The following is a 47394-nucleotide window of genomic DNA, read 5'->3' on the forward strand; positions in this document are numbered from 1 at the left end:
CGGCCCCGACGACGTCCTGCACACCGGCCGGGCCGCCTTCGACGCCGCCCTCAACACCGTCAACGTCGGCAAGTTCAACCTGTGCACCGCTTCCATAGGCATCTGCGAGCACGCGATGTACGAGGCCGTCACCCACGCGCAGCACCGGATCCTCTACGGCCGCCCGGTCACCGCCTTCCCGCACGTGCGCCGCGAACTGACCGACGCCTACGTCCGCCTGGTCGGCATGAAGCTGTTCAGCGACCGCGCCGTCGACTACTTCCGCACCGCCGGCCCCGACGACCGCCGCTACCTGCTCTTCAACCCCATGACGAAGATGAAGGTGACCACCGAGGGCGAGAAGGTCATCGACCTGATGTGGGACGTGATCGCCGCCAAGGGGTTCGAGAAGGACACCTACTTCGCCCAGGCGGCCACCGAGATCCGGGGCCTGCCGAAGCTGGAGGGCACGGTCCACGTCAACCTCGCCCTGATCCTGAAGTTCATGGGCAACCACCTGCTGAACCCCGCCGCGTACGCGCCGGTGCCCACCCGCCTGGACGCGGCCGACGACGCCTTCCTCTTCCGCCAGGGCCCCGCCCGCGGCCTGGGCGCCATCCGCTTCCACGACTGGCGCACCGCCTACGACCGCTTCGCCGAGCTGCCCAACGTCGCCCGCTTCCGCGAACAGGCCGACGCGCTCTGCGCGTTCGTGACCACCGCCGCCCCCGACGAGGCGCAGAGCCGCGACCTCGATCTGCTGCTCGCCGTCGGCCAGCTCTTCGCCCTGGTCGTGCACGGCCAGCTGATCCTGGAGCAGGCGCATCTGACCGGCCTGGCGGCCGACGTCCTGGACGAGCTGTTCGCCGTCCTCGTCCGCGACTTCTCCGCGCACGCCGTCGAACTCCACGGCAAGGACTCCGCCACCGAGGCCCAGCAGAGCTGGGCGCTGGGCGCGGTCCGCCGCCCGGTCACCGACGAGGCCCGCTCCGCCCGCGTCTGGCAGCGCGTCGAAGCCCTGGCCGGCGCCTACGAGATGGCCCCGTAGCGCCCCGGGCCCTCGTAACGCCCCATGACCCCCCACGGGAGCCGTGCCGCCCGGGACCGCACCGCGGCCCCGGGCGGCCACGCCGGCGGAGCGGTGGACCACCGCCCCCGGGCTTCCGGTATGATCATGATGCAGCTTCGGCCCGCGGACAGCGGGCGGAAGGCGTGCGTCGCGTCCGTGGTCCAAGGAAAGACGTCCACCAACCGGTGGGAGATGCAGGTGCAAGGCCGGCCGGGCGCTCCGTCAGAAGGTCCCCTCCTCAGCAGAGAAGGGGACCTTCGCCGTTGACCGCCGGGAGACGCGCCCGCTCCTCCCACCAGGCCGGCGCGGTGCGCACACGGCTTCCCCCGGCTCGGGGCGGTGGGTGGCTGCCAGGCCGAAGCCGAGGGCGCCGAGCAGCAGCAGGGGGAAGCAGGTGCCGGGCTGGGCGGCGCGGACCTTGCGGGTCAACTCGCCGAGCCCGGCGAGGACTTCACGGTGGGTGCCGTTCAAGGGCACCGACGCGTCTGCCATGCAGTCAGCTCTGCATCGCCATCAGTTATGGCAAGAGACTCTGGTTGAGCCGCGCCAGCTCCGCCTCGCTCAGGACGAGGTCGGCGGCCCGGGCCGAATCCGTGATGGAGGCGGGGCGGCTGGCCCCCGGCACCGGGATCACGGCGGGGGAGCGGGCCAGCAGCCAGGCCAGCGCGATCCGCTGCGGGCTGACACCCCGTTCGGCCGCCACGTGGTGGAAGGCGGTGCGCGGGGCGACCGGGCCGGAGGGGCCGTCCAGGGAGCTGCGGGAAATGCCGCCGAGGGGGCTCCAGGGCAGGAACGCCAGGCCCAGTTCGGTGCTCAGCCGCAGCTGGGGCTCGCTGTCGCGGACGGCGGGCGAGTACCGGTTCTGCACGGAGACCAGTCCGTCGCCGAGGATCGCGTGCGCCTGACGGATCTGGTCGGTGCTGACGTTGGAGAGGCCGGCGGCGCGGATCGTCCCGGCGTCGAGGAGCTCCCGCAGGGCGCCGACGGACTCCGCCCAGGGTACGGCCGGGTCCGGTTTGTGCAGCTGGTACAGGCCGATCGCCGCGACCCCCAGCCGCTTGGCGGAGGCTTCGGCGGCGCGCTTGAGGTGCTCCGGGGTGCCGGTGACGGTCCAGCTGCCGTCGCCGGGCCGGCCGCGCCCGCCCTTGGTGGCGATCAGCACGCCGGAGGTGTCGCCGCCGTAGCGGGCCAGCGCGCGGGCGATCAGCAGCTCGTTGTGGCCCACCTCGCCGGCGTGCCAGTGGTAGCTGTCGGCGGTGTCGATGAGCGTGACGCCGGCGTCGAGGGCGGCGTGGAGCGTGGCGAGCGCCCGCCGCTCGTCCGGGCGGTGCTCGATGGACAGCGGCATGGCGCCCAGGCCGATGGCGCTGACGCGGAGGTCTCCGAGGGTGCGGTCCTGCATGGCGGTCACGTTCCTCACGGGGTGGGGGCGGCGGATGCGGTGAGGGCTTCGGCGATGGCGCCGGGCAGCCAGTCGGTGGTGCGCGAGAAGGCGAAACCCAGGGCTTTGGCACGGGCGTTGCTCATGGCGTAGTGGCGGTCGCAGGAGAACGGCGACGCCGCCTCGCCGGCGGCGACCACCCGGTGGACGGGCTCCCGGCCGGCCTGCGCGGCGACCAGCGCGGTGAGCTGGCGCGCGTCCAGGGGGCCGTCGGAGCAGGCGTTGACCGGTCCGGTGAAGCCGGTGGCGGTGGCCGCCCACCCCAGCAGGTCCGCCAGCTCCCGGTAGTGGAGGAACACCGTCGGCAGCAGCGGTGCGTGCACGGTGATCTCCTCGCCCCGGCGGACGCGCTCGGTGTAGTGCGCCAGCCGTCCGGTGAACTCCCGTGCGCCGCCGCCGAGGACGTGCGCACCGCGCACCGCGGCGAACGCGAAGCCGCCCGCCCGGGTGAGGACGGCCTCCGCCTGGCGCTTCCCCTCGGCGTAGTGGGCCGCCAGGTACGCCGGGTCGTGCCAGGGCAGGTCCGGGGCCACCCGCCAGGCGGCCGGGTCCACGTGCTCCTCCGGCACCGGGGTGCCCTCGGGAACGGCCGGCAGCGCGGCGGTCGCCGGGTCGTAGACCTCGATCGTGGACGTCATGACGTAGCGCCGGGTGCGGCCGGCGAAGACGCGGGCGGCGAGCGCGGCCTGTACGGGGGTGTAACAGACCTGGTCGACGACCGCGTCGAAGGTGCGGGAGCCGAGCGCGGCCCGGAGCGACGCCTCGTCGTCGCGGTCGGCGACCAGGTGCGCCACCCCGGCGGGCGGCCCGGCGGAGCCGCGGTTGACCACACTGACCTGGTGACCGGCGTCCCGCAACCGTTCGACCAGGAGCTTTCCGAAGTACCGGCTTCCGCCGATGACGCATACCCGTTGCATGCCCCCCACCCTGGCCGCCTATCGTCATCAGCAGAAGTGGCGGCTTACTGGAAACGCGTTAAGGAAAACTGTTGATCGATGTGCAGCGGCTCCGCGTCCTGCGGGCGGTGGCGGACCACGGCAGCTTCAGCAAGGCGGCCGGCGCCCTCCGCCTCACCCCCTCCGCCGTTTCCCAGCACATCGCGGTGCTGGAACGCGGCCTCGGCACCCGGGTGGTGGCGCGCAGCACGCGCGGAGTCACCCTCACGCCGGCCGGCCAGATCATGGTCGGGGCCGCCGAGTCCGTCGCCGCCGAACTCGCCCGGGCCCAGCAGCAGGTCGCACGGCTCGGTACCGGCCGGGTCCAGCTCACCGTCGCCACCTTCACCAGCGGCGGCCGGCACCTCCTGCCCGGCGCCCTGCCCCGCTTCATGGCCGCCCACCCCGACACCGTGCTGCACGTCAGGGAGGGCGAACCGGAGGACACCGTGCCGCTGGTCCGCCAGGGCGCGGTCGACCTCGCCCTCGCCTACCACTTCGACGGGCCGCTGCCCGTCGGCCCGGGCCCGAGCGCCGCCCTGCGGTGGACCGCGCTCCTGGAGGACCCGTTGCACGTCGTCCTGCCGGAGGACCATCGGCTCGCCGGCCGCGCGGCGCTCGACCTCGCCGAGCTGGCAGCCGAACCCTGGGTACTCGGCTGCCACAAGACCGAGGCGTACCTGCGCCGCTACGCCGAGCGCGCGGGCTTCGCACCGGAGGTGCGCGGCTCCACCACCGACTACTTCTTCGCCCGCTCGCTGGTCGCCGCGGGCATGGGGATCACCCTGGCCCCCGCCATCGCGCTCACCCCGGCGGTGCCGGGCCTGTGCACCGTCCCGCTCGCCCCGCCGGCCCCGACCCGGCACCTCGGCGTCGCCACGCTCGGCCACCGCCGCGACCACCCCCACGTCACGGTCTTCATCGAGTCCCTCCGCGAACAGGCGTCTCGCGGGCCGGAGTTGACCGGCCGCGACGTGCCCGGCTAGGGCTGTCGCGGACGTGGAGTCATCGGGCTGGATGTGCGCTGGGCACGTACCGTTTCTTGTCAGGCTCGGGAGGGTCGTTGCCCCTGGGGACTGGCTGTCGCGATCGGGAGGCTGCGCAGTGTCAGGGCAGCCGGTGGGGGCAGCGGTTTGTTGGCCGGGTCGGTGCGGAACGACTGGAGCAGATAGGCCACCAGGCGCCGGGACGCTGCACCGTCATCCGGTAGGGCGGTCGCCAGACCGCAGTGTGCCAAGAGGACCACGGCGAGGTCGGAAGGGTGAAAGTCGGCCCGTAGCGCGCCCGACGCCTGGGCCCTGCGTACCAGAGTCGTGAAGTCCCGCTCGGCTCGTTGCCGGGACCGCGCGTGCTCCGACGCGGTTTCCGGGAAGGCCGCGACGAACGCGGCCGGGAACCCGCGTTCCTCCCGTTGCAGAGCGCAGACCGTCTCGACCAGCTGCTGGAAGCCCTGCCACGGGTCAACAGCGGCCAGAGCCTCGGTGAGCGCCCGCGCGCAGGTCTCCATCTGCTGCGCGAACGCGCCTCGCACCAGGGCGTCCCGGGTCGGGAAATGCCGGTACAGCGTCGCCACGCCGACCCCGGCCCGTCGGGCCACGGTCGCCATCGGGGCGTCGATCCCGTGCTCCGCGAAGACCGCACGGGCGGCGACGAGGACGCGCTCCCGGTTGCGCCGGGCGTCCGCCCGCACCCCGTCCCGGGCTGTGATCCGAGAGGATTCCGCCATCACTGTCTCTCGCTTCCGGTCCAAGCGGACGATTGCGTCCACTTAAGAGCTTACGGTCGATGCCGGATCCCTGTACGGCCCCCCGGCGGCAAAGGCGGAACGATGAATGACCGCATGATGAAGGCAGTGCTCTACGACCGCTATGGCGGCCCCGATGTGCTCTACACGGGCCACGTGCCACGCCCCGAGCCGGCCCCCGGCGAGGTCCTTGTGAAGGTGCGCGCGTTCAGCGTCAACGGCGGCGAACTGGCAGTACGTGCCGGCCGTCTCCGCCTCCTGAGCGGCCGGAAATTCCCCAAGCGCGTCGGCTTGGACTTCACCGGCGAGGTCGCCGCACGGGGGGCCGGAGTCACCCGGTTCGCGGCCGGCGACCGCGTATGGGGGGTCTTGGGCCGCACCGCCGGGTTCGGCAGCGCCGCCGAGTACGTGACCGTACCCGCCGAGCGGGTCGGCCGGCTCCCCGACGGCCTTGACCCGGTGGACGCCGCCGCGCTGCCGGTAGCCACCACGGCCATCACCGCACTGCGGGACAAAGCCGGGCTGCGCCCCGGCGAACGGCTCCTCGTCCGGGGCGCTTCGGGCGGTGTCGGCAACGCCGCCGTCCAGCTCGGACGGGCGTACGGCGCCGAGGTCACGGCCCTGGCCCGGGCAGCCAACCTCGACTTCGTCCGCGGGCTCGGCGCGCACAAGGCCGTCGACCACCGGACCGTGCGACCGGCGGAGCTGGGCCGCTTCGACGTCGTCCTGGACACCGCGGGGACCGGCCTGCGGGCCTTCCGGCACCTCCTGAATCCGGGCGGGCGTATGGTCACCATCGCCTTCGACCCGAAACGGCCTGCGGCGTGGCTCGGCTACCTCGCGGCCAGCACGGTCCACGGACACGGCCGGGTGCGTTTCTTCAGCGGCAACCCCACGCGGGCGGACTTCGACGACCTCGCCCGCCATGTGGTCGAGGGCAAGCTGAGCCCTGCGGTGGACACGGTCTTCCGCCTGGAGGAGACAGCAGCGGCACACCAGGCGCTGGAAGCGGGCGGCGTCCAGGGCAAGTACGTGGTCAGGGTCGCGTAGGACGGCCGTGGAGGTGCTGATCACGGCCACTCGTTGATCCCAGGACCTCCTTCGACCTCCTTCCGCTACACGGCCTGGCCCGACACCACCGCCCGCCGCCCCGACGCGTTCGCCGCCCAACGCAACGAACGTGCCCGCGCCCGTTGCGAGAAGGGCATCCGCGGGGGCGGGCGCCCCCGCAGCACCGCAGTCCGACCGACTGCGCATCGCAGCCCCGGGCGCCGAAGGGGGCGAGTTCCGGAGGAGGCGGGCGACAGAGGGTTCAGGGGGCGGACGGCTCGATCTCCCCGGCGAAGACGATGACCTGGTCGATGAGGCTCCGCCGCAGATGGACGACGTCCGTTCCCGCCAGCCGCGGGCCCCCGTCCGGCGTGGTGAAGACCCACCGGTACCGGGCCCACTCGCCAGGCATGTCCACCGCTGAGCAGCGCACCATCGTACCGGTCCCCGCCGGGTGGCGCCGGATGTCCAGCACGAACCGCTCGACCGCCTCGATCCCTTCGCTGCGGCCCAATGGCCCCCAGAAGACCACGTCCGAGGTCAGGGCCTGGGAGAGCAGGGCAGTCACACAGCTGTCGTCCGAGGTGTTGAACGCGGAGATGAACGTGTCGATTGCGGAGCGCGCGGTCTCTTCCTGCATGCCCCCAGTAATACCAGCCGTGCGCGGGCGCTCGCCCCGCGAGCCGCCCTCCGATCACGGGGACCCCCCCGGGTCACAGCACTGGACGGAACCGGCGGGCCGGTCGTGCCGGCGCTTCCGCTCCCGCTTCCGCTTTCACCCTCCCACGAAGCGCACCCTTTCCGTCATCTCCGCCCGTCCGGTACGCAGCCGTGGCACGCCTTCCCGCTCGAAGCCCACCGCGATGCCGCAGACCAACACGAGCCCGTCCTCGGCCCCGACGGTCCGGCTGACGGTCCTGCGGTACGTGGTCCACATGACCTGGGGGCAGCTGTGCAGCCCTTCCGCCCGCAGCAGCAGGACCGTCTGGACGTACATCCGATGCCCAGGGCCCGGTACCGCTGACCGGCCGCGGCGGAAAATCGGTCCAGGTACGGCGACGCCAGGCCGGCCGGGTACATCGGATACTCCCGTTCGTCACCCGGGTCGCCCGCCAGGGCCCTGGCCACCGCGCGTCGCTTGAGCTCGGCCAGGGGCTCGCCGGTCACCACATACCCCCGCCACGGCTGGAGGCTCCCGCTCGACGGGGCCCGCGTCGCCGCGGTCAGCACGCGTTCGAGCAGCTCTGTGGGGACCGGCTCGGCGCTGAACGCCCGCACGGCCCTGCGGCTGTCCACGGCCTCGTACACCTCCACGTCTGCGCGTCCTCTCGCTCGACCGGGTCCGTCCACCGTAGGGCGGGGGCGCTTCGGCGCTTCCGCCGGTCCGCGAACGCGAGCCCAGCCGTCGGCCGTCACCGCGCGCCCGGCCGGTCCCGGCCCCCAGCCCCCCGGGATCCGAACCCCCGGGGGCGACAACCGGCCGTCACCCGACCCGTGTTGGCACCCGGACTGACCGCGCCCCGGGCTCCGGCTCACTCCGTCACAGGCACGCACTCGGCGAGCAGATCGAGGATGTCGCGCCAGGCCCGCTGCGCGTGCAGCGGGTGGTGGCCGACGCCGGGGCGAACGGCCTGGTCGACCGGCGGGTGGTGGAAGGCGTGCAGGGCTCCGCCGTAGACCACCAGGCGCCAGTCGACGCCCGCGGCCTGCATCTCGGCGGCGAACGCCTCCCGGTGCTCGGGCGACATGATCGGGTCTTCCGAACCGACCCCGGCCCACACCGGGCAGCGGATGTGCGCCGCCTCGCCCGGCCGGCCCGTGATGAGGCCGTTGACCGTCCCGATCGCGCGCAGGTCGGCACCGGCGCGCCCGAGTTCCACCGCGATCGCGCCCCCGGTTCCGTAGCCGATGGCGGCGATCCGGTCGGGGTCGGTCCGCGGCTCGGCACGCACCACATCGAGTGCCGCGCGGCCGATGTCCCGCATCCGGTCGGGGTCGGCGAGCAGGGGGAGCGCGTACGCCAGCATCTCCTGGGGGTCGGTGAACCACCGTCCGCCGTTGAAGTCGAACGCCAGGGCCACATAGCCCAGTTCGGCCAGGGCGTCGGCCCGGCGCCGCAGGACGTCGTTCAGGCCCGTTCCCTCGGGCCCGACCAGGACCGCGGGCCGGCAGCCCTCACCGGCGGGGAGCGCGAGGTGCCCGACCATCGTGAGGCCGTCGGCCGGGTACCTGACCGTTCGGGTGGTGATCGTCGTCATGACAACGGACTGTAGTGATCACCGGGGCCGGCCGGACCGGTCTTCACCCTCAGCGGAACTGCGGTGGGGCGCGGGGGAGTTGCCCCGGCCCCGGTCCCGCCCCGGGCCGGGCCGTGCCGGCGGCGCCCGGTGGGTGGACCGGGCGCCGCCGCCGCTCACCGTCAGGCCGGTGAGGGGACCGCCCGGCCGAAATGCCGGGCGAAGAACCGGACCGCGCTGTCGGCCTCGAAGCGGGGCAGTTCCAGGTGCTTGCCCGCGTTGGCGTGCAACGTCTTCTCCTGCGAGGCGAAGGCGTCGAACAGTGCGAGACCGGCCTCGCGCGGGACGCGCTCGTCGTCCCACTGGAGGTCGTACTCGATCGGGACGGTGATCTGCCGCGCCGCTTCGATCAGGACGTCGGGCCAGGTCGCAACGAGGACCGCGGCCCTGATCCTGGGCTCGACCGCCACCAGCGGCACGCCGATCGCGGTGCCCAGACCGATGCCGACGTAGCCCACCGGCCCCTCGGCGCCGATCTCCGGACACTGCTGGAGGGCATCCAGGACCGCCCGCCACTCGGGCACGGCGAGCTCCGCCAGGCGGGCGTTGTAGCGGACGACGATCGGCCCTTCCGGCTCGCCCGCCGCCTGCGCCCGGCGCAGCTCGGCGACCTCCTGCTCGTCGTACGCGGTGCGGGGCCGGTCGCCGTGGCCGGGTGCGTCGATGACGGCGACATGGCAGCCGCAGCCGGTCACCAGGCGCTGGGCCCGGCCCGTCATCGCCGGGTGCTTCTTGTGGCCGCCGCCGCCGTGGCCCATCAGGACCAGGGGTGCGCGCTCGGCGCCGGAGACCGGCGACCAGAGGACCCCGGGGACCTCGCCCAGGGTGAAGTCGCGCTCCACGATGCCGTTCGCGGACGTCGCGGCGGTGAACTGCAGAGAATCGGAATGCATGGGTGTGGCCTTTCGGGAGTGCCTTGGTGTCGAGGCGCTCCCGGCGACACCTACGTCAATCGCCGGCCGTGACGGGAAGGGGGAGCACCCACGTCGATACAGCGTTCATGGGTCTCACCTCCTCGGGCGGTGTCACGGGCAATCAGAAGCTACAAGCCCGAGCGACACCCCGTCCAATCATTTGTTCGCCCCGCCACGCGATCACGACTCCGCACGGGGTTCGGCGGGGCGGGACCGGCCCTCGGAGTCCCCGGCGGAGAGCCGGCGGATGATGCGGGCCAGGTCCGCCGGGGCGGCCGCGAGGCGCACCGGTACCCCCGCGTCGTCGAGTTCGGCGATGTGCCAGCTGCTCGGGATCCCGTCGCCGTCGCCGCCGCGGGGCCTCCGCACGCCGGTGACGGTGAGCCGCTCCACCGGTATCCGCTTGGCGGCGAACCGGCCCGGACCGGCGTGCGGCGTCACCGCGAGCGGGCCGCCACCCAGGACGATGTGGGTGCCGAAGTGGTGCGGGTTGTAGTCGGTGTGCTCCAGGAAGCGGGCGGCCACGAACACCTCCGCATCGGCGGACGCGTCCGCAGCGACCGCCTCCCCGCCGGCCCCTTCCGGCCCCCCGGGCGGGCGCACCCCGGTGGCCCGCCAGGCCGACGCCACCATGCCCACGGTGCACAGCACGCCGACGGCCGCCCAGGCGAGCGCGACGGGGGAGTCGAGCAGATCCGTCGCGTGGACGTAGCAGAGGGGCAGCAGCCACAGCGCGGTGCCGACGAGCGCCCCCGCGAACGGGAGGGCCGACGGGAGGACCTCGTCGTCCGGCAGCCGGCGCCCGCGCAGACGCAGCAGCACCCGGGCCCCGGGGTAGCCCGCGGCGAGCACGAGCCCCACCGCGACGACCAGCACGGACCGGGCGGTGGGCACGTGTGCGCGCCACACGTGGTGCGGTCCGGCGGCCCTCATCACCTCGCCGCGCCAGACGGTCAGTTCGACGCGTTCGCCGGGCCGGAACGCCTGGGCGGCCTCGTCGGACACCGCCAGGCGCGGCACCGGCCGGCCCTCGGCGAAGTACAGCCAGCTGCGCTGCCGGGCCGGGCGGACCTCGGTGCGCGCGACCACGGCCGGCCGCGTGGTCAGGCACGCGGCCCGCTCCCCGGCGGGCGTCCCGGCGGTGCACGGCGTGGCTGCCTGCCACGCCTGCTCGTACGACGCGATGTCCGGCACGGAGTACGCGATCCCGCCGGCCGGCACGAGCAGCAGCACGCAGGCGGCCAGCGAACCGGCCCAGCCCCGTCCGGCGGTGCGGTACGACACGACGGGGAGGTGGCCCGACGCCGGGGCACCGTACCGGCGGTGCAGCGCGCGGAGGGCCGCCAGCGTCGCGTCGAAGTCCGAGGCGTGTCCGGAACCCTCCTGGGGGAGGGGGAGGAGCATGCTGCGTCCGTTCCGCAGCAGCAGACTGACGCGGCGGACCTCCGGGGCGCGGCTGCTGTTCGCGTGCAGCAGGCGCACCCGCAGGTCGGCGACGTCCTGCCACGGTACGTTCCGGCGGCGCAGCAGCTTCCGGACGCGCAGGCCGTGCGCGTCGGCGGTCACCTCGGCGGTGACCGCCAGGAGCGAGGCGATGCCCAGCCCGGCCAGCAGTACGCCGCTCCCCAGCCAGACGTCCAGGAGCCGTTGGCCGTACACCGCGCGCACCGCGGCCAGGGCCACCCCGACCGCTCCGAGTCCGACGCAGGACCACAGGACGCGCCGCCGCGAAGGCCGGCACACCACTTCCTCCGCGTTGCTCATGCCCCAACCCTGCCACCGGCGGGACCGGCCCCGCGGGTACGGAGCACGGCAACGTCCCGGTGCACCCCCTTGCCGATGTCCAGAAAACGCTGCCGGTTCCGGGAAGAGCCCGTGAACTGAGCGCCGCCCACCAGGACCCCGCGACAGCACGGCGTTCGGAGGACGCCGAGGTCGGCGGAAGCCGCGAGAGCCCCCCTCGGGGCAGCGGCCGGCAGGAGGGGGCGGTGCCGGTACGGAACCCGGACGGGACGATCGAGCCGCTGACGGTGGCCGCCCCGGTGGCCCGGGCAGGCGGCAGCACCTCACCGGGACGCTGGCTTGTCGGCCTCGGAGCGCTGTTCCTGGGCGCCGCCGTCCTCACCCCGGCGGTGGGCCGGGGACAGGTCGGCGCCGTACTCGGCGCACTGGTCACCTCAGCGATCGGCGTGACCTGCCTGGTGACCGGCCTCCGCGAACTCCGCCGGCCCGACCCGGCAACAGGCCGGCGAGCCCGCTCCCCGAGGCGATCGTCAGCCAGTCACCGGAACGCCGCGACGTTGGCCGTCGCCCACGCGGCGAAGGCGCGCGGCGGGCGGCCCAGGAGGAGTTCGACGTCCGGGCTGACGCGTCGCAAACCGGGCGACGGGGCGCTGAGCATGTCGAGGGTGCGTTCCACGATCGGTTCGGGCATGAACCGCACCATCTCCGCCTTGGCCTCGGCCCGGGACTGCTCGACGAACCGCACCGGCTCGCCCAGTGCCGCCCCGATCGCGGCGGCCTGTTCGCGGGGCGAGATCGCCACCGGCCCGGTCAACTCGTAGACGTGGCCGGTATGCGCGGCGTCCCGCAGGGTGACCGCGGCGGCCTGGGCGATGTCGTCCGGATCGATGGTGGGCAACGCGACGTCACCGAACGGGGCCGTCACCGTCCGTTGCCCGCGCACCGCATCCGCCCACTGAAGGGTGTTGGAGTGGAAGCCACCTGGCCGCAGCATGGTCCACTCCAGGCCCGACTGCCGTATCGCGTCCTCCAGTTCGGAGGGGTGCTCTCCGGTGCTGACGCCCTGCGAGGACAGCAGGACGACCCGCTGGACGCCGCCGGCGCGGACGACCTCCAGGACCTCGCCGAGGTCGCCGCCGGCTGCCACGAAGTCCCCCGAGGTCAGCAGGAACAGCGCCTCGGCTCCGTCCAGTACGGGCTTGAGCTGCTGCGGCTCGGCCAGGTCGGCCTGGTGATGCCGTACCCCGGCCGGCAGCTGCGCCGCCGCGGTCCGCCGGGAAACCGCCGTCACCTGCTCGCCCGCTGCGACGAGGGCCCGTACCAACGGCCGCCCGACATTACCCGTTGCGCCGGTCACCACGATCATGTTCGCTCCTTCCGCGTTCCTGATGCACGGCGAAGCTACTATCGCGGGACCAGTAGGTACCTAGAGGAAAGTAATGGGGAAGAGGGGTTGATGTGACCGAGAGCACAGCGCAGCGGGCCCGGGCCGAGGTCTCGCCGAACAACGCCTGCCCGATCGCTCCGGTGGTCGACATCGTCTTCAGCCGTTGGACCACACCCATCCTGTGGGCACTCAACGAGTACGGCCGGCAGCGCTTCGTGGAGTTGGAACGCCGGATCGCCACCATCACGCCCAAGGTGCTGACCCAGCGGCTGCGCCAGCTGGAGCGCGACGGTCTCGTCCTGCGCACCTACCACCCCGAGGTCCCGCCCCGGGTGGAATACGAGATCAGCGAACTCGGCCGCAGCCTGGCGCCGTTGTTCGCCGCCCTCGCCGCGTGGTCCCCCAACCTGGGCACCGTCGAAGAAGCCCGCCGCGCCTACGACGCCAGGCAGGGGGCGGGCGGGCACTCCGCATGACGGCGCGGCACCCCACCCGGTCAGCCCGGTCAAGGAATCACGTCACCTCAGGGAGGGCATCCCCGCCCCCGCGGTCACTCCGGTGTCCGGAGAGCCGGTGGGGGGAGTCGGGTGCGCTGTCGGGTAAGGGGTACGTGGCCAAGGCGGCCGTGCCGGAAGGGGATGAGTGCTCGGCCGTGGGGAGTGGAAGGCGATGTGTGGGCGCGGGGCGGGCCGGTGCGGTCGGCGGGCCGTTGCCGAGGGTGACGTGAACTGTGGATTCTGGAGGGACCTATGCCACTGCCCATGTCCGCGGCTCCGCGTCGGGGCCGGATAGCGGGCCGCGCGGCCGGCGTGCTCGCCTGGTGCGTCGCGGCGTTGCTCCTGCCGCCGGCCTCCGGGGCGCGGGCCGCCGCGGTTCCGGCCGGCTCTCCGGCCGCCGAGACCGGTGCGTCGGCCGTGTTCAGCAGTCCGGCGGCGCCGTACGGGATCAAGAACCGCCTGCTCGACCTCATCGGCCGCACCGCGCCCGGCGCCGACATCCGGGTGGCGATGTACATCTTCGACGACACCGACATCTCCGCCGCCCTGAACGCCGCCGCCGACCGCGGGGTGCACGTCAAGGTGGTCGTCGACTCGCTCTCGGGGGAGAGCCCCACGCACTACGCGGCGTTCGCCGCCCTGAAGTCCCGTCTGGGCAGCTCGACCTCGGCCGCTTCGTACGCCGTCTCCTGCCCCGCCGGGCGTGGCTGCATCGGGGACGCCGCGAAGGGCACCTCGATCAACCACAACAAGTTCTTCCTGTTCTCCCGGCTCACCGACGGCACCACCGACGTCGTCGTCCAGTCCTCGGAGAATCTTGATGCCCGGCCGTCGGTGGGCGGTTACGGCGCGTGGAACAGTGCGACGCAGATCAACGCGAACGCGCGGCTGTACGACGGCTACGCGTCATACCACGCGGACCTCGCCGCGATGAAGGTGAACAACAACTACTACCGCACGGTCCAGGCGGGGAAGGCCAAGGCGTACTTCTTCCCCGAGGCATCGCAGAATCCGGACCGGCCCTCCGAGCCGGCCACCGATGCCGTGATCAACCGCCTCAACGGCGTGGTCTGCAAGGGCAACACGCCCGGCTGGGGCACCCAGGACGGCCGGACCGTCGTACGGGTCGGCATGAACCTCCTCAGCCGGTACGCGATCGCCAAGAAGCTGCACTCCCTCGACCAGGAAGGCTGCTGGGTCGAGGTGCTCCACCAGCTCCCCGAGGGGTACGCCTCCGAAGGCCCCACCGGCTCGACCCGCAAGACCCAGGCGGCGCTCACCGCCCCGTTCACCGCGTACCACGGCCCGGTCGTCCACACCTTCCCCGGCGCGGCGAACGGCGCGACGCCCTTCCACTCGAAGTTCCTGCTGGTCAAGGGCGGTTACGACGACGGATCGGCGCAGGTGAAGGACCGCAAGATCGTGTGGACCGGCAGCCACAACTACACCTTCAACTCCCTGCGCCACAGCGACGAGGCCCTGGTCAAGGTGGAGGACAGCTCGGTCTACGACGCGTACGAGGCGTTCTTCAAGTCGGCGCTCCCGCACGCCACCTGCACCTGGGTCCAGGGCAGCTGGAGCCCGAGCAGCTGCTCCTGAGCGAGTGGCGCCGGTGCGCCCGGCCCGTTCGGACCCGCCGGGTGCCCGCCGGTCGCGTGCGGGGTGCCGGGGCGGAGCGGCCGGGCCGGGCGCGACTTTCGTCGTTGCGGGGCGCGACCAATGGCCGGTGCGGTGGTGGGCCGGGCGGCATAGCGTGGGCGCGTGATGTGTGGGGAATCCGTGGTCGTCGGTGCATCGGGTCGACGGGGGGCGGTGGCGCGGCTGGGTGCCGTGTCCCGGCGGCTGGCCGGCCCGGGCCGGGCGCTGTTCGCGCCCGGGATGTGGCCGGCCCGGCGCATCGTGGGCGAAACGCTGATCGGTGTGGTGTTCGGGCTGCTGGCGGCCGGGGGCGAGGCGCTGGGGCACGGCGGCGCCGTACGGATCGTCGCCGTCGGGCTGGCGGCCGGAGTGCTGGCTCCGCTGCGCCGGGTGGTGCCCGCGGCCGTGCTGCTGCTGACCGCGCTCGGATCCGTGCCGTTCGAGGGGCTCGGCCCGCTGCTCCTCCTCGCCGCCTGGTCAGCGGGGTGGCGGATCAGCGGGGTGGGCAGGGCCGCCGGCGTCTTCGGCCTGGTGTACGTCCTCACCCTCGGCCTGGGAGTCGTGCGGGAACTGCCCCGCCTCACCCCGTTGTACGCGGTCCTGGCCGGCCTGGGGCTGCTGGTCGCGCTCGTGGTGCCGGGTCTCGCCGGCCGCTATGGATCGCAACGCCGGACGCTGACCGACACGCTCCGGGAGTACCACGCCCAACTGCTGCGCGAGCGGGCGATGATCGCCGGGCAGGCCCGGATGCGGGAGCGCCAGCGCATCGCGCAGGACATGCACGACAGCCTCGGCCACCAGCTGGCGCTCATCTCGGTGCACACCGGCGCGCTGGAGGTGGACCGTGAGCTGACCGGGCGGCAGCGGGAGGCCGTGGGGGTGCTGCGCGCGGCGTCGGTGGCCGCGATGCACGAACTGCGCGAGGTGGTGGGGGTGCTGCGGGACGGCACCCAGGCCCTTGGCCAGGGGGCGGACACCGGGGGACGGGCGGCCGGGGAAGTGCCGGACGCCGCGGTGCCCTCGCGCGGGGTGGCCGGGATCGAGGGGCTGGTGGAGACGTCCCGGAGTGCGGGCGCGGCGGTGGAGTTGCGGCGCACGGGCGAGGTGCGTCCGCTGTCCCCGGCCGGTGAGCATACGGCGTACCGGCTCGTGCAGGAGGGGCTGACCAACGCCCACAAGCACGCTCCGGGCGCCCCGATCACCGTCGCGCTGCGGTATGAGCCGGACTCGCTGGTGGTGGAGGTCGCCAACGGCCCCGCGCGGGTGCCGGCGGACGCCCGCCGGAGCGTGGTGAGCGGAGGGCAGGGGCTCACCGGGCTCGGAGAGCGGGCCCGGCTCGTCGGGGGCATGGTGCACGCGGGCCCGGCGGCCGGGGGCGGCTTCCGGCTGGCGGGCGTGCTGCCGTACACCGCGCCGGACGGCGGTGTGCGCAGTCCCGTGCCCGGTGGTGCGGCGACGACGTTCGTCGATCCGGCGGGCGACTTTCGGGAGCAGAGCCCGGCGGGCCGCCCCGGCGAGGGTGATCCGGTCATCGACGGGATCGAATTGCCGAAGGAGCTGGTCAGGGCGATGAGCAGGAACACCAGGCGCAGTGGGGCGGCCATCGGCTGCGGAGTGGTCGCGGTGACCGGCGCGCTGCTGCTGGCCGCCGCGGTCGTCGGCGGGATCTTCCTCATGGGCGAGGCGGACAAGGCCATGATCGAGCCGGCGCAGTACGACGCGGTGCGGGTGGGCCGGCCGGAGGCCGAGGTCCGCAGGAAGCTGCCCGACGGGGACTCCGTGCTGACCGGCGACCTGGGCCGGGGGGCGCCTCCCGTGCCGGCGGGGGCGACGTGCCTCAGCCTGCATTCCACGGAGGCGGGACGCAGCTGGAGCACGTTGCCGGTCTTCCGCTTCTGCTTCAAGGGCGGCCGGCTGGTCGAGAAGAAGTCCTTCGACGTGGAGAGTTGAGGGGGCCGGCGCCGCGGGTGCGGGCGGGCGGCCCGGTCGGGGATGATGGTGCGTCCGCAGCTAGACCGTTCAAGACCGTTCAGGAGCGTCGTGATCAGGGTTCTCGTCACGGATGACGAGCCGCTCATTCGGGCGGGCATCAGGATGATCCTCTCCTCCGCCGACGACATCGACGTCGTCGCGGAGGCGGCCGACGGCCGCGAGGCGGTCGAACTGGCCCGGACCCGGCGCGTGGACGTCGTGCTGCTCGACCTCCAGATGCCGGTCATGGACGGGCTGACGGCCCTGGCCGAGCTGCACCGGACGGTCCCGGACACGCGGGTGCTCATCCTGACGACGTTCGGGGAGCAGCAGAACGTGTTGCGCGCGCTGACCGGCGGCAGTGCCGGCTTCCTGCTCAAGGACTCGGCGCCCGCGGAGCTCCTGCGCGCGGTACGGGCTGCCGCGGCCGGCGACGCGTACCTGTCGCCGGGCGCCACCCGCCACGTCGTGGACTCGTTGGCGTCCGGCCGGCACGCGCACCGCGCCGAGCAGGCCCGCCGCCGGCTCCGGACGCTCACGGACCGCGAGCGGGAGGTCCTGGCGCTGCTGGGCGAGGGGCTGTCCAACGCGGACGCCGGCCGCCGGATCCACATGAGCGAGGCCACGGTCAAGACGTACGTGAGCCGGATCCTGGCCAAGCTGGACTGCGAGAACCGGGTGCAGGCCGCCCTGCTGGCGCGGGACGCCGGCCTGACGGCCTGATGGCGGCTCACGGCTGACGGCAAGCACCCGGTGGCGCGGCGGGCAGCCCGGACGGCGGCGCCGCTCAGGGGCGGGCGTCCGCGCGCGGGCGTTCCAGGGTGAAGGTGTCCACGGGGGTCAGGTCGCCGTAGGGGCCGTCGAAGGTGTAGTAGGTGACGTGGATGCGGGTGCGGCCGGTGCGGCGGTCGCCCGGGTCGACGTCGAAGGCGGCGAAGCCGTGGGTGTGGACGCGGTCCTGGACGGCGCGCCAGGGGGCGTCCTCGGTGACGAAGACCGCCTTGCGGTGGCGGCCCTGGGTCTCCTTGGACAGGTCGACCACGACGCGCCCCTTGGGCTCCTGGAACAGGTCGTCCTGGGTGGTGGCGAAGTTGCCGCCGCCTCCGATGATCATGTGGACCGTGCCCTTGGCGGTGTCGGCGACATCGGTCCTGGTGGACACCGGGACCGGCGTACGGGCCTCGTTCGGCAGCGTGCCGCGCACCGGGAGCGAGCGCTCGTAGTAGTGCTCGTGGCCGCACAGCACCAGATCGACCCCGTACGCGTCGAAGAGCGGACCCCAGGCCGCGCGGATGCCGAGGTCGCTGCCGCTGCCGCTGCGGCTGCTGGAGATCATCGGGTGGTGCATGAAGACGACGATCCAGTCGATGCCGGCGTTGCTCCGCGCGGCCTTCAACTCCCGCTCCAGCCACCGCCGTTGCGCCCCGTCCGAATAGCCCCGGACGTAGGTGTCGCCGCTGTCCTGGATCGCCACGTCGTCGTTGGCCAGGCTGATGAAGCGGACCGAGCCCACCGTGAACGCGTACCACAGGCCCCGGGTCCCGGGATCGCCGCCCGCCGGTCCGGGCAGCGTGAAGTAGGTCTGGTAGCCGGTCAGCCCCAGCGGGCCGTTGCCCTTCTCGTTCTCGCCGTTGCCGACGCACGGCATCCACGGGCGCAGCCGCGTCGACCGGCTGTTGCCGATGAACCAGTCCGCCCAGGTCGCGACCCGGTCCTGGCCGACGACACCGGCCGCCGAGGCGTAGCACAGATCGCCGTTGACCAGGTTGAACAGCGGTCCGACCCGTTCCACCGCGGCCACGATGTCGGCGGAGGCGGGGGTGCCGGCCTGGGTGCTGGTGTAGAGCGGGAAGCGCCCCGAGGGGGACGGCGCGCCGCCTGCCGGCCAGGTGACGACCCGGCGCAGATTGGGCGCGCCCTGGTCGCCGAAGCTGGTGAACGTGAACGCGGTGCGCCCGCGCGGCGCCGTGGTGAACGCACCGGTCTCCGGCGCGGCGCCGTCGTGCCCGGCCGAGTAGAGGTAGGTGGTGTCCGGCCGCAGTCCGGTGAGGCGGGCGTGGTGGACGTAGACCTCCTCGCCGCTCAGCCCGTCGCGGTAGGTGCGGGTCTCGGCGTCGACCACGCTGCCGGTGCCGTGGTCATGGGTGCCGAAGCGCACCTGCGGGCGGCGTACGGAGCGGGGGCTGAGCCAGGACACCGTCATCTCGCCGGCGGGGTCGGCACCGAACTGGAGGTGCAGTCCGGTGACGGCGGGTGTGCCGAGGCGGCCCGGGGTGCGCGCGAGCAGGGGGAGCGGCGCGGGCCGCACCGGGCCGGCGGCCTCGGCGCGCCCCGCGGCGCCGAGGGCACCGGCGGTCACCGCCGCCGTCGAACCGGTCAGGAGGGATCTGCGTGCGATCGACATCTAACGCCCCTGGGTGAGAACGAGGTTGGTCGGATGCACCTTAGGCGGGGCCGGCCGGTCCGCGGCCCGCGGACCGCGCACCGGGTCGGGCGAAGGGGCGGGCGGCCGGGGTGCCCGCCGTCCCCCTGCCGCAGCGGCGGGCCCGGCCGCTCAGCCGAACAGCGCCGAACCGAGCGGGCGTTGCCGGTCGAAGCCGGGGAGGATCAGGAAGGTCGCGCTGGCGGTCGTGGTGGTGAAGGGCAGCAGCGCGTCGGAGGTGTCCATGTGGGCCAGGGTGGCGGTGAAGGTCCGCAGGGCGTTCTGGAAGCTGATGAAGAGCAGGCCGGGGGCGGGCTCGTCGGTGCTGTAGGAGCGGCGGAGCATGAGGCCGGCACCGACCACGGCGGGGTTCGCCCTGCGGGCGTGGGCGTCCGCGGGGACGAGGTAGCGCCCGTCCGGCGTCTTGGCGCCGAGCTGCGGGCCCGAGGCGACGGTGCCGCCGGACAGCGGCACCCCACTGGCCCGGCGGCGCCCGAAGACCGCTTCCTGCTCGGCCACGGTCAGGGCGGCGAACCGCGGCAGGTCGAGTTCCATGCGCCGCAGGACGGCGAGGGTGCCGCCGGCGACGGCGGGAGGTCCGGCCAGCCACAGGTCGCGTCGCTGTTCGGCGGCGGTGTGCGGGCCCACGATGCCGTCGATGAAACCGAGCGGATTGCGGGGCGCGGTCAGGCCGTTGCCGAGCGGCACGTGCGCACCGCGGCGTCCGGACTGCCGCCAGCGTTCGCGGACGCGGTCGCCGGCCTGGTGCAGGAGCGCGGCGGCGACGACCGGGAGGAGCAGCGGGTCGCCGGCGCAGATCTGGAACAGCAGATCGCCGCCGCGTGCCTGGGGGGCGATCCGCTCGCGGGAGAAGCGCGGGAGGTCTTCCGCACCGGGCAGCGAGGCGCCGGCCGTGCGCACCAGCCGGGGGCCCACCCCGACGGTCACCGTCACATCGCGCGGCGCCAGGCCCATCAGCCGCCGGTCGCTCCCCGCGAGGAGGGCGAGGACGGTCTCGCCCAGTTCGGCCAGGAGCGGACCGGGGGCCACGGCGGCACCGAGGTCGGCCACCACGGCGAGCAGGTGGGGCTGGGCCGGCTGCGGCAGCGTGATGCCGGCCTGGTGGCGGCCGGTCGCGGGGACCGGCAGCGGTGCGGCCGCCGCGGTGGCGGCGGGCCGGTCCGGTGGGGCGGAGTCCGATGCGCAGCCGGCGGCCAGGCCGGCGGTCACCACGGCGCCGGTGGCGTGGAGGAACGTGCGGCGCGACGGCTGGGGATCGGCTCGGTGCATGGTGTGCAGGGTGTCACACCGGAATCGTGGATACCGGTCAAACCGTCGAATCTGGCGCCTAGTTGGACGCCGTGCCAGACTGGGATCATGTCTCGATCAGCTCTTCGCGCGGTGGCGGCGGTACTGGGCACCCTGGCGCTTGTGGTCGGCTGCGGCGGTGGCGACGGAGGGTCGGGCAAGGGCCGCCGGCCGAGCGGTGCGCACGTCACGATCCGGGTCCCCGCCGATGCCCCGACGATCTCGGACGCGGTGTCCCTGGCGCACCCCGGCGACCTGGTCCTGGTCGCCCCGGGCGTCTACCACGAGTCGGTGCGGGTCGCGACGGAGCGGGTCACGCTGCGCGGGGAGGCGCGGGACACGGTCGTCATCGACGGGCGGTTGCGGCAGCCGAACGGCATCGTCGTCACGGCGCCCGGCGTGGCCGTGGAGAACCTCACCGTGCGGAACAACACGCAGAACGGGGTCCTGGTCACCGGCTCGGCGAAGGCGGCCGCCGGCCTGCCGGGCGGCAACGGCGGCTACGACACCGGCGACGAACCGGTCACCTTCCTCAAGTCGTTCCTGGTCTCCTACGTGACCGCGACCCGCAACGGCCTGTACGGCATCTACGCGTTCTCCGCGCAGAACGGCGTCATCGAGCACTCGTACACCTCGGGCGGGGCCGATTCGGGGATCTATGTCGGCCAGTGCAAGCCCTGCCGCATCGTGGTGCGGGACAACGTCGCCGAACTCAACGCGGTCGGCTACGAGGGCACGAACGCCAGCGGAGACATGTACGTGGTCGGCAACCGCCTGGTCGGCAACCGCGTCGGACTCACCACCAACTCCGACCACCAGGAGAAGCTGCTCCCGCAGCAGGGCGCCGTCCTCGCCGGCAATCTGATCGCCGCCAACCAGCAGCGGGCCACCCCGGCGCAGGCCGACGGCGGATGGGGCATCGGCGTCGGCATCGACGGGGGCAGCGACAACCGCTTCGTCCGCAACCGCATCGCCGGCAACGGCAACGCCGGACTGGTGATCACGGCGACCGCCGACATCCCCCCGGTCGGCAACCAGATCACGGACAACACCTTCACCGGGAACGGCGTCGACGTCGGCTGGACGTTCCCCGGCGCCACGCGGGGGCGGGGCAACTGCCTGCGGGGCAACGCCCTGCGGACCACCGTGCCCGCCTCGCTCGCGACCGCCGCGACCTGCCCGCGGTCGGGCCGGGCGCCGTCGGAATCGGGGAGTTGGACGCCGCCGACGGCACCCGGCGGCATCCCGTTCACCGAGGTCGCGGCGCCGGCACCGCAGCCGCAGTTCCCGCACGCCACCACCGCGGGCGCCACCGCCGTCCCGGCCGTTCCGGACCTGCCGGACACGGCAGGCATCGCGCTGCCGCCGGCGTCCCTGCTCGCCGCGCACGCGCGGGTGCAGACGTCCTGACTCCCGGCTACCGCGCCGGGGTGACGCCGGGCACGGGCACGATCGGCACGTACGCCCGGGCGTCGAAGCCGATGACCACCGGCTGCGGCTCGGAACCGACGCTGACCCGGACCCGGTACATGGTGCCGTCCGGGCCGACCCAGTAGCGCACGGTGCCCGCCGTACCGGAGCGGCCGGGCACGGACGGTCCGGTCATGACGTCCACCCGGTGCCCGTCGATCTCCTCCCGCCCCCACCACGACGCGCCGTTCTGCGCCAGCAGTTGGGCGTTGTCCGGCCGGTCGAGGCCGAGACCGAGCGCGATGGCCAGCGCGCTGTCCAGTGCGCTGCCGGCCGACTGGAGGCGGCGGCCGTACCAGCCCGAGCGGGGCGGCGACGCGGGTGCCCGGTCCGGGGCGTGCGCCATCGGGTGGACGAACACCGAGCCGGCCGTCCACTGGATCAGCCCGTCGCTGGAGGTGCCGCGCCCCGTGCCGTGCACCACGCCGTAGCCGACCTTGCCCCGGTAGTCGACGGCTCCGGTGACGGTGAGCCCGCCGGCGGTGCCCGGCACCGTGATCGTCACCGTGCGGCCGCGCGCCTGGTAGTTGCGGAAGCGCGTGATCGCCAGCCGGTTCACCTCGTCCGCCGTCAGCGCGCGCGGACCGCTGGACCCGGAGCCGCCGACGGCGATCAGGACCGCGGCCACGACGGCCCCCGCGACCGCGGCCAGGCCGATGCCGGCCACCACCCGGTGCCGCCGCAGCCACCGGCCCCACCGGCCGGCCGTACGGCCCGGTAGGGCCTGCCGGTTCCTCGCGCTCCGCGCGCGGCTGGACGCTGACACGTTGCTGCTCCACCCTCTCCTCGGCCCTCGTGGACCGGCCGTGAGACGTGAGCTGCCCGCCCGCGCCGGTCGGGCACGCGAGCAGGCAGCTCACCGTCGTGCGGATTCTTCGGTTGTATCGGTTCGGTTGGTGTTCGGTCGGTGTCCGGTGCGTTCCGTTGCCGGTTCGTTCAGTGCTTCCTGGCGAGGCGCTTCCGGCTCACGAAGGCGAGGCCCAGGCCCGCGCCCAGCAGCAGGACCACGAGGCCGATTGTCTCGGGCAGCCTGGACATACCGGTGTGGGCCAGCGATCCCGAGCTCCCCCCGTCCGGCGCCGGGTTGGCGGGCGGCGCGGGGGACGGCGGCGTGGAAGCCGGCGGCCCGCTCGGGGTCGGCGTCGGGGTCGGGGTCGGGTGCGGTGCCTTCTTCGGGATGTACACCCCGGCGTCGATGGTGTGGTCGACGCCGCCCGGCTTGTCCGGCGCGGTGACGGGCGCGTAGCCGTTGCACAGCTGACCGGTGGTCGGCGGGGTCACGTTGGAGTCGTGCGCACGGTTGGCGCCGACGCGCGGGAGGGTGAAGCGCAGCTTGCTCGCCGGGGGCCGGCCGGGCACCTTGCCGGTGTCCGCGGTACAGACGTTGAACTGCACCGTGTACTTCGCACCCGGCGTGAGCTGGTACGCGGCGCCGACACCGCCGAAGTAGTATTCCCCGGCCGCATTGGTCTTCGTCGTGGCGACCTGCTTGCCGTCCTTGTCCAGCAGGTTGATCGTCGCCCCCGGCAGCAGCACCTCCGCCGGGTCCTGGATCCCGTTGCGGTCGCCGTCGTACCACACGAGGTTGCCGATCTGGATCGGCGCGTTCGCCGCCTCGTACGCGATGTCGCCGAGCCCGCCGGCCTTGCCGAAGCCGCCTTGTCCCTGGCTGACGAACTGGTACCCGTTGGCGGTCGGCTTGTTGCCCGGCCCCTCACCGGTCGCGATGTCGTAGTACCCGGTCCCCGAGGTCGCGACGTTGACGACCGGGTCGAACTCCGTGCTGACGACCCACTGCTGCTGCGGGATGTAGGCCACCGACCCCAGCGCGGTCTCCTGGTGGGCGTTGGCGAAGAAGTCACCCGGGAAGTACTCGACGACACCGGGGTCCTGGGCGCCGTTGTTGGCGGGGGTGGCGTGGTTGGGGCAACTGCCGGTGCCTTCCCACTGGTATTCACCGGTGGGGGTGGCGCAGACCATGGTGATGTCACCACCGGACATGCCGAATTCCGCCGTGTCGGTGCCCGGGCGGGGGTCCAGCCCTCCCCAGCTGAGCACGTCCATGAACCGGTCGCGGAAGCCCAGGATCATCGAACCGTCGCGGGCGAAGGCGAGGGAGGCCAGCTCCGGCTGCGGATCGATGAAGGTGGTGCCCGACTTCCGCTCGTCCCACGTGGCCAGGCCGGTGTTCCACGGGTTCCAGTGCGTGGCCTTGTCCCCCGTCCCGAACACGCTGCCGCGTGGGTAGGTGAGCGGGTGGCTCAGCACCGTGGTGAACCGCTTGCCGTCATAGGCGTAGACGACGGCCTTCAGGTCCCCGCGCTGCTGGGTGCTCTCCGCGCTGCACACCCCGCCGACGTACAGGGTGTTGTCGTGGACGGAGAGACCGAACGGCCGCCAGTCACCGGCGCTCGCGCACTTCGGGTCCGGGATCCGCGCCGTCGCCTTGGGCGCCGAGGCGGTGGCCCCGGTCGCATCGAAGCTCACCAGGCTGCGGGTCAGCAGGTTCACCGCGTACAGCGTGGAGCCGTCCTCCGACAGCGCCAGGCCACCGATGCTCTCCTTGCCCGGTGCGTCGGTGAAGCCGGGGTCCTTGATCATGTTGGCGCTGTCGTGCGCCGTCACCGCCGCGCCCGGCACCTGCGCGAACAGGTGCGGTGCGCCCGAGCCGCTGACCGGCACCGTGTAGATCGCGCCGCCGCCCTTCGGCCCGTACGGGGCGTACCGGCGGGCGAACGCGCTCTGGAACAGCCGGCTCCGGTGCTTGTCGTACGCCAGCCCGAACGTCGTGCCCACCTGCTCCTGGGTGGCCAGTGTGGTGGGGCACGCCGCATCGGTGGGACACGTGCCGCGGGCCTTCGTCCCGAACGCCACCAGCGCCCGGGTGTCCTTCCCGTTGGCGCCGTTGTGGACCGGTACGAAATACCGGGAGTCCGGCAAGGCGTAGTCGGCCGGGTCCCACACCCCCGTCACCACCGAGGCGTTCTTCCCGTCCGAGACATCCACGAAGGACGTGAAGCTGTCGAAGTGGTTGTCCGCCGTCGACGCCGGTGCCGCCCGCAGGTACCTGCTGTACGGGGCCGGGACGCTGACGTCGACGCGGTACCGGCCGCCGCTCAGCGCCGCCGGCCGTGCCACCACGACCTTTCCGGTGGCATCCGTGACGCCGGTGACCACGTGCCCGGCGGGGTCGGAGACCTCCACCTTCATGCCCCGCTGCGGCACGTCCATCGTCGTGTTGATCACGCCGGTACCGAAGAAATCGCGCAGCACCTGAACCGTCAGGGTGCCGTCAGCGGTCGAAGCGGCGGCCGGTCCGGCCGCCGCTCCCATGGCGCCGCCTGCCAGGAGAACCACCGATAACCCGATGCGCGCCAGCGGCGCCGCGAGCCTCCGGGCCGGCCGGCCCGAGTCTCTGCTGACTTGGTTCATGGCATCACACTCCACACTTCTTCTTCTCTTCCGGGCGGGGAAACCAAGGACTTACTTCTCGCTGCACGTCCCATTCGCGGCCCCGGGCACGGACTCCGCGGAAAGGGAAAAGGGCCCGCGGCCGCTGAGCGGACCGCCGGGTGATGAGCGTTCGAGGAGGTGGCGGACGATTTCCGGGGACCGCGGACAAGGAAAAGCAAAAGCAAACACACGTTCACCGTCTCGGGTGGGACTGCCGTGCATGGTGTGTTCTTGCGTTTCGCCCACGGCACCCTCGCCCCCCACCGCCGACCGCCATTGCGGGCAGCGCGCGACATTCTATGCGCTGAAGTGGCGGCGTCACCAGCAGAACTCCGGTGCCCGCACCGGCACTTGCGAAAGCCCCGGGCTCCCGGGAAAAAGCCGCCGGACCGGCGGGTGCCCGGCGCCGCGGTACCGCCCCCGACCCGTTCCCGATCTTCCGCACAGCGGGTTTGCGCTCGCCGGAAGGCGGGGTGAGTATTTTTCTAGGGCGGGGTGACCGGGGCAATTCCCGTCGGAGCCCTCGGATGCGCACCGCGACCTGAGGGTCGCGGCGGCCACCGGGAGGCGCGGTCACCGCCCGGAGCGGCGCTGTGCCGGAGACGACCGGCCGGGCGACCGCGCAACGCGACCGAGCGGCCGCCCAGCGGCGGTGCCGTCCGGGCGACGGGTGGACTGGCCAGTTCGGCCGGCAGATCGGAAGGAGTCCGCCCATGCGGATCGTCGTGGACCTGAACCGATGCCAGGGATACGGCCAGTGCGTGTATCTGGCGCACGAGGTCTTCAGGCTGAGCGGTCAGGAGGCCCTCACCTACGAACCGAACCCCGACGAAGAGCAGCGCCTGCACGTGGAGCGCGCCGCTGCGGCCTGCCCGGTGCAGGCGATCGTCCTCGACCGCTTGGACGGCACGGAGGGGAGCACGACGCCATGACCCTGCCGGCAACGGTCGCGGAGCTGGTGCGCGAGTTCAGGGCCAGCGGCCGGATCGTGATCGTCGGGGCGTCCCTGGCCGGGCTGCGGGCCGCGGAAGCCCTGCGCGAGGCGGGCTTCACCGGCTCCCTGACCGTCATCGGGGACGAGCCGTACGAGCCCTACGACCGCCCCCCGCTCTCCAAGCAGGTGCTCAAGGGCTGGGTGGCGGCCGACCACACCAAGCTGCCCCGGATGCGGGAAGTGGACGCGGAATGGCGGCTCGGGGTGGCCGCCACCGGGCTGGACCGGGCCGCCAAGCAGGTGTGCCTGGCCGACGGCGAGCGGGTCCCGTACGACCGGCTGCTGATCGCCACCGGCACCCGTGCGCGGCAGTGGCCGAACGCGGCCGAGGCGGCCCTGCACGGGGTCCACACGATCCGCTCGCGCGAGGACGCCGCCGCGTTGCAGAAGGAGCTGGCCGCGTCGCCGTCGCGGGTCCTGGTCATCGGCGCCGGGTTCATCGGCTCGGAAGTGGCCTCGGTCTGCCGCGAACTCGGACTCCCGGTGACGGTCGTCGAGCGGGGTGCGGCGCCGCTGGTCGGCGCGCTCGGCGGGGTCATCGGGGAGATCGCCGCGCAGCTGCAACGCGATCACGGCGTGGACCTGCGCTGCGGCCTGGGGGTCTCGTCCCTGGAGGGCGACTCCGGCGGGCACGTGCGGCAGGCCCGGCTCTCGGACGGCTCCACCGTCGACGCCGACGTGGTGGTGGCCTCGCTGGGGTCGATCCGCAACGTGGAATGGCTGGAGGGCTCCGGGCTGGCGTCCGGATTCTGGGGCCTGGGGTGCGACGCCGGCGGCCGTGCCTTCGACATCAACGGCGTCGTCACCGACAGCGTCTACGTCGCGGGTGACGTCGCGCGCGCCCCGCACGTGCTGTACGAGTACCAGTTCCTGGCGATGGAGCACTGGGACAACGCGGTGCTCGGCGCCGAGGTCGCGGCCCACAACATGGTCAACCTCGAACCCCGCTACCGCCCGCACCTGCTGCTGCCCGGCTTCTGGTCCGGCCAGTTCGGCGTCAACATCAAGTCCGTCGGCGTACCGCCCTTCGGAGACGAGATCGTCTTCACCCAGGGGTCCGTCGCGGAGCGCCGGTTCGCCGCCGCTTATGGCCGGCGGGGCCGCATCGTCGCGGCCGTCGCCTTCGACCACGGCAAGTGGCTGGAGTACTACGGACAGCTGATCGAGCGCTCCGGTCCGTTCCCGCCCCCGCCGCCGGGCTGGGACCAGCCGTCCGACAGCAAGCCGATGCCGGCGGAGTTCCCGGCGCGCGGCGCCCCCGGGGCCGCCCCCGACGTCGTCCTGACCGGCCACGACCCGAGCGAGCGGACGGCGGAGTTCCGGCCCCGGCGCCGCTGACCCGCCCGCCGCGCCGAGCAGGTGGGCGGACCGCACCGAGCACCGACAGGAAGAAGGAGGGGAGCCTCGTGGTCGAGGAAACCCCCTGGCAGCAGGCCCTCCGCTACGCGAACCGCGCCAATCCGTACCCGTTCTACGAGGAACTGCGCAAGACACCGGTGGCGCGGCAGCCGGACGGCACGTACGTCGTCAGCACCTACCGGGAGATCGTCGCGCTGCTGCACGACCCGCGGGTCAGCTCGGATCCGAAGAAGTGCCCGGCCCCGGGCGCGGCCCGGACGCAGGGCTCGGGGGAGCCGGCGGCCGAACCGATCCGCCAGGTGCTGACCGAGCCGAACATCATCATCTCCGATCCGCCCGAGCACGACCGGGACCGCCGGGCGATGATGCCGCACTTCGTCGGCCCGCCCCCGGCCCCGCGGTGGATCTCCGACCTGGAGCCCGAGATCCGCCGCATCGTCGGCGGCCTCCTGGACGCCATGCAGGGCAAGAGCCGGATCGACGCCGTCGACGCCTTCGCCTACCCCCTGCCGGTGACGGTGATCTGCAAGGTCCTGGGCGTACCGCTGGAGGACGAGCCGCGCTTCCACCGCTGGATCGAGACCGCCCTGGACGCCCTGGACTTCGGCCCCGAGGCCGCCTCCGAGGAGATCCAGAGCCGGCAGGCCGAGGGACGGCAGGCCGTGCAGGAGTTCGGGCGGTTCGCGGCCGAACTGCTCGACGGGTACGCCCGGCAGCCCGGCCCCGGCATGCTCTCGGCCCTGATGAACGCGGACGGCCAGGACGCACGGATGTCCAAGGGCGTGCTCGCGAGCAACGCCCTGCTGCTGATCTTCGCGGGGCACGAGACCACGGTCAACCTCATCGCGCACAGCGTGCTGACCCTGCTGCGCCACCCCGACGCGCTGGAGCAGCTGCGCCGCCGGCCCGAACTCATCGTGCCGGGCGTGGAGGAGCTGCTGCGCTTCGAGTCGTCCGTGCAGTTCTGGCACACCCGCTCGGCCCTGGAGGACATCGACATCGCCGGCACCACCATCCCGAAGGGCGCGCCGATCTTCCTGGTGTACGGCTCGGCGAACCGCGATCCGGAACGGTTCACCCACCCCGACACACTCGACCTCGAACGCCGCGACAACCAGCACCTCGGCTTCAGCCAGGGCATCCACTTCTGCTTCGGGGCTCCGCTGGCGCGGCTGGAGGTCCAGGTCGCGGTCGGCGAGTTCGTCCGCCGGGTGCGCGGCCCCCGGCTCGTCGAGGACCCGCCGCCCTACCGGCACAACCAGATCTTCCGCGGGCCGCGGCACGTCCTGGTCGACATCGACGGCATCAGCGCCTGACCCGGCGCGCGCCGGGGAGCGCCGAGCGGACGCCGCAGCGGCCCGGGGGCCGTGCCCCGCGGGCCGCTGCCGCACCGCGCGCCGTGGGACCTGAGGGGCGGCCGCCCGGCGCCTCACACCCGGTCCGCGACGATCAGCAGGTACTGGAAGCTGCCGTTGCGGTACGCCTGGAGGAAGGTGTCCTCGATACCGGTGACCAGGTGCTCGGCCTCCCGGCGCAGTTCCCAGTACGGCAGCGCGGCCTCGGTGAGGTCCTCGACGTGCACCGGAACGAGCCGGTGGGCGGCCATGGCGCGGAAGTACGCCGAGCGGGGATGGATGTCGCAGATGTAGTGGGCGTTGATGAGCGACACCTCGCGGGAGGCCCGCCCGTAGGCGTCGTTGTAGCAGCCGGTGATCGTGACGTAGCGGCCGCCGCGCCGCAGGAGCCGGGAGTGCTCCGCGAAGAGCAGGTCCAGCTCGACGTACATGGTCGACTCGTTGTTCCAGGACGCCGCGTACGCGCCGGTGGTGAAGCCGGTGTCGAGCATGTTGCGGTGGTGGTAGCGCACCTTGGTGTCGATCCCGCGCCGGCGGGCCTGCTCGTTGGCGAAGTCGGCCTGCTTGGCGGAGATGGTGACGCCGTCGGCGCGGCAGCCGTAGCGCAGGTGCGCCACGACGCTGCCGCCGCCGCGCCCGCAGCCGGCGTCGAAGACCCGGTCGGCGGGGGAGAGGTCGCCGAGGTGGGAGGCGAGGAGCTCGGCCTGGGCGTGTTCCAGCCGGTGCAGTTCACCGGTGATCCGCTCGCGGCGCCGGCCGGGGTCCGGCTCGTTCAGCACCGATCGGTCGGCGTCACCGATGCCGTAGTGGTGGTGGTACAGGTCGTCGATCCGGCCGAGCTCCAGATTGACCGGGTTCTCCTCGGCGTTCCAGTAGTCCGCGACCCGGGACTGGTACGTGGTCTGGGCGGGCAGTGCGGTGCGGGCGGTGTCGGGATGGGTGAGGGTCACCGTGAACTCCTTGCGGTGGTGCGCTGATCGGTCTACCAGTAGTGGGGCAGGTGGTAGCGGTGGGTGTTCGTGGCGTGCCACTCGTGGTTGCCGGCGACCCAGTCGGACAGGCCGCGCAGGTACCGTTCGAGGAGCGGGGAGGTGGCGGCCAGCAGGGCCGACTCGGCCTCGAACGCCGCCATGACCTCGTTGTGCAGGTCCACGCTCTTCAGGTAGGCGGCCTTCAGACCGCACTGGTCGTTGGCGGCCACCACCTGCGGCAGGTTCAAGTGGTCGGGGTCGCTGGCCAGTTCCTTGGTGAAGGAGTACAGGTCGTTGACGAGGGTCGTGGCGTTGCAGGCCAGCGCCGTGACCCGCTGGACCTCCGGCCGGGCGTAGAGCGCTTCGGGCAGTTCGTAGCCGTCCACCGCGTCGATGATCGACAGGCACGGGCGGAAGTTGTTGAACTGCCGCATGACCAGGTACTCCCAGACCTGCGGCATGTGCCGGGTCTCCGCCCAGGACGCCTCGGCGAGGTAGCCCAGGTGCAGGCGCGCCATGTCGTGGACGAACCGGACCACCTGGCTGGCCGTGGCCAGTGCCGCGTAGTCCTTCATCGCCGCGTGGTACGCGCGCAGGGGGCCGTCGGCCCGCATCCCGCGCCGCCACTCCTCCTCCGGGCCCGCGGGGCCGTGGAACGGGTCGAGGGCGGACTGGGCCAGGATCAGGCGGCCGCCCAGATCCCGCCGCGCGGCGCCGCGCCCTTCGTCCTCCTCGCAGTAGCAGCTGTCGACGATGTTCTCCGCCAGCAGGAACTTGCCGGCCGTGGTGAGGCGTTCGAGGTCGGCCGCGCCGGGATGCTGGAGGACGACGGCCCGACCGCACTGGAACTGGGCGAAGTCCCCGCTCCACTGCGGCGGGAAGAGGTCCAGCCGGCGCGCCCAGGACTCCAGCCTGCGGTCGATCTCCGCGGCCTTCTCCGGGTCGGCGGGGACGGCGGGGCGGTACGTCAGCCCGGGCACGGCCCCGCCGCGGCGGCCCCGGGCCCGGCCGGGGGGAGGGGGCGGGCCCGGCAGCGGGGAGCCGGCGGCGGTGCGGGGTGATGCGCTCATGGTGTCGGTACTCCACGCGGTCAGTCGGCGGTCCGGCCGATCTGGACGTTCTCCAGGATGCCGACGGCGTCGGGCACGAGGATGGCCAGTGAGTAGTAGGCGGTGACGAGGTACTTGACGACGGCGGCGTCGTCGATGCCCATGAAGCGGACGTTGAGGCCGGGCTGGTGCTCCTCGGGGATGCCGGTCTGGTACAGGCCGACGACCCCCTGGTCCGCCTCTCCGGTCCGCAGCGCGATGATGCTGCTGGTGTGCACGTCGCTGATCGGGATCTTGCCGCACGGGAAGATCGGCACGCCGCGCCAGGCGGGGACCTCGTGCCCGTCGACGTTCGCGGTGCCCGGCACCAGGCCGCGCTTGTTGCACTGCCGGAAGAAGGCCGCGATCGCCTTCGGATGGGCCAGGAACAGCCGGGTCTTGCGGCGCATGGAGAGCAGTTCGTCCATGTCGTCGGGGGTGGGCGGCCCGGTGTAGGTGCTGATGCGCTGGCCGTAGTCGGTGTTGTGCAGCAGCCCGAACTCCCGGTTGTTGACCAGCTCCCACTCCTGGCGCTCGCGGATCTCCTCGATGGTGAGCCGCAGCTGCTGCTGGGTCTGGTCCATCGGTTCGTTGTAGAGATCGGCGACCCGGCTGTGCACCCGGAGCACGGTCTGGGTCAGGGACAGCTCGTACTCGCGCGGGCCGAGGTCGTAGTCGACGAAGCCGCCGGGCAGCGACGGTTCGCCGGCGTGCCCCGCCTGCACCGGCAGCTCGGCCTCTCCCTTGCGGTTCATGGGGAGCCGCTGCCGCTCGGCGTACGCCGCCAGGTGCGCGGCCAGGGACGGCACCCGACCGGTGAACTCCTGGAGGACGTCCCACGGGAGCGCCATGAGGACGCCGGGCGTTTCCGCCCGGACCGAGCTCTGCCACCGCGGATCGGGCCGGCCGAGCGCCTCGTCCCCCATCTGGTCGCCGTCGGTGACGACGCCGGTGACCTCCTCCCCGCCGTACTTGCCGGCCGTGTAGCGCGCGAACCGGCCGTGCACGACGAGGTACGCCTCGGTGGCGGGCTGCCCCGCCTCGAAGAGGACCTGCCCGGCACGGACGTGCCGGACCCGGAAGCGGCCGGCGATGTCCCGGAGCACGTCGAGGTCGTCGTACCCGCGCAGCACCGGCAGTTCGGTGAGGGTGTGCGGGATCACCCTGATGTCGTCCGCGCCGTTCTGCTCGAACTGGACGCGGCCGCGGCCGACCCGGAGCTGTAGGCGCCGGTTGACCCGGTAGGTGCCGCCCTTGACGTCCACCCACGGCAGCGCCTTCAGCAGCCACCGCGAGGTGATGGCCTGCATCTGGGGCACGGTCTTGGTGGTGGTCGCCAGCTGGCGCGCGGCCCGTGTGCCGAGGCTGGTGAGCGAGGATTCCGCGGGTGGTGCGGGAGCCGGCCCTTCGGCGGCGGAATCGGTGGTGTGGTCCGGTGCGGACACTTTCCCTCCCGGGACGTGAACAGAAGTGGTGCAGGCGTCCGGTGGTGCACGGGCCCTCTGCGGGAACCAGCGAAACAGGTGGGAGTCCGCCCCGGAACGGCGTGAAAGGGGGCGGCCTCGCAGGTGGAAGCCACAAACCTCCGGACGGGGCAAACACCGAAAGATCACGCAACCGTGCGCCCCCCACCGCCCCACGCGCCGGGAATACGAACAGTCCCTCCACAAGGACGTCGAGAAGTGCTGAACGTTCCCGCAGCCCCACCGCTCGCGCAACGGCTGCCGGCCCGGACCGGCCCGCGCGAGCGGTGGGGCTGCGGGTGCGCCGAGGGCTACCGGGTCCGGAAGCGGCGGAAGAGGTTGCGGGCCACGTACACTTCGGGACCGCCGAAACCGACGATGTCGACGCGTCCGTCGCCGGTGACGTCGGCGAGGATGCGGAGGTGGCGGTCCACGCGCCAGGCACCGGCGTCGTCGTGGTACCCGAATCCGCGGCACACCAGCTGGGCCTGCTCGAACCTGCCGCCGCCGCGGTGCAGCGCCACCCAGACCCCCTCGTCGCCGAAGCCGACGATGTCGGGGGTGCCGTCGCCGGTGATGTCGGCGAGGATGCGGAGGTGCTTGCGGCCCGTCCACCCCTGGGCGCGCCCGAAGTCGTTCAGGACGAGCTCCGCGGGCTCGAACGTGCCGTCGCCGCGCCCGCGGGCGAGGACGACGCCCTGCGGGCCGAACCCGACGCGGTCCCGGCCCCGGCGACCGTTCTGATCGGCGGGGCGGAACCCTCGTCACCTGCGGCTGCCGCCTGAGCAGTGCTCGCAGGGCAGGGAGTCTCCGAGGGGCGGTTTCGCGCCGACCGCGGAAGACGGGCGGGCCACTCCGGCCTGCCCGTGCCCGGCGACTCACGGCTGGGTGGCGTGTCCGCCCTCCCAGCTGATCTTGACGGTCAGGTGGCCGTCGAGACTGGACTTGGCGATGACGGCACCGGCTTCGGTGCTCAGCCGCACCCCGAACTCCACCTCGATCCTGTCCGGGCACACGGGCGCCTCGCGGAACTGGCCGAGGATCGTGGCCGAGGCGTCCCGCACACTGCTCAGTGCGGACCCGAGCGAGGTCGCCGCGGACCGGACCACGTCCCGGGAGCGGGAGACCGGGCTGATCTCCGGGCCGTCCTCCGCGATCTCCACCAGCACCTCTCCGCCGTTCTCCAGCGTCCAGCGAGCGAGTTCCGTCATACGACACCTCATCCATGAGTGATGTGCGGACTGCGTCCGTACTCCCGGGTCAGGGGCACAGGGCCCCGTCGTACGCCCCGGCCGGGACCAACTTCCCGGTGGTGGCCGCATCGTTGGCCTGGGGCCCCAGGAGCGCGCACACGCGGTCGGCGCCGGGTGGCTTCCCGAGGGGATCGCGCGGGCCGGCCCCGGCCGCGTCCGCCACCCGCTGGAGCGGACTCCGCCCGCCGGAGGCCGCCGACACCACACCCAGCGACGTGCCGTGGACGAGCAGGACCGGCCCGTTCGGGGATTCACCCAGCGGTATCAGCGTCGACCACGGCAGCGGGTACGAGGAGCGGCCGACCCGCTTTCCCGTGGCGAGCGACCGGATGGAGACGCCGCTCACGGCCTTGGCGGCGAGACCGGCATCGCCGTTGACGGCGTCGACATCGGGGGAGAGGGAGAACCAGGCGGCGGTCCCGGTGGAGTTGAGGGCGAGCACCCCGTCCGCCTCCGCGGGGTCGAGACGCGGGACGTACCCCGTCCGCGCGCCGGTGGCGATGTCCCAGGCCCGCAGCTCGGCCGGAGCGCCGGACCGGCCCTTGAGTACCGCGGCGACGGTCCGGCCGTCCGGGCTCGTCACGAAGCTCTGCGTCCGGGCCGGGTCGGCCAGCGCGGTGCGGGTGATCCGATCAGGACCCGTCCGCACCCGGGTCAGGGTCACATCGGTACGTACCGAGGAGTCGTCCGCCTCGGTCTCGCTGAGGATCGCGGACGCGCCGTCCGGGCCCAGCCAGAAGTCGAAGACCGCGCTCCGCCACGGCAGCGCGGCCTTGCGGAGGAGCCTGCCGGTCTTCAGGTCGAGGAGGTACAGGGTGTTGCGTTGGCCCGCGGCCGTCGTGGGCATGATGCTGTCCGGCAGCACCATCCCCAGTACCCGGTTGTTCGGGTCGATGCTCGCGACGAACCGGCCGACCCGGGGCAGCGGGGGGAACGCGGTACCGAACACCACCCGGCGTTCGACCGTGTCGTAGACGACCAGGCAGACCGTCGTGGCGGTGCTCATCGCGTCCGGCACCGGGCAGGAGCCGGGGGCGCCCCGCTTCCCCGTCACGTCGGGGAAGAGCTGGTCGGGGAACGCGAGGTACCGTCCGTCGCGGCCGATCACGGCTTTGTCGGCCAGGTCGTTCGCCGTCAGCACCCCGTCCAGGGGCTCGGCCACCAGCCCGTGCCCGGTGTCCCGCCACGGGACGATCTGGCCGCCCGGGGCGCGGGTGACCAGGGTCCGGCCGCCGGCCGCCACCAGGGGGGTCAGGTCCTGGAGCGCCATCTGGTCGGCGTACGACAGCGGGAGAGGCTTCTGCGCGGTCGGCGGCGGTGCCGGTGAGGCGTCGTGGGGGGCCGTGGTCGCCGCGCCGAGGTTCGGCACTATCCGGTCGACGGGACCCAACCCGCCGAAGACGTCCGGCAGGCCGCTGCCCGGATGCGTACGGTAGGAGCGCAGGCCCAGCTGCATCGCGCCGTAGGAGTCGGCGGAGGCCAGCTCCTCGGCCCTGGTGCGCAGGGTCCCCGCGAGGGACTGCGCCACCTGCTCGCTGCGGTGCTGGTAGGTCAGCGTCCCCGCCACCAGCGCGAGGGCCAGGGCGAGGCCGACGGTGCCGTTCACCCGCCAGCGGCGCACCCGGCCCGCCGCGATGTAGTCGAGCTCGCCGGTCGAGAGATGGGCGTGGTGGGTGCGCACCCACCGGCGGGCGTCCCTCAGCTCGGCACCGGCGAGCACCCGCCTGCCCGGGCGGCCCTGCTCGGACCAGGTCGCCATGCGCTGGCGGAGGGTGTCCTGCCAGAGGCGGAACGCCCGGTGCTCGTCGCCGAGCGCGCGCAGATGCCGCCAGTGCAGCAGGAGCGAGTCGTGCGCCAGCTCGATACCGGAGGCGCCGCTCGGGTCGCCGCCCATCCGGTGCATCACCAGCAGCCGGGACGTGGCCAGGCGCTGCCCGACCAGCCACTGGTCCTCGTCGCACTCGTCGCGCAGCGCGGTGCGGCGCACGGCGAGGTCGCCGTCGGGCAGGGGCCGGACCAACTGGATGAGGAGCCGGTCGGCGACCTCCCGGGTCGCCGGGTCGATGCCGGCCCAGATCCGGTCCGCGTAGCGGGCCAGCGCCTCGGAGATGCCGCCCAGTTCCTCGTACGCCGCGTGGGTCAGCAGGCCCGCCCGCCGGCGCTGCCACAGTTCGGCCAGGGCGAAGGCGAGCAGGGGCAGGGGGTTCGGGGTGTGCGCCAGATCGTCCAGGATGCGTTCGACCAGCCCGTCGGCGAAGGCGACCGTGCCGACCCGTTCCAGGGGCCCGGTCATGACCCGGCGCAGTTCGGCCTGGGTCATCTCGCCCACGGTGACCGGCAGCCACGCCCGGGCGAGTTCGGCGATGGCGCGGTCGGCCAGCGCGGTGCCCAGGAAGGTGTCGCGCAGGTTCACCAGCAGACACAGCCGGGATCCGGGGGCCAGGCAGGGCAGCAGAGCGCGGACGAATGCGGAGCGGTCGGCGTCCGGCGCCGCGAAGACCTCCTCGAACTGGTCCACGCATACGACGAGTTGGTCCGCGCGGTGCTCTTCCAGCACGGCCGCCACGAGGTCGGGCAGCTGTCCGCCGGCCAGCCGGGCCTCGGTCGCGGCGACCGACTCCAGCCGGGCCGCCGGCGCCGTGCGGCCGGGGCGCATCAGCCGATCGAGGGCGAAGGCCAGTGCCGTCAGCGGGGTGGCGGCGTCGGACGGGCGCAGCGCCAGGGGGAGCCGGACGGTGCCCGCGGAGTCGGTGGCACGCAGCCGGGGCACCACGCCTGCGTGCCACAGCGAGGACTTCCCGACGCCCGAACCGCCGATGACGCAGATCAGCGGCGCCCCGGACCGGACCCGGTCGGCGATCTGACCGGCCAGTTCCTCCCGCCCGTGGTAAAGGTCGGCGTCCTGCTCGGTGAAGGGGCGCAGCGCCCGGTACGGGACGCGCTGCTCGATCACCTCGGCCAGCTCGGGCCATGCCGCCAGCAGCATGTCCACCGGGAGCATGTAGCCGATCTTCGCCCCGGCACCGGTGACCCGGTAGCCGACCATGCCCACGGCGGCGTCCGCGTCGGTGCTCCACACCGGGGCGCCGGAGAAGCCGGGGGACAGCATGGCCTGCCGCGCCGGGTCGCTCTCGATCTCCACCCAGCCCGTGGCGACGGGACCGCCCAGCCGCCCGTGCACCCAGGTGCCCAGCTCCAGGCCGCGGGGGAAACCCACCATGACCAGCGAACCGTCCAACTCCCCGCGCCGCCGGCTCAGCACCAGCGGCCGGGCCGCCGCGGGCGGCGGCTCCCGCAACCGCAGCCCGACGACATCCATCCCCTGCTCCGGCCCGGGAGGCCGCCAGGCGACGACCTCGGCGAGCTGCCGCCTGCCGGGAGCGAGCAGCGGGAAATCAAGGCTGACCGAGGCCCCCTCGCGCGGGGCCTCGTCGGCGGACAGCCCGAGAACCCCGGAGACCACGTGCGCAGCCGACACCACGTGCCGGGGCCCGGCGAGAAAGCCGGCCCCGACGGGCTCGTCACCCTCCCAGATCCGGACCAGCCCAGCCTCAAGAGGCAGATGCACAGCAGACCCCCGTGTACCGACTTCTGCCCCAACGGTACCGAGGGGCACCCCCTTCCCGGGCCGGTATGGCAGAAGCCCTCGGATGCCGCACCGACCGCCGCACCGCCTTCCTCCGGGGCGCCGTGTGGTACGTCGGCGAACTCCTGCGCCGCCGCAACGGAGGGGTGGGGACGTTCGAGCCGGACCTCGACACCGGCGAAGTGCCGCCGTTCCACGGGGCGAAGAGCGCGGCGGGCCTCCGGGACACCCCCTGCGCGGGCGCACCCGACACCGGCGCCGGTGAGCACCGGTTCCCGCTGAACCCATGGGGGACGTCCATGACGAGCTGGACGTCCGCGCGCCCGCGGTCCCCGGGGACAGGTCGCTACGATCTTCGCGGGAGGGACCATGATCCGCATTCTGCTCGCCGAAGACATGCACATGATCCGCGGGGCGCTGGTCGCCCTGCTGGCGCTGGAGCCTGACCTGGAGGTCGTCGCGGAGGTGGCGCGGGGGGATGCCGTCGTCCCCGCTGCGCTGGCCCACCGCCCCACCGTCGCCGTCCTGGATCTCGAGATGCCCGGGATGGACGGGCTCACCGCCGCCCGTGGCCTGGCGGCCGCCCTCCCTGACTGCCGGACGCTGATCCTCACTGCTTTCGGCCGCCCCGAGGCGCTGCGTGCGGCCCTCGCCGCCCGGGTCGGTGGTTTCCTGCTCAAGGACGCGCTTCCCGAGCACCTCGCGGAGGCGATTCGCCGCGTGGCCGCCGGGGACCTCGTCATCGACCCGAGACTGGCCGCCGAGGCGCTCACCGCCGAGAAGAGTCCGCTCACGCCCCGGGAGACCGATGCCTTGCGGCTGGCCTCCACCGGCGCCCAGCTCGACGAGATCGCCCGCGAACTGCACCTCTCCCCGGGCACCGTGCGGAACTACCTCGGCGCGGCCGTCGTCAAGCTCGATGCCCGCAACCGACTGGACGCCGTACGGATCGCCCGCGAGCAGGGCTGGCTGGAGTGACGCCCGGTCACCCCGGGACGGGAGCGTGGTCCACCCGGAGTGTCAGGACATAGCCCCGGCCGCCCTCGGCCGGTCCCGCCTCCAACTCCCCTCCGAGCGCAGCCGCCCGCTCCCGCAGGTTCCTCAGCCCGTTGCCACCGGACTCCCTCTCCCCGAGGCCGTCCTGCGGCGTCGGTGCGGTCACCGCCCGGCCGTCGTTCGCCACCCGCAGCGTCCCCGGACCGAACTCCACCTCGCACCGCCGCACCCCCGCCCCGTGCCGCAGCACATTGGTCACGGCCTCCCGCAGGACCGTCGCGCACACCGCCTCCGGCGCCCCACCGACCGCCCCCTGGTCCCCCCGGACCAGCAGCACGATGCCGGCCGCCGCCAGCACCCTCCGGGCCGAGGCCAGTTCCGCCGCCACCGTCAGCACCGCACCGTCCCCCGGGATCGCCCGCAGGTCGGCCAGGGCCCGGCCCGCCAGCGCCGCCGCGTCGGCCAGGTGCGCCGCGGCGCGCCCCGGATCGGGGTCGCGGCGCGCCAGCTCGCCCTTCAACGTGATCGCCGACAGCCCGTAACCCAGGAGGTCGTGGACGTCCCGGGCGATGCGCCGCCGCTCCTGTGCCACGGCCAGTGCGGCCAACGCCGCGCGGTTCTCCCGCACTTGGTGGACCAGACCCGTCAGGAGGGCCAGGCCGTGGAAGACCAGGGCGATCACCACGATGTCCAGCACGAGGAGGGCGGCGCCATGTGCGTCCGGCCCGTCTTCCCGTAGCGACACCGCCACCGTGACCAGGGCGACCAGTGCCGCGGCCGCCGGCCAGGCGAGCCGTCCCGGCAGGACGACCAGCAGGGAGGCCACCGCGAACGCCGCGACTTGGGGGTACGGCCCGTCCGGTGCGGCCAACACGCCCAGCACGAGCGCGAGTTGCGCTCCCAGTGTCCACCTCGCGCGGCGGGGGCGTACGCCCGGTGGGCGGGGCATGGAGTGATACGCCTGGAGCCCGACGACCGCCACCAACGCGGCCGTGTACGCCGCGAGCCGTGCGCCCGCCACCCCGCTGCCGATCAGGAAGGCCGTGCCCACGACCAGGTACTCGATGTGGGTCGCGACCACGATGGGCCAGGCCAGCCGGGGCGTCACGGCGCCCGGCGGGGTGCCCGGCGCGGCGGGCGACTGCGCGGTCGGCGCGGTGCGCACTCGCCCCGCCGCCCGCCGTGCCGCCGACACCAGCTCGTGCGCCGCCTCGGGGCCGCGCCCGGCCAGCCGGATGATCTCCGCGAAGGCTGCGCCCAGCACCGCGTCCAGGTCCCGTCCGGCCTGCTCCCGCTCGGCCGCGACCCGGGCAGCCGCCAGTGCGGTGCGGGTCGCGCGCAGCTCGACGTAGAGGTCGGTGAGCCTGGTCAGCGCGTAGACGATCAAACCCTGGGCGACGGCGTTGCCGATGCCGTTGAGCGTGGCGTAGATCCCGCCGTCGCCCGGTGCGAGCGGCCCGGCGGTCAGCGCGATGACCGCGAACAGGGCCCAGCGGACGGGCCGTTCGACGACCAGGAGCACGGAGGCGGCGAGGAAGCCGGGCAGCCCCGACCAGGGCGCGAGCAGGATCTGCGCGGCGAGGGTCCAGGCGCCGCGCAGGCGCCGTGTCCGGGGCAGGCAGGTGACGAGTTGGAGCACCAGCATGGGGACGGCGGCCGGGCGCGGGAGGAGGGCGCCGGGTTCCACGGAGAACCCGAGGAGAACGATGACGAGGATCACGGAGACCACCGCGGGGCGGGGACCGGCCCCGGCGTCGCTGTCGGCGTCCGCGCCGGCTCCGGCGTCGGACCGGCGTCCGCACCCGCGCCGAAGCACCTTCCCACTCCCGATCATGACGTCACGTTAGCCGCCCCGTATGCGCCGCACCCGCCCCACCCATGTGGAATGCACATCGGCCGATGCGCCTCGCACTGCCGCCGGACCACCCTCGAACGAGATCGTCGACACATGCGAAAGACCCCGACGCGGGCCCTTGCCACGATCGCCGCCACCATGACGCTCACCACTGCCGCGCTCCTCTGCGCCGCGCCCGGCCACACCGCCGCCCGCGGTCACGCCGCGGCCCCGGGCCGTGCGGCCGCTCTGCCCGACCTCGCCTCACGTGTCGACACCGCCGTCGCCGGCTACCTCGGGCACGACCGCATCCCCGGCGCGGCCGTCACCGTCGTCTCCGGTGGCCGGACCGTGCTCACCAAGGGCTACGGCGTCGCCGACGTCCGCACCCGAACCCCCGTCGACCCCCGCCGCACCGGATTCTTCCTCGGCTCGCTCGCCAAACTCTTCACCGCCCAGGCCGCCTCCCAGCTCGTCGCCACGGGCACGGTCAACCCCCGGGCCGACGTCAACGACTACCTCCGCACGGTCACCGTCCCCGACACCTACCCCGGCAGGCCCGTCACCCTGGACCACCTCCTGACGCACACCGCGGGATTCGACAGCGACCTCGTCGGCCGCAACAAGGCGACCGCCGAGGACGTCGAACCGCTCGCCGAGAGCCTGGTGACGCGCCGCCCGCCGCGGCTCCGCGCCCCCGGCACGACGGTGGCCTACGACAACTACGGCTACGCGCTCGCCGGGCAGCTCGTCGCCGACGTCTCCGGCCGGCCCTTCCCCGCCTACGTCGACGCGCACATCCTCAAGCCGCTGGGCATGGACCGCTCCACGTTCGCCCAGCCGCAGCCCGCCAGGATCGCGGCGGACCTCGCCCGCGGCTACCGCCCCACCGGTGCCGCCGGCTGGACGGAGGACAAGGGCCAGTACGGGGCGTGGAGCCCGTCCGGGCCGGGCGCCGTCACCACCGCCGCCGACATGGGCCGCTGGATGGCCGACCAGCTGACCGGCGGCTCGGCGGCGGCCCGTCTGATGCAGCGCACGCACTACCGGCAGGACACGCGCCTGCCCGGCCTCGGCTACGGCTTCGAGGAGTGGCGGCGCGGCGCGCGCACCGGCTGGTACAAGGACGGCGACATCCCCGGCTTCCACTCCGGTGTGCTGCTGCTCCCGGGCCGTGACCTCGGGGTGTTCGTCGTCTTCAACGGCGACGGCACGGGCGGCCGTGCCAACTGGGACGGCAAGGACCTGATCAACCGGATCGTGGACGCGATGGCCCCGGACGGCCGCGGCGCCGCCCACCCCCCGCACGACGTGGCCGACTCCGCCGTGGCCTCGTACACCGGCAGCTACCGGGCGGCCCGGGTCAGCCGCACCGGCCTCATGGCGGTCGAGGGCCTGGTCGGGGCCGTCACGGTGGAAAGGGACGGCGCGAACGGGCTGCGCACCACCGGTCTCTCCCTCGACCCGGACCGACCGGAGCAGCGGTGGGCCGCGCTCGGCGGCGGGCTGTTCCGGGAACGCGACGGTGACGGCGGCGGCGCGACGATCGCCTTCGACAAGGGCGGGATGCTGGTCTCGTCGGTGATGCCGTCGACGGCCTACGAGAGACTGACGTGGCGGCAGTCCCCCTCGCTGCACATGGCACTGCTCGGCTTCGGCACGGCGGGCCTGGTGCTCGGCGCGGGGGCCTACCCGGTGACGGCACTGGTACGGCGGTTCCGGGGCCGTCCCCGGTACCCGCGGGCGGCGCGGGCCGCGCGGGCCACCGCCGCGGCGACCGGGCTGCTCGCGGCCGGTTTCACCGCGGCGCTGGCGAGCGTGGTCGCGGACGGCAACGCGATGATGGAGACGGTGCCGCTGGGATCACCGCTGCTGTCGGTGGTGACGGGGCTGGGCGCGGCGCTCGTGCCCGCGACACTGGGCCTGTTGGCGGGGGCCGTCGCGGCCTGGCTCCGCGGCTGGTGGGGCGTCGCCGGCCGGGTCCTGTTCACGCTGACGGCGGGGGCCGCCGTCGCCATGGTGGGCATGCTCTTCCAGTACCACCTGGTCGGCGGCCCGTTCGCCTGGCTCACCGCCTGACCTCCCTCCACGCCTGACCTCCCTCCATCGGGCTCCCCTTCGCCGCGGCATCCGGCCGCGGCGAAGGGGAGCCCGCACCCACCGTTTCGTGGACGCGCAGGGAAGGGCACGTGAGCCGCTGCGCCCAGAACATCAGACCCCATGCCCGGATGTGTCATCCCTATCGGTTTCCTGGCGGAAAGACGTCTGGGCCGCGAGAGCAGCCAGGCCATAACGTTCACAGGGAGACGAATACCGTCTCATCAGTGAATGGGGGATTTGTATGAAGAAGGGTCGTATAGCAAGGACAGGAGCCTTCCTGGCACTGGCCTTGGGGGGAGCGATGGCCCTCTCACCGAGCGCGGTAGCGGACAGCGGGTCGCCGGTGACCGCCGTCCGTGCGTCCAGCCCTTCCGCGGCGCAGGCATGCTGGGGCCGGCCGGAGCACGGCAGCGCGGGCCACTACGGGAACAGCGGCTGGTGCGACTCGGGGCGGTACCGCCAGGTGATCAGGTGCCAGACCCTGGGTGACTACCGCTACGTGCACTACGGCCCCTGGGTATGGGCGCCCGAGAAGAGCACCGCGTGGTGCAACCTCGGCGACCGGGTCATCGGAACCTGGCTGGAGTAGGTCAGGCCCGCCTTCGCAGGAGGCGCGCCGAACCGCACGTGATCGGCGGACCGACCGCGTCCGCCGACGCAGAAGGTCCCCTCCGCGGAGGGGACCTTCTGCGGAGCGCCCGGCAGGCAGGGCGCCTGCCTCTCCGACCCGGCCGGCGCCCCGCGCTCGGGCTCCGCCGGGTCCGCCGTCAGTGGTTCTCGCAGAGGGCGGTGGACGCCGCGGTGGACGCCTTGGCGATCGCGGCCTCGGAGTTGAGGGACGCCTCCGAGTTCGTCATCAGCGACACGTGACGGCCGTCCGCGGTCGCCGCGGGGAACGACAGGTAGCCCGGCACGCCGCCGAGGTGTCCGAACGCGACGCCGCCGCAGGGCAGAGGGAGCCGGTCCAGCCCGAGGCCGTACGGGGCGTGGCTCAGCCCGTCGCGCACCAGCGCGGCCAGGCTGTAGGTGCCGTCCGGATCCGCCCGCGGCCGGGGGACGTTGGTGGGGATGCCGCTGGTGTGCTGGAGGAGTTGGCGGACGGTGATGGTGTTGCCGTCGTCACCGTTCCCGTCGGCCACACCCGGCAGGTACCGCTCAATCGCCGCGTCGAGGTCGGCCTTGCCCTCGTCGACCAGTTGCAGCACCACCGCGGCGGTGAAGGTCTTGGTCTGGCTCCCTCGGGGCGTGCGGCTGTCAGGCGGGCTGCGGGACGGGAGCCGGGGCGTCGGCCTTGTGCGCCTTGCCTGTCTCGCGGAGGGTCAGGAGACCGATGGCCGCGATCACCGCCGAGGTCAGGCCGTGGATGCCGAACGCGGCGGCGCCGGGGCCCTGGTGGGCCAAGACGTTGATCATGTCGCCGAACGGGGCGACGGCCTCCATCAGCAAGACCCAGCCCAGGGCGCGGCGGTGGCCGGTCACCAGCAGGACGCCGATGACCAGGCCCATGGCGAGTTCGCGGGTGCCCTTCATGATGAGGAAGCCGTCGCCGTTGCGGGCGGGCCAGTTCGGCAGGCCCACACCTTGCGTGGACGCCACCGGCGCCAGGACGAAGGACAGTCCGAGGTAGAGGACGAACAGGGCGCAGGCGGTAGCCAGGACGGTGTTGACGTTCTTCAGCGACATGGTGCTTCTCCTTCGGCGTTCGGACGGGGGCGGGCGGGGTGCAGCGCGGCACGGTGGGGATGACGGGTCATACGTCGATCTGCTCGAAGATGTGCGGGTACGACACGATGTCGTCGGGGAACTCGGCTGCCATGCGCCGGAACTCCGGGCTGCCGAACGCGGTGGCGAGCGCCTCGGTCGACTCCCAGACCGCGAGGTTCATCAGCAGCTGACTGTTCGCCGTTCCCTTGTGCATCCGCAGGGAGACGAAACCGGGCTGCGCCTTCATGAACTCGGCCTGCCGCCGGAAGAGCGGCAGGAACGACGCGTACCTCTCCTCCGGTACGACGAAGGTGTTGGCCAGCACGATGGGCCCGGTCACCTCCTTGAACTGCGCGAACATCGGCGTGTTCGGGTCGAGGCTCTGGAGCTTGGCCATTTCGGTACGTCCTCTCGCTCTTGGTTGTCCGCTCGGAGGTGTCTGGCCGACACGCGCGGTCAACACGTGTTGTCAACATGCGTTGGCAAACGTAGGGGTGCGGCCCTGGACTGTCAACAGTCGTTGGCCTACATTCGTTGGCATGAGCAGCACGGAGAACCAGCAGGCCGTACGGCGTTCCGACGCAACCCGCGCCGCGATCCTCGCCGCGGCCCGCGAACGGTTCGCGGCGGACGGCTACGAGAGGGCGACCATCCGGGCCATCGCGCGCGACGCGAAGATCGATCCGTCGATGGTGATGCGCTACTACGACAGCAAGGCGGGCCTGTTCGCAGCTGCCGTGGCGATCGACCCCCACCTGCCCGACCTGCCCGTCGAACCGCGCGAGGCGATCGGCCGGACGCTGGTGAGCCACTTCCTGACCCTGTGGGAGGAGCACGAGGAGCTCACCGCACTGATGCGGGTCGGCGCCACCGATCCGGCCGCCGCCGACCGCATGCAGAGTGTGCTCCGCGAGCAGTTGATCCCGCTGGCCCGCCGGGTGGGCCCCGAGCCGGAACAGGCTCCGATGCGGGCGGCACTGTGCGCCGCGGCCGTGCTGGGCCTCGCGCTGACCCGCTACGTCCTGCGGTTCCCGGCGAGCGTGGCGCTCGGCCACGAGGAGATCGTGGACTGGCTCGGTCCCACGGTCCAGCGCTATCTCACCGCTCCCACGCCCTGAATGCGGCCGGGTCGGCACGCCGGTTCGCCGTCAGAGCCAGCCGTTGCGGCGGAAGGCCCGGTACAGCAGTCCGGCTCCCAGTGCCATCACGGCGAGCGCGCAGGGGTAGCCGTAGCGCCAGTCCAGTTCGGGCATGTGGGTGAAGTTCATGCCGTAGATCCCGGTGACCATCGTGGGGATGGCGAGGATCGCGGCCCATGCGCTGATGCGGCGCATGTCGTCGTTCTGCCAGGTGCCCACCTTCGCCAGATGGGCGTCCAGGACGGAGACGAGCAAATCGTCCAGGGCGCGGACTTCGGTGTCCGTGCGCGTGAGGTGGTCGGTGACGTCACGGAAGTACGGCAGGACCTGCTGCGGCCAGTCATCCCGCGCCGTGGTGAAGGGCTGCATCACCGGGACGAGCGGCTGGACGGCGTCGCGGAACTCCACCACCTCGCGTTTGAGCGAGTAGATCCGCTCGGTCAGGTCCTCGCGGGCGGCCGAGAACACGCACTGCTCCAACTCCGTCAAATCGGCGCGTAGTTGGGCGGCGGCCTCGGCGTAGGCGTCGACGATCACATCGGTCACCGCGTGCAGGACGCCCACCGGCCCGAGCCGTGCCATCTCCGGCTGCTGCGAGAACCGGCGCGCAGCCTCGGCCGTGGGATCGTCCGCGCCGTGCCGTACGGTCAGCGCGAAGGACGGGCCGAGGAAGATCATCACTTCGCCGGTCTCCACCTCCGCGGTCTGCTCGACGACCCACAGGCTCTTCACGGCGACCGCCAGAACGTCGCCGTAGCGTTCCTGTTTCGGTCGTTGGTGGGCCTGGACCGCGTCCTCGATGGCCAGCGGATGCAGCTTCAGGTACGCGCCGAGCCGGTGCAGCTCCTCCTGTCGGGGCTGGTCCATGCGGATCCAGGCGAACTCATCCTGTTCCAGTCCGGCCAGACGGTCCAAGGCGGCCTGGCAACCCCCGTCCTGCTGCCGGCAGTCGATCGGCTCGCCTTCGCCCGTCCGCTCCTGGTAAATCACACACTCCATACCTTCTCGGATGCTTCCGCCGCCGCATTCCATGCCCATGCTTTCGCACGGCAGCGTCCTTCACCGCCCGTCCGCACCTGACCGTCACTGTGCCTTCACAGGGGGTGGCTGCCGGCCACCTCGGGCCGACAGCGGCCTGGGCACACGCGCCGTAGCGCACCTGCGGGGGAGTTCGTCCTCTCGTGCGGCGTGCCCGGGTGGGGCGGTGGGTTGGTCTGTTCGGGTGAAGTCGGGTCAAGGGTGTGGCGGCGTATTGGCTATTTCGGGTTAATGGTGGTGACCGTTTTCCGGCGGGTTGCCCATCTCTCCGGGAGAGAGGCAACCCCTGTGGTGCGCCGGTGCGTTGGTCCGTAGCGGTGTGTCCTTTCTCTGTCCCGGTGTGCAAGCGGTGATCCGGTTCGCGTACGCCGGCGCCGTGCGACGCTGGCCCCGGTGGGATTTCCAGGGCGGCCCTCTCAGCTGAGAGAGGTGTGTCATGGAATCGAGTACATGGTGGTTGGCGGCTCCGGCGGTAGCCCGCGGGGTTCGGCCGGTCGTACCGGCGGGTGGAGCAGAGGTGGCCGCCGTACGGGGGCTCGTGGCCACGCCGTTCAGTGCGGCGTTCTCCACGGTGACGATCCCGGCGGGCACGAGCCCGATTCCGGTGGCAGTGGCGCCGAACGGCAACGTCTACGTCGGCAACGCCAATTCCAACACCGTGACGGTGATCAGCAGCACCACGAACACCGTCCTGGCCACCGTCCCTGTCGGCTCGAACCCGGCCATGATCGCGGTGGCGGCGAACGGCAACGTCTACGTCACCAACCAGAGCTCGAACTCCGTGACGGTGATCGACAGCTTCACGAACACCGTCCTGGCCACCGTACCCGTCGGCGCGGGCCCGTTCGCGCTGGCGGTGGCGCCGAACGGCAACGTCTACGTCGCCAACAGCACGTCGAACAACGTGACGGTGATCGACAGCGCCACGAACACGGTCCTGGCCACCGTCCCCGTGGGCGCGGTCCCGGATGCGGTGGCGGTGGCGGCGAACGGCAACGTCTACGTCGCCAACCGGAACGCGGGCACCGCGACGGTGATCAACAGCGCCACGAACACCGTCATCACCACCCTCCCCACCGGTGGCTTCCCGGGCGCGGCGGCGGTGGCGCCGAACGGCAACGTCTACATCGCCAACCAGACCTCGAACAACGTGACGGTGATCGACAGCGCCACGAACACGGTCCTGGCCACCGTCC

Annotated in this window: 39 protein-coding genes and 2 pseudogenes (1 of these 41 running past the window's edge); 16 read left to right on the plus strand and 25 right to left on the minus strand. The window is 73.1% G+C overall.

From position 1 onward, the window contains the following. Nucleotides 1-1027: the 3' portion of an acyl-CoA dehydrogenase family protein gene (locus MUU72_RS22695; protein ID WP_248015204.1), read on the plus strand. The gene continues 695 nt to the left of window position 1, outside the view; 1027 of the gene's 1722 nt are visible here — the last part of the coding sequence; its start codon lies beyond the left edge, outside the window; it ends in the stop codon at nucleotides 1025-1027. Nucleotides 1028-1270: 243 nt separating this feature from the next. On the opposite strand, the gene MUU72_RS22700 is transcribed toward MUU72_RS22695, so the two are convergent. The 3 genes from MUU72_RS22700 to MUU72_RS22710 are packed head-to-tail and all read right to left on the minus strand — an operon-like array spanning nucleotide 1271 to nucleotide 3406. Continuing rightward, nucleotides 1271-1540: a hypothetical protein gene (locus MUU72_RS22700; protein WP_248015205.1), complete on the minus strand. Its 270-nt coding sequence runs from the start codon at nucleotides 1538-1540 to the stop codon at nucleotides 1271-1273. A 25-nt stretch (nucleotides 1541-1565) separates the two neighbouring features. Then, complete coding sequence (locus tag MUU72_RS22705; protein WP_248015206.1) at nucleotides 1566-2450, minus strand: aldo/keto reductase; 885 nt, start codon at nucleotides 2448-2450, stop codon at nucleotides 1566-1568. Nucleotides 2451-2464: 14 nt separating this feature from the next. Beyond that, complete coding sequence (locus MUU72_RS22710; protein ID WP_248015207.1) at nucleotides 2465-3406, minus strand: NAD-dependent epimerase/dehydratase family protein; 942 nt, start codon at nucleotides 3404-3406, stop codon at nucleotides 2465-2467. A gap of 71 nt (nucleotides 3407-3477) precedes the next feature. On the opposite strand from MUU72_RS22710, the gene MUU72_RS22715 reads away from it, so the two are divergent. Further along, on the plus strand, nucleotides 3478-4410 hold the full coding sequence (locus tag MUU72_RS22715; protein WP_248015208.1) for a LysR family transcriptional regulator: 933 nt from the start codon (nucleotides 3478-3480) through the stop codon (nucleotides 4408-4410). Nucleotides 4411-4469: 59 nt separating this feature from the next. On the opposite strand, the gene MUU72_RS22720 is transcribed toward MUU72_RS22715, so the two are convergent. Further along, nucleotides 4470-5150, minus strand: a complete 681-nt coding sequence (locus tag MUU72_RS22720; RefSeq protein WP_248015209.1) for a TetR/AcrR family transcriptional regulator — start codon at nucleotides 5148-5150, stop codon at nucleotides 4470-4472. Nucleotides 5151-5252: 102 nt separating this feature from the next. Between MUU72_RS22720 and MUU72_RS22725 the strand changes: the two genes are divergently transcribed. Continuing rightward, complete coding sequence (locus tag MUU72_RS22725; RefSeq protein WP_248015210.1) at nucleotides 5253-6218, plus strand: NAD(P)-dependent alcohol dehydrogenase; 966 nt, start codon at nucleotides 5253-5255, stop codon at nucleotides 6216-6218. Nucleotides 6219-6480: 262 nt separating this feature from the next. Here MUU72_RS22725 and MUU72_RS22730 read toward each other — a convergent pair whose 3' ends face one another. From MUU72_RS22730 to MUU72_RS22755, 6 genes and pseudogenes are all read right to left on the minus strand, one after another. Then, nucleotides 6481-6858, minus strand: a complete 378-nt coding sequence (locus MUU72_RS22730; protein ID WP_248015211.1) for a nuclear transport factor 2 family protein — start codon at nucleotides 6856-6858, stop codon at nucleotides 6481-6483. A gap of 135 nt (nucleotides 6859-6993) precedes the next feature. Continuing rightward, nucleotides 6994-7532 (minus strand): annotated as a pseudogene (locus MUU72_RS22735) (nitroreductase). Nucleotides 7533-7750: 218 nt separating this feature from the next. Then, nucleotides 7751-8476, minus strand: coding sequence for a dienelactone hydrolase family protein (locus MUU72_RS22740; protein ID WP_248015212.1), 726 nt, complete (start codon nucleotides 8474-8476; stop codon nucleotides 7751-7753). Between the two features lie 161 nt (nucleotides 8477-8637). Then, nucleotides 8638-9408 carry an alpha/beta hydrolase gene (locus MUU72_RS22745; protein ID WP_248015213.1) on the minus strand — a complete coding sequence of 257 codons (771 nt, stop codon included), beginning with the start codon at nucleotides 9406-9408 and terminating at the stop codon, nucleotides 8638-8640. A gap of 201 nt (nucleotides 9409-9609) precedes the next feature. Further along, nucleotides 9610-11193 (minus strand): PH domain-containing protein, encoded by a 1584-nt coding sequence (locus tag MUU72_RS22750; protein ID WP_248015214.1) that lies wholly within the window; start codon nucleotides 11191-11193, stop codon nucleotides 9610-9612. Between the two features lie 517 nt (nucleotides 11194-11710). Beyond that, nucleotides 11711-12538 carry an NAD(P)H-binding protein gene (locus tag MUU72_RS22755; protein WP_248015215.1) on the minus strand — a complete coding sequence of 276 codons (828 nt, stop codon included), beginning with the start codon at nucleotides 12536-12538 and terminating at the stop codon, nucleotides 11711-11713. Between the two features lie 92 nt (nucleotides 12539-12630). Here MUU72_RS22755 and MUU72_RS22760 point away from each other — a divergent pair, with 92 nt between their 5' ends. The 4 genes from MUU72_RS22760 to MUU72_RS22775 all read left to right on the plus strand — a co-directional run bounded on the left by MUU72_RS22760 (nucleotide 12631) and on the right by MUU72_RS22775 (nucleotide 17388). Next, nucleotides 12631-13035 (plus strand): winged helix-turn-helix transcriptional regulator, encoded by a 405-nt coding sequence (locus tag MUU72_RS22760; RefSeq protein ID WP_248015216.1) that lies wholly within the window; start codon nucleotides 12631-12633, stop codon nucleotides 13033-13035. Nucleotides 13036-13320: 285 nt separating this feature from the next. Further along, nucleotides 13321-14655 carry a phospholipase D-like domain-containing protein gene (locus MUU72_RS22765; protein ID WP_248015217.1) on the plus strand — a complete coding sequence of 445 codons (1335 nt, stop codon included), beginning with the start codon at nucleotides 13321-13323 and terminating at the stop codon, nucleotides 14653-14655. 279 nt (nucleotides 14656-14934) lie between these two features. Beyond that, nucleotides 14935-16644, plus strand: coding sequence for a sensor histidine kinase (locus MUU72_RS22770; protein WP_248015239.1), 1710 nt, complete (start codon nucleotides 14935-14937; stop codon nucleotides 16642-16644). A gap of 90 nt (nucleotides 16645-16734) precedes the next feature. Further along, nucleotides 16735-17388, plus strand: coding sequence for a response regulator transcription factor (locus MUU72_RS22775; protein ID WP_248015218.1), 654 nt, complete (start codon nucleotides 16735-16737; stop codon nucleotides 17386-17388). A 64-nt stretch (nucleotides 17389-17452) separates the two neighbouring features. On the opposite strand, the gene MUU72_RS22780 is transcribed toward MUU72_RS22775, so the two are convergent. Then, nucleotides 17453-19069, minus strand: coding sequence for a purple acid phosphatase family protein (locus MUU72_RS22780; protein ID WP_248015219.1), 1617 nt, complete (start codon nucleotides 19067-19069; stop codon nucleotides 17453-17455). A 150-nt stretch (nucleotides 19070-19219) separates the two neighbouring features. Next, a complete protein-coding gene (locus MUU72_RS22785) occupies nucleotides 19220-20377 on the minus strand; it encodes a Dyp-type peroxidase (RefSeq protein WP_248015220.1) in 1158 nt (385 codons plus the stop codon). An 87-nt stretch (nucleotides 20378-20464) separates the two neighbouring features. Between MUU72_RS22785 and MUU72_RS22790 the strand changes: the two genes are divergently transcribed. Beyond that, nucleotides 20465-21805: a right-handed parallel beta-helix repeat-containing protein gene (locus MUU72_RS22790; protein ID WP_248015221.1), complete on the plus strand. Its 1341-nt coding sequence runs from the start codon at nucleotides 20465-20467 to the stop codon at nucleotides 21803-21805. A 7-nt stretch (nucleotides 21806-21812) separates the two neighbouring features. Here MUU72_RS22790 and MUU72_RS22795 read toward each other — a convergent pair whose 3' ends face one another. Next, a complete protein-coding gene (locus MUU72_RS22795) occupies nucleotides 21813-22493 on the minus strand; it encodes a hypothetical protein (RefSeq protein WP_248015240.1) in 681 nt (226 codons plus the stop codon). Between the two features lie 308 nt (nucleotides 22494-22801). Next, nucleotides 22802-25198 (minus strand): SdrD B-like domain-containing protein, encoded by a 2397-nt coding sequence (locus MUU72_RS22800; protein WP_248015241.1) that lies wholly within the window; start codon nucleotides 25196-25198, stop codon nucleotides 22802-22804. A gap of 833 nt (nucleotides 25199-26031) precedes the next feature. On the opposite strand from MUU72_RS22800, the gene MUU72_RS22805 reads away from it, so the two are divergent. The 3 genes from MUU72_RS22805 (at nucleotide 26032) to MUU72_RS22815 (ending at nucleotide 28987) form a co-directional block, all read left to right on the plus strand. Next, a complete protein-coding gene (locus tag MUU72_RS22805; RefSeq protein ID WP_248015222.1) occupies nucleotides 26032-26250 on the plus strand; it encodes a ferredoxin in 219 nt (72 codons plus the stop codon). Next, complete coding sequence (locus MUU72_RS22810) at nucleotides 26247-27650, plus strand: NAD(P)/FAD-dependent oxidoreductase (protein ID WP_248015223.1); 1404 nt, start codon at nucleotides 26247-26249, stop codon at nucleotides 27648-27650. Before MUU72_RS22805 ends, MUU72_RS22810 begins: the two co-directional genes overlap by 4 nt. A gap of 68 nt (nucleotides 27651-27718) precedes the next feature. Then, nucleotides 27719-28987, plus strand: a complete 1269-nt coding sequence (locus tag MUU72_RS22815; protein ID WP_248015224.1) for a cytochrome P450 — start codon at nucleotides 27719-27721, stop codon at nucleotides 28985-28987. A 113-nt stretch (nucleotides 28988-29100) separates the two neighbouring features. Here MUU72_RS22815 and MUU72_RS22820 read toward each other — a convergent pair whose 3' ends face one another. The 6 genes and pseudogenes from MUU72_RS22820 to MUU72_RS22845 all read right to left on the minus strand — a co-directional run bounded on the left by MUU72_RS22820 (nucleotide 29101) and on the right by MUU72_RS22845 (nucleotide 37369). After that, the gene (locus MUU72_RS22820) at nucleotides 29101-29976 is read right to left on the minus strand and encodes a geranyl diphosphate 2-C-methyltransferase (protein WP_248015225.1); all 876 of its coding nucleotides are present in this window, start codon (nucleotides 29974-29976) and stop codon (nucleotides 29101-29103) included. A gap of 32 nt (nucleotides 29977-30008) precedes the next feature. Beyond that, on the minus strand, nucleotides 30009-31067 hold the full coding sequence (locus MUU72_RS22825) for a family 2 encapsulin nanocompartment cargo protein terpene cyclase (protein ID WP_248015226.1): 1059 nt from the start codon (nucleotides 31065-31067) through the stop codon (nucleotides 30009-30011). A 20-nt stretch (nucleotides 31068-31087) separates the two neighbouring features. Beyond that, nucleotides 31088-32530 (minus strand): family 2B encapsulin nanocompartment shell protein, encoded by a 1443-nt coding sequence (locus tag MUU72_RS22830; protein ID WP_248015227.1) that lies wholly within the window; start codon nucleotides 32528-32530, stop codon nucleotides 31088-31090. A 329-nt stretch (nucleotides 32531-32859) separates the two neighbouring features. Next, a pseudogene (locus MUU72_RS22835) lies at nucleotides 32860-33270 on the minus strand (FG-GAP repeat domain-containing protein); the annotation flags it as partial. 156 nt (nucleotides 33271-33426) lie between these two features. Beyond that, nucleotides 33427-33759 (minus strand): CU044_2847 family protein, encoded by a 333-nt coding sequence (locus MUU72_RS22840; RefSeq protein ID WP_248015228.1) that lies wholly within the window; start codon nucleotides 33757-33759, stop codon nucleotides 33427-33429. A 49-nt stretch (nucleotides 33760-33808) separates the two neighbouring features. Beyond that, nucleotides 33809-37369, minus strand: coding sequence for an nSTAND1 domain-containing NTPase (locus MUU72_RS22845; RefSeq protein WP_248015229.1), 3561 nt, complete (start codon nucleotides 37367-37369; stop codon nucleotides 33809-33811). A gap of 387 nt (nucleotides 37370-37756) precedes the next feature. On the opposite strand from MUU72_RS22845, the gene MUU72_RS22850 reads away from it, so the two are divergent. Continuing rightward, nucleotides 37757-38365 carry a response regulator transcription factor gene (locus MUU72_RS22850; RefSeq protein WP_248015230.1) on the plus strand — a complete coding sequence of 203 codons (609 nt, stop codon included), beginning with the start codon at nucleotides 37757-37759 and terminating at the stop codon, nucleotides 38363-38365. Nucleotides 38366-38372: 7 nt separating this feature from the next. Here the strand turns inward: MUU72_RS22850 and MUU72_RS35400 are convergent, their stop codons facing one another. Further along, a complete protein-coding gene (locus MUU72_RS35400; RefSeq protein WP_282504460.1) occupies nucleotides 38373-40217 on the minus strand; it encodes a sensor histidine kinase in 1845 nt (614 codons plus the stop codon). Between the two features lie 114 nt (nucleotides 40218-40331). On the opposite strand from MUU72_RS35400, the gene MUU72_RS22860 reads away from it, so the two are divergent. Continuing rightward, nucleotides 40332-42296: a serine hydrolase domain-containing protein gene (locus MUU72_RS22860; RefSeq protein ID WP_248015231.1), complete on the plus strand. Its 1965-nt coding sequence runs from the start codon at nucleotides 40332-40334 to the stop codon at nucleotides 42294-42296. 322 nt (nucleotides 42297-42618) lie between these two features. After that, nucleotides 42619-42906 carry a hypothetical protein gene (locus MUU72_RS22865; protein ID WP_248015232.1) on the plus strand — a complete coding sequence of 96 codons (288 nt, stop codon included), beginning with the start codon at nucleotides 42619-42621 and terminating at the stop codon, nucleotides 42904-42906. 178 nt (nucleotides 42907-43084) lie between these two features. On the opposite strand, the gene MUU72_RS22870 is transcribed toward MUU72_RS22865, so the two are convergent. The 3 genes from MUU72_RS22870 to MUU72_RS22880 form a co-directional block, all read right to left on the minus strand. Next, on the minus strand, nucleotides 43085-43525 hold the full coding sequence (locus MUU72_RS22870; RefSeq protein WP_248015233.1) for a serine hydrolase: 441 nt from the start codon (nucleotides 43523-43525) through the stop codon (nucleotides 43085-43087). Nucleotides 43526-43571: 46 nt separating this feature from the next. Further along, nucleotides 43572-44000, minus strand: a complete 429-nt coding sequence (locus MUU72_RS22875) for a DUF4267 domain-containing protein (protein WP_248015234.1) — start codon at nucleotides 43998-44000, stop codon at nucleotides 43572-43574. A 67-nt stretch (nucleotides 44001-44067) separates the two neighbouring features. Next, nucleotides 44068-44418 carry an antibiotic biosynthesis monooxygenase family protein gene (locus MUU72_RS22880; RefSeq protein WP_248015235.1) on the minus strand — a complete coding sequence of 117 codons (351 nt, stop codon included), beginning with the start codon at nucleotides 44416-44418 and terminating at the stop codon, nucleotides 44068-44070. Nucleotides 44419-44560: 142 nt separating this feature from the next. On the opposite strand from MUU72_RS22880, the gene MUU72_RS22885 reads away from it, so the two are divergent. Further along, the gene (locus MUU72_RS22885) at nucleotides 44561-45139 is read left to right on the plus strand and encodes a TetR/AcrR family transcriptional regulator (RefSeq protein WP_248015236.1); all 579 of its coding nucleotides are present in this window, start codon (nucleotides 44561-44563) and stop codon (nucleotides 45137-45139) included. 30 nt (nucleotides 45140-45169) lie between these two features. Here MUU72_RS22885 and MUU72_RS22890 read toward each other — a convergent pair whose 3' ends face one another. After that, nucleotides 45170-46159 carry a magnesium and cobalt transport protein CorA gene (locus tag MUU72_RS22890; protein WP_248015237.1) on the minus strand — a complete coding sequence of 330 codons (990 nt, stop codon included), beginning with the start codon at nucleotides 46157-46159 and terminating at the stop codon, nucleotides 45170-45172. Nucleotides 46160-46715: 556 nt separating this feature from the next. Here MUU72_RS22890 and MUU72_RS22895 point away from each other — a divergent pair. Then, nucleotides 46716-47394 (plus strand): Vgb family protein (locus MUU72_RS22895; RefSeq protein ID WP_372503242.1); only part of this gene is annotated, 679 nt, incomplete at its 3' end.

The organism is Streptomyces rhizoryzae (assembly GCF_023155275.1).
GTDB classification, from domain to species: Bacteria; Actinomycetota; Actinomycetes; order Streptomycetales; family Streptomycetaceae; genus Streptomyces; species Streptomyces rhizoryzae.

Bases quoted from the DNA above. Each gene is read 5' to 3' on its own strand.
- MUU72_RS22700 (WP_248015205.1), bottom strand. From the start codon at position 1,540: ATGGCAGACGCGTCGGTGCCCTTGAACGGCACCCACCGTGAAGTCCTC.
- MUU72_RS22705 (WP_248015206.1), bottom strand. From the start codon at position 2,450: ATGCAGGACCGCACCCTCGGAGACCTCCGCGTCAGCGCCATCGGCCTG.
- MUU72_RS22710 (WP_248015207.1), bottom strand. From the start codon at position 3,406: ATGCAACGGGTATGCGTCATCGGCGGAAGCCGGTACTTCGGAAAGCTC.
- MUU72_RS22720 (WP_248015209.1), bottom strand. From the start codon at position 5,150: ATGGCGGAATCCTCTCGGATCACAGCCCGGGACGGGGTGCGGGCGGAC.
- MUU72_RS22725 (WP_248015210.1), top strand. From the start codon at position 5,253: ATGAATGACCGCATGATGAAGGCAGTGCTCTACGACCGCTATGGCGGC.
- MUU72_RS22730 (WP_248015211.1), bottom strand. From the start codon at position 6,858: ATGCAGGAAGAGACCGCGCGCTCCGCAATCGACACGTTCATCTCCGCG.
- MUU72_RS22740 (WP_248015212.1), bottom strand. From the start codon at position 8,476: ATGACGACGATCACCACCCGAACGGTCAGGTACCCGGCCGACGGCCTC.
- MUU72_RS22745 (WP_248015213.1), bottom strand. From the start codon at position 9,408: ATGCATTCCGATTCTCTGCAGTTCACCGCCGCGACGTCCGCGAACGGC.
- MUU72_RS22750 (WP_248015214.1), bottom strand. From the start codon at position 11,193: ATGAGCAACGCGGAGGAAGTGGTGTGCCGGCCTTCGCGGCGGCGCGTC.
- MUU72_RS22755 (WP_248015215.1), bottom strand. From the start codon at position 12,538: ATGATCGTGGTGACCGGCGCAACGGGTAATGTCGGGCGGCCGTTGGTA.
- MUU72_RS22765 (WP_248015217.1), top strand. From the start codon at position 13,321: ATGTCCGCGGCTCCGCGTCGGGGCCGGATAGCGGGCCGCGCGGCCGGC.
- MUU72_RS22770 (WP_248015239.1), top strand. From the start codon at position 14,935: ATGTGGCCGGCCCGGCGCATCGTGGGCGAAACGCTGATCGGTGTGGTG.
- MUU72_RS22780 (WP_248015219.1), bottom strand. From the start codon at position 19,069: ATGTCGATCGCACGCAGATCCCTCCTGACCGGTTCGACGGCGGCGGTG.
- MUU72_RS22785 (WP_248015220.1), bottom strand. From the start codon at position 20,377: ATGCACCGAGCCGATCCCCAGCCGTCGCGCCGCACGTTCCTCCACGCC.
- MUU72_RS22790 (WP_248015221.1), top strand. From the start codon at position 20,465: ATGTCTCGATCAGCTCTTCGCGCGGTGGCGGCGGTACTGGGCACCCTG.
- MUU72_RS22800 (WP_248015241.1), bottom strand. From the start codon at position 25,198: ATGGGAGCGGCGGCCGGACCGGCCGCCGCTTCGACCGCTGACGGCACC.
- MUU72_RS22805 (WP_248015222.1), top strand. From the start codon at position 26,032: ATGCGGATCGTCGTGGACCTGAACCGATGCCAGGGATACGGCCAGTGC.
- MUU72_RS22810 (WP_248015223.1), top strand. From the start codon at position 26,247: ATGACCCTGCCGGCAACGGTCGCGGAGCTGGTGCGCGAGTTCAGGGCC.
- MUU72_RS22825 (WP_248015226.1), bottom strand. From the start codon at position 31,067: ATGAGCGCATCACCCCGCACCGCCGCCGGCTCCCCGCTGCCGGGCCCG.
- MUU72_RS22840 (WP_248015228.1), bottom strand. From the start codon at position 33,759: ATGACGGAACTCGCTCGCTGGACGCTGGAGAACGGCGGAGAGGTGCTG.
- MUU72_RS22850 (WP_248015230.1), top strand. From the start codon at position 37,757: ATGATCCGCATTCTGCTCGCCGAAGACATGCACATGATCCGCGGGGCG.
- MUU72_RS35400 (WP_282504460.1), bottom strand. From the start codon at position 40,217: ATGATCGGGAGTGGGAAGGTGCTTCGGCGCGGGTGCGGACGCCGGTCC.
- MUU72_RS22860 (WP_248015231.1), top strand. From the start codon at position 40,332: ATGCGAAAGACCCCGACGCGGGCCCTTGCCACGATCGCCGCCACCATG.
- MUU72_RS22865 (WP_248015232.1), top strand. From the start codon at position 42,619: ATGGCCCTCTCACCGAGCGCGGTAGCGGACAGCGGGTCGCCGGTGACC.
- MUU72_RS22875 (WP_248015234.1), bottom strand. From the start codon at position 44,000: ATGTCGCTGAAGAACGTCAACACCGTCCTGGCTACCGCCTGCGCCCTG.
- MUU72_RS22880 (WP_248015235.1), bottom strand. From the start codon at position 44,418: ATGGCCAAGCTCCAGAGCCTCGACCCGAACACGCCGATGTTCGCGCAG.
- MUU72_RS22885 (WP_248015236.1), top strand. From the start codon at position 44,561: ATGAGCAGCACGGAGAACCAGCAGGCCGTACGGCGTTCCGACGCAACC.
- MUU72_RS22890 (WP_248015237.1), bottom strand. From the start codon at position 46,159: ATGGAGTGTGTGATTTACCAGGAGCGGACGGGCGAAGGCGAGCCGATC.